Source organism: Pseudomonas sp. GW822-FHT05A08 (assembly GCF_058800485.1).
The window spans coordinates 4997501-5054815 of the sequence record NZ_CM179511.1 but is presented as its reverse complement, the minus strand read 5'-3'; the positions used below and the strand labels follow the sequence as shown (position 1 = coordinate 5054815).

Sequence of the window (57315 nt, the reverse complement as noted above, 5' to 3'; positions counted from 1 at the left end):
GCAGGGTGCGGGTATCCCGTGGGTCGATCAGCCCGTCGTCCCACAGGTTGGCGCTGCCATACAAGGCCGTGGATTGGCTGTCGAGTTTCTGCGCCGTGACCTGTTCCAGCATATCCAGCATCTGCGGATCGGCCGCCTGGCCCTGCTTGGCGTGCTTGGCCTCGGTGACGATGCGCAGCACCTTGCCGGCCTGGGCGCCGCCCATCACCGCGGTGCGGCTGTTGGGCCAGGCGAAGATGAAGCGCGGGTCCAGGCCGCGGCCGCACATGGCGTAGTTGCCGGCGCCGTAGGAGCCGCCGACCACGATCGTCAGCTTCGGCACCCGGGCATTGGCCACCGCCTGGATCAGCTTGGAACCGTGCTTGATCACGCCCTGCTGCTCCGACTCGGTACCGACCATGAAACCGGTGGTGTTGTGGAAAAACAGCAGCGGGGTGCCGCTCTGGTCGCACAACTGAATGAACTGCGCGGCCTTGCTCGCGCCTTTCGGGGTGATCGGCCCGTTATTGCCGATAAAACCGCAAGGGCGTCCCTGGATCTGCAAATGGCCGCAGAGGGTCTGCTGGTCGAACTCGCCCTTGAACTCGAGGAAGTTCGATCCGTCGGCGATGCGCGCGATGATTTCCCGGGCGTCGTACGGCTTTTTCGGGTCGTCGGGAATCAGCCCCAGCAGCTCGTCGATCGGGTACAGCGGCTCCGCATAAGGCCGGGGTGGCTGCAGCGGCAGCCGGGCATTCCACGGCAGGGCTGCGAGGATTTCCCGCACGATGCGCACGCCGTCGCCGTCGTTTTCCGCCAGGTATTCCGCGGTGCCGGCCACCTGCGCATGCATCTCGGCGCCGCCCAGTTCTTCATCGGTGGCCACCTCGCCGGTGGCGGCCTTGAGCAATGGCGGGCCGGCGAGAAACAGCTTGGCCTTGCCGCGCACCACCACCACGTAATCCGACAGCCCCGGCTGGTAGGCCCCGCCGGCGGTGGCCGAGCCATGGACCACGGTGACCTGCGGCAGGCCCATGGCCGACATGCGCGCCTGGTTGGCGAAGCTGCGCGCGCCTTCGACGAAAATCTCCGCTGCGTAATTGAGGTTGGCGCCGCCGCTCTCGGCCAGGGTCACCACCGGCAGTTTGTTTTCCATGGCGATCTGTTGCAGGCGCAGGGATTTTTTCAGGCCGCTGGGGGAGATGGTGCCGCCCTTGATCGCACTGTTATTGGCCACCACCAGCACCCGCACGCCGCTGACGTAGCCGATGCCGGCGATCAACCCGCCACCGGCCTGGCTGCCATCCTTGTCGTCGTGCAGCTTGTAGCCGGCCAGGCTCGCCAGTTCGAGAAAGGGCGCGCCGGGGTCGAGCAGCAGATTGAGGCGTTCGCGGGGCAGCAGTTGCCCGCGCTTTTCGAATTTCGCCTTGGCCTCGGCGGCCTTGGCCAGCAGGTTCTGTTCCAGCTGGCGGATCTGCGCGATGCCGGCCAGCATCGCCTCGCGGTTCTGCTGGAACTGCGGGCCGTGGGGATCGAGCTGGGACTGTATGACTGGCATGGCTTATTTCCCGTCCTTGAGTGGCTCGTCCTTAAGCACGTCCGGCAGGTAGGCGCGGTGGAAGCCGTTGTAGGACTCGCTGTGGGACGCCTTGTGCAGCGGCCAGGCACGGCTGCCGAGGCTGGCGGCGCCGTCGATACGCAAGGTGCTGCCGCTGATGAAGGCCGCCGCCGGGCTGAGCAGGAAGACGATGGCGGCGCTGACTTCCGACTCGGTGCCGATGCGCTTGAGCGGTACGTGTTCGCGCAGGGTCGGGATCACCGCCTTGAACGCGCCTTCGTAGGTGTCCATGCCGCTGGAGGCGATCCAGCCCGGCGCCACGGCGTTGACCCGCACCCCGGCATGGCCCCATTCGAACGCGGCGGTCTTGGTGAAATTGTCCATCCCCGAACGCGCGGCGCCGGAATGGCCCATGCCGGGCATGCCGCCCCACATGTCGGCGAGCATGTTGACGATGCTGCCGCCGTGCTTGCTCATGGACTGGTTGAAGACTTCCCGGGCCATGAGAAAGCCGCCCACCAGGTTGGTGCGCAGCACGGTTTCAAACCCTTTCTGATTGATCGAGGCCAGGGGCGAGGGGTACTGCCCGCCGGCGTTGTTGACCAGGCCATGCAGCGGCCCGTGGTCACGGATCAGTTCGCTGACCAGGGCCTTGACCGCGTCCTCGTCGCGGATATCGCAGGCATGCCCGCTGGCCTGGCCGCCGTCTTCGGCGATCTCCGCGGCCACCTTGTGCAGCTTGTCCGCCTTGCGCCCCACCAGCAGCACCCGGGCGCCAAGGGCCGCTAGTTCATGGGCGGTGCAGCGCCCGATGCCGCTGCCGCCGCCGGTGACGACTAGGGTCTGGCCGGCGAACAGGTCGGGTTTGAAAATCGAGTCGTAGCCCACGAAAAGCCTCCTTCAGTTGACGGCATCAGCGATGCTCTGCGGCACCGGGATCTGGATTTCCAGCAACTGCTGGGCGAAGGCCTTGCCCTGCGGGTCGATGCGCAGGCTGGCGACACCGCCGCCACCGAGGGCGTTCTCCAGCAGGAAATTCAGGCTGTGGGTGCCCGGCAGGTACCAGCGCTGGACCCGGCCATGCACCGGGTCCAGCACATGGCTCATCCAGTCCACCACGACGGCGGGTGTCAGGGCCTCGGCGATCCACGGCAGGTATTCGGGGGCGCGCGCCATGACCCCGATATTGCTGTGGTTGCCCTTGTCGCCGGAGCGCGCCACCGCCAGCTTGACCAGCGCCACGCTGGCGTCGGCGCGGCCCACGGGGCTGGCCACGGCATGGGGTGCGGGCAGGGCGCTGGCGTCGAGGCTGTCGAGCTCGGGCAGCTCGACCCGGTGGCGCTGGCCGGCCATCTCGACTTCCAGAGTGCAAGCGCTTTTGTCGATCAGGAACGAGAACAGGCGGATCAGCGGATAGACCGTGGGCCGGCCGCCGACGATGCCGGTCAGGCCCGGGGCCATGCCCGTGGCGGCCTGGGCGATCTCCCGGGAAAACAGCACCAGCGCGCGTTTGTCCGGATGGCGCACGGCGAGCTTGATCACCACTTCGCGGCTGTCCTGGCGCTGACCATGGGGGCCATAGGTGGCTTCGCTGCCGAGCAGTTCGATATTGACTTCGCTGTAGGGTGCCCAGCCGCGTTGGTCGAACATTTGCGCAGTCTTGTCGACGATCGCCTGGCTGACCCGGCGCGCCTTGGCCACCGCGTCGATGCCGGCGATCAGGCAACTGGCGGTGCAGCGGAAACCGTCCGGGTAAGTGGCGCTGACCTTGTACTGGCCGGTCGGCGGCAGGCCCTTGGCGCCGTGCACGCTGACCGCATTCTTGCCCTGTTGGCGCAGTTTGACCTGGGTGAAGTCGCAGACCACGTCCGGCAGCAGATAGGCCCGTGGGTCGCCGATCTCATAGAGCAGTTGTTCGCCGACAGTCAGCGGTGTGACCAGGCCACCGGAACCTTCGGGCTTGCTCACCACGAACTGGCCGTCGGCGCTGACCTCGACTATGGGAAAGCCGATGTGTTCGTAGTCCGGCACGTCGCGCCAGTCGGTGAAGTTGCCGCCGGTGCACTGCGCGCCGCATTCGATGATGTGCCCGGCGAGGGCGGCCTGGGCCAGTTTGTCGTAGTCGTGCCAGGACCAGCCGAATTCATGCACCAGCGCGGCGCTGACCACCGCACTGTCGACCCCGCGACCGGTGATGACGATGTCGGCGCCCAGTTTCAGGGCTTCGACTATCCCGGGGGCGCCGAGGTAGGCATTGGTGGACACGCACATCGGTGGCAAGGGGGCGCCGCTGAACATTTCATGAATGCCGCTGCCGCTCAGTTGCTTGAAGCGGGGTTGCAGGTCGTCGCCCAGCAGCACGGCGATTTTCAGGGCTACGCCGGCCTGGTCGCAGGCCGCTTGCAGGGCCGCGGCACAGGCCTGCGGGTTGATCCCGCCGGCGTTGCTGATGACCCGGATCTCCTGCCGGGCGATCTCGCCCAGCAGCGGGCTCAAGACCTCGACAAAATCCGTGGCGTATCCGGCAGTGGGATCCTTCATCCGCGCGCCGGCCATGATCGACAGAGTGATCTCGGCCAGGTAGTCGAACACCAGGTAATCCAGGTGGCCGCCCTCCACCAGTTGCGCGGCGGCGCTCGAGGTGTCGCCCCAGAAGGCGCTGGCACAACCGATGCGAAGGGTCTTGGTCATGGCTGGGGCTCTCGATAAAAGACGCGATGACAGAACTGGATCGAGACTACCAAGCAAGCGCTTGGTTTGTAAACGTCGGAAATATCTTCTTCCCAAGCGCTTGCTTGGTCGTCCAAGCGGGCTTAAATTGCGCGCGCAAGCTCCCTGTTTCAGGGGGCTGCGCCGCATAACGATCGAGCGAATGTAGGAGAGAGGCCGTGGACGAGCAAAAAGCCTTGCTGGTGATGCGCCAGCTGGTCGCCAACGGGCAACTGACCGATCCGGACAGCGCCCGCGGCAAGCTGCTGCAAACCGCGGCTCACCTGTTTCGCAACAAAGGCTACGAGCGCACCACGGTGCGCGACCTGGCCAGCGCGGTGGGCATCCAGTCCGGCAGCATCTTTCATCACTTCAAGAGCAAGGACGACATCCTGCGCGCGGTGATGGAGGAAACCATCCACTACAACACCGCCCTGATGCGCGCCGAACTGGCCGAGGCCGGCAGCGTGCGCGAGCGGGTGCTGGCGCTGATCCGCTGCGAGCTGCAATCGATCATGGGCGGCAGCGGCGAGGCCATGGCGGTGCTGGTCTACGAATGGCGCTCGTTGTCGGCCCAGGGCCAGGCCGACGTCCTGGCGCTGCGCGACATTTATGAGCGGATCTGGTTGCAGGTGCTGGGCGAGGCCAAGGAGGCCGGCTTTATCAAGGGCGATGTGTTCATTACCCGGCGTTTTCTCACCGGGGCGCTGTCCTGGACCACCACCTGGTTTCGCGCCGAGGGCAGCATGACCCTCGAGCAACTGGCCGAGGAAGCGCTAACCCTGGTGCTCAAGGAGCCGTAGGCCTCCTGCAAGTAATTAATTCTTCAGTGGAAAGTTGTTGAAGCCAGGGAAACCGCCTAGTTTTAATGGCATTGCCCTGTTTCTTTATCTTGAGGTGAGTTGCCTTGATGTCTTCGCCAATGCGGACGGCTTTGCGAGTGCTGGTGTGGGGCCTGGCCACCCTGACGGTTTTTCCGGCCTGCGCTGCGCAGTTGGTACGCGTGGGGGCGGCGCATTTTCCCCCTTATACCGTGCGTCCCGAGCAGGGCGCCGACACCGGGCTGCTGCCGCAACTGGTGGACGCCTTGAACGCGCTGCAGAGCGACTACCAATTCGTACTGGTGCCGACCTCGATTCCCCGGCGTTTTCGCGATTTCGAGCAAGGCCGCGTCGACATGGCGATTTTCGAGAATCCGGCCTGGGGCTGGCAGAACATTCCCCACACCAGCGTCGACATGGGCCTGGAAGATGCCGAGATCTTCACCGCCCAGCGCGAGCCCGGCCGCGGCCAGGAGTATTTCGCCGACCTCAAGGGCAAGCGCCTGGCCCTGTTCAGCGGTTACCACTACGCGTTCGCCAACTTCAATGCCGACCCCAAGTACCTGGCCGACACCTACAACGCGACCCTGACCTATTCCCACGACAGCAACCTGCTGATGGTGCTGCGCGGTCGTGCCGACATTGCGCTGGTGACCCGTTCCTACCTCAGTGATTTCCTTTCGCACAATACCGACACGGCGCAGCAATTGTTCGCCTCCGATCGGATCGATCAGGTCTACCACCACTACGCGCTGATTCGCCCCATGGCGCCGATCAGCGGCGAAAACTTCGCCAAGTTGCTGGGGCGCCTGCGCGACAGCGGTGAATTGCTGAAGATCTTCGATCCCTACCGCATCGTGGTCATGCCACCGGCCAAATGAAGCCGCCGGCAAGGCGGCTTGCCTAAATTTCCCTGTGCGGCTCACGTCACTTGGTTGAACACTGATGACGCTGAGTCCGTGCCATGTCCTCTCTCGATACGCTGTCCGCTGTGGCCGTTGCCGATACCTGCCGTTGCGCCGCCGATCCCGCTGGCCTGCAACCGCTGCGCCTGGCCGGTATTGAAACGAGCGGTGCCAGCTGCGGGTCTGGCACGCCACTGCCGCCAGCGGGCAGCGAGGTGCTGCAAGCCTTGCGTGGGCAAGAAGGGTGGCGTGACGAGTGGATGGCCGGCTGGTTATCGACCCTGGTGCATTCGTTATGCCTCGACCACGGGCCGAGCGAATGGCTGGCCGAGGACGCGGGCCAGAGGCTCGAGCAGCAGGAGCGTTGTCTGCATTGTGGGAGAGCCTTCGATTTTTCCCACAAGCGCGCCGCCTTGCTGATTCTGGCGCAGGGGCGGGGGGACGGACGGCATCAGGCGGTCGAGAATATCTGGCGGGAGCGTTCCTGTTCGCGGTAGCGCCGTGGCTGACGGTGGCTATCGCGATCAGGTGCGGGAGTAGCGTGCGGCGCGGATCAGTGGCGGGCGTAGGTGTCGGCGCGGTTGCCCGAGACTTTGCGGCAATGCACCAGCGCATCGCGAATCATGAAGTTCACCAGTGTCGGCGAGACCCCGAGTTCCTTGGCGATGTCCTTTTGCGGCACGCCATGCAGGCGATACATCTCGAAGGCATAGCGGGTGCGGCTGGGCAGCTCCGTCAGCGCGTCGGCAATGTGTTCCAGGGTCGAGAAATTGATGTGTGAGGTTTCCGGCGACGCTCCCTGCACGACCACATTCAGACCCTCTTCTTCAGTGCCCGAATACTTCTGCTCCAGCGCCTGCTTGCGATAGTGGTCGATCGCCAGGTTGCGCACGATCTGGAACAGATAGCTCAACTGCGCCTTGAACGATGAGGTGATCTGCGGCGCCGATTGCAGTCGGAAGAACGCGTCTTGCACCACGTCTTCGGCACGGGAACGACAGCCGGTAATGCGCGCCGCGATCTTGACCAGGATCAGGCGGTTGTCGACAAAGGCCTGGAGTAGCGGTGAATCGCACCTGCTTGTGGATACTTGTTCCGTCATGGAAATCACCTTGCTGCAAAAGGGTTAGTAGGACGACAGAAATTTCAGATTCGTCTTACACATCGAGCGACAAATTATGTTGAATGATAATGATTGTCAATTGAGAAAGAGAATTAATGAGCATCTTTGGTGCAGAGTGAGAACTGCGGCTCGTTGTCGCACGTTGTGAAGGGGTTCGAGGGCAGAGTGCGGACTAATTATTTCAAGACGCCATCCGTTCTCATTGGAGAAAGGTTCCGGGTGAAAAATCCCGCCACAGCGCTCTCCAGATGTCCCATTCCGAGGGCAGGGGCCTTTATTTTTCAAAGGTTTATGTAACGGTCGCGGTTTTTTCCCGCGGCTCTACGTGCAAGCACAATCCGCGCAGGAAACCCCATGATGGACGCGTTCGAACTCCCCAGCACTCTGGCTCAAGCCCTTCAACGCCGGGCGGCTCAGACCCCCGATCAAGTGGCCTTGCGCTTCCTTGCCGAAGAGCAGGATCAGAGCGTGGTCCTCAGTTATCGCGACCTGGATCTGCGTGCCCGGACCATCGCCGCCGCGCTGCAGGCCAATGCCGGTCTGGGCGATCGCGCGGTGCTGCTGTTCCCCAGCGGCCCGGACTATGTCGCGGCGTTTTTCGCCTGCCTGTATGCCGGGGTTATCGCGGTGCCGGCCTATCCACCGGAGTCGAGCCGACGCCATCACCAGGAGCGGCTGATCTCGATCATCGCCGACGCCGAGCCGCGGCTGCTGCTGACCAGCAGCGGGCTGCGCGAATCGTTGTCGCAGATGGACGAACTGCAAGGTGCCGACGCGCCGCAACTGCTCTGCGTGGACACCCTGGTGGCGAGCCTGGCCGAAGGCTGGAGCGCCACCGAACTGCGGGGCGACGACATCGCCTTCCTGCAGTACACCTCGGGCTCCACCGCCTTGCCCAAGGGTGTGCAAGTCAGCCACGGCAACCTGGTGGCCAACGAGCTGCTGATCCGCCGCGGCTTCGGTATCGACCTCAACCCCGACGACGTGATCGTCAGCTGGCTGCCGCTGTACCACGACATGGGCCTGATCGGCGGCCTGCTGCAACCGATCTTCAGCGGCGTGCCCTGCGTATTGATGTCGCCGGCGTATTTCCTCGGCCGGCCGTTGCGCTGGCTGGAGGCGATCAGCGAATACGGCGGCACCATCAGCGGTGGCCCGGACTTCGCCTACCGCCTGTGCAGCGAGCGGGTCAGCGAGTCGGCCCTGGAACGCCTGGACCTCAGCCGCTGGCGCGTGGCCTATTCCGGGTCCGAGCCGATACGCCTGGACACCCTGGAACGCTTTGCCGAGAAGTTCGCCGCCTGCGGTTTCACCTCGAATCATTTCTTCGCCTCCTATGGCCTGGCCGAAGCCACCCTGTTTGTCGCCGGCGGCACCCGTGGCCAGGGCATCCCGGCCCTGCGCCTGGACGAGCAGGCCCTGGCGCAGAACCGCGCCGAGCCGGGCACCGGCAACGCCATGATGAGCTGCGGCACCAGCCAGCCCGAGCACGCGGTGCTGATCGTCGAGCCCAATACCCTGGCCGAGCTGGAAGAGAACCGGGTCGGTGAAGTCTGGGCTGCCGGCCCGAGCATCGCCCATGGTTACTGGCGCAACCCCGAGGCCACGGCCAAGACCTTCGTCGAGCATGCCGGCCGGACCTGGCTGCGCACCGGCGATCTGGGTTTCATGCGCGATGGCGAGCTGTTCATTACCGGCCGCTTGAAAGACATGCTGATCGTGCGTGGGCACAACCTTTATCCACAGGACATCGAGCAGACCATCGAGCGTGAGGTCGAGGTGGTGCGCAAGGGCCGGGTCGCGGCGTTCGCCGTCACCGAGCAGGGCCAGGAAGGCATCGGCATCGCCGCGGAAATCAGCCGCAGCGTGCAGAAGATCCTCACGCCGGACGCGCTGATCAAGCTGATTCGCCAGACCGTGGCCGAGGCCTATCAGCAAGCGCCGAGCGTGGTGGTCCTGCTCAATCCCGGCGCCTTGCCCAAGACGTCCAGCGGCAAGCTGCAACGTTCGGCCTGCCGCAACCGCCTGGCCGATGGCAGCCTCGACAGTTACGCCCAGTTTCCTAGTTGCCAAGCTGTGGCCGGCGAGGCCAGCGGCGAAGCGACCAGCGAACTGCAAGAGCTGATCGGCCGCATCTGGCGCGAACAGCTGCAAGTCGAGCAAGTAGCGAGCGACGATCACTTCTTCCTGCTGGGCGGCAACTCCATCGCCGCGACCCAGGTCGTCGCGCGTCTGCGTGAAGCACTCGGCCTGGAGCTGAACCTGCGCCTGCTGTTCGAGGCGCCGACCCTCGGCGCGTTCGCTGCACAGGTCGCCCAGTTGCAACAGGATGGCGGCCTGGCCCAGGGCGCGATCAACGCTTTGTCGCGTACCGAGGCGCTGCCCCAGTCCCTGGCGCAGAACCGCCTGTGGATCACCTGGCAGCTCGATCCGCACAGCAGCGCCTACAACATTCCCGGTGGCCTGCGCCTGCGTGGCGAGCTGGACGAAGACGCCCTGCGCGCCAGCTTCCAGCAACTGATCGAACGCCACGAATCCCTGCGCACGCGCTTTTTCGAGCGCGACGGCCAGGCGCTGCAACAGGTCGAAGCCGCCAGCGAATTCAACCTGCAGGTGATCGACCTCAGCGACCTGCCGGCGGCCGAGCGCGAGGCGCGGGCGCAACAGATCCGTGAGGATGAGGCCCGTACCCGGTTCGACCTGGAACAAGGCCCGCTGCTCCGGGTGACCCTGGTGCGCCTCGACGACGAGGAACACCAACTGCTGGTGACCCTGCACCACATCATCGCCGACGGCTGGTCGCTGAATGTGCTGATCGACGAGTTCTCGCGCCTGTATGCCGCCGCCGTGCAAGGCCAGGCGGCGAGCCTGGCGCCGCTGCCGTTGCAGTACGCCGACTACGGCAGCTGGCAGCGCCAGTGGCTGGCCCAGGGCGAAGGCGAACGGCAACTGGCCTACTGGAAACAGCAGTTGGGTGACGAGCACCCGAGCCTGAGCCTGGCCACCGATCACCCGCGTTCGGCGCAACGGCAACACAGCGCCGCGCGGCACAGCCTGCGCCTGGGCGCGAGCTTGAGCGAAGCCATTCGCCAGACCGCCCAGGCCCATGAATCCACACCTTTCATGCTGTTGCTCACGGCGTTCCAGAGCCTGCTGCATCGCTACAGCGGCCAGCGCGACATCCGTATCGGCGTGCCCAACGCCAACCGTCCGCGCCTGGAAACCCAGGGCCTGATCGGCTTCTTCATCAACACCCTGGTGCTGCGCGCCGAGGTGGACGGGCGCCTGCCGTTCGTTGATCTGTTGGCGCAGACCCGCCAGGTCGCGCTGCAGGCCCAGGCCCATCAGGACCTGCCGTTCGAGCAACTGCTCGAAGCCTTCCCCCAGGCCCGCGAACAGGGTCTGTTCCAAGTCATGTTCAACCACCAGCAGCGCGACCTCAGCGCCCTGCGCCGGCTGCCCGGGCTGCTGGCCGAGGAGTTGCCGTGGCACAGCCGCGAGGCCAAGTTCGACCTGCAACTGCACAGTGAAGAAGACCGCAACGGCCGCCTGAGCCTGTCGTTCGACTACGCCAGCGAACTGTTCGAGGCCGCGACCGTCGAGCGCCTGGCCGAGCATTTCGTCAGCCTGCTGCGCGAAGCCTGCGCGCGTCCGCAAATCGCCATCGCCGACCTGCCGTTGCTCAACCCCTGCGAGCAGGCGCAGCAGCAACAGTGGAGCGAAGCCCCGTGCGCGGCGGCCAGCCAATGGCTGCCCGAGCTGCTCGAGGCACAACTGCAGCAGACCCCGGAACGCACCGCACTGGTATGGCAGGGCGGCGAGCTGAGCTTTGCCGAGCTGCATGTCCAGGCCAACCGCCTGGCCCATTACCTGCGCGACAAAGGGGTCGGCCCGGATGTCTGCGTGGCCATCGCCGCCGAGCGTTCGCCGCAGCTGTTGATCGGCCTGCTGGCGATCGTCAAGGCCGGCGGCGCCTATGTGCCGCTGGACCCGGACTACCCGGCCGAGCGCCTGGCCTACATGCTGGCCGACAGTGGCGTCGAGCTGCTGCTGACCCAGACCCAGCTGCTCGAGCGCCTGCCCCAGGCCGAGGGCGTCAGCGCCATCGCCATGGACAGCCTCAAGCTCGACAGCTGGCCGAGCCATGCGCCGGGCCTGCACCTGCACGGCGACAACCTGGCCTATGTGATCTACACCTCCGGCTCCACCGGCCAGCCCAAGGGCGTGGGCAACACCCACGCGGCCCTGAGCGAACGCTTGCAGTGGATGCAGAACAGCTACCGCCTGGACGCCAGCGATGTGCTGATGCAAAAGGCGCCGATCAGCTTCGACGTGTCGGTGTGGGAGTGCTTCTGGCCGCTGATCACCGGCTGCCGCCTGCTGCTGGCCGCGCCGGGCGAACACCGCGACCCGCATCGCATCGCCCAGTTGGTGCAGCAATACGGCGTGACCACGCTGCACTTCGTACCGCCGCTGTTGCAGCTGTTCGTCGAGGAGCCGCTGAGCGCCGGATGCAGCAGCCTGCGCCGGGTGTTCTCCGGTGGCGAAGCCTTGCCGGCCGAATTGCGCGACCGGGTGCTGGAGCAGTTGCCGAACGCTCAACTGCATAACCGTTACGGCCCGACCGAAACCGCGATCAACGTTACCCACTGGCATTGCCGCAGTGTCGATGGCCAGCGTTCGCCCATCGGCCGTCCGCTGGGCAACGTGATCTGCCGGGTGCTGGACGCCGACCTCAACCCGGTACCGACCGGCGTGCCGGGCGAGCTGTGCATTGCCGGGGTCGGCCTGGCCCGCGGTTACCTCGGGCGCCCGGGGCTGAGCGCCGAACGTTTTGTCGTTGATCCGCTGAGCAGCGACGGCGCGCGCCTGTACCGCACCGGCGACCGGGTGCGCTGGGCGGCCGATGGCGCGCTGGAATACCTCGGGCGTCTCGACCAGCAGGTCAAGCTGCGCGGCTTTCGCGTCGAACCCCAGGAAATCGAAGCGCGCCTGCTGGCCCAGGAGGGCGTGGCCCAGGCGGCGGTACTGGTGCGCGAGACCGCGGCCGGTGCGCAGCTGATCGGTTATTACACCGCCAGCGCGGATGGGGAGGAGGAGGGTGCGCAGACCGCGCGCCTGAAAACCGCCCTGGCCAATGAGCTGCCGGAGTACATGGTGCCGGCGCAACTGATGCTTCTTTCGGCCATGCCCCTGAGCCCGAGCGGCAAGCTCGACCGCCGCGCCTTGCCGGAACCGCAATGGCAGGTGCGTGAACACGTCGAACCCGTCACTGAGTTGCAACAGCAGATCGCGGCGATCTGGCGCGAGGTGCTGGGGCAGCAGCGCATTGGCTTGCGCGATGATTTCTTCGCCCTGGGCGGCCACTCGCTGCTGGCCACGCAGATCATTTCCCGCACCCGCCAGGCCTGCGACGTCGAGTTGCCGCTGCGGGCCTTGTTCGAAGCCAGCGAGCTGGGCGACTTCGCCGAGCAGGTGCGGCTGATCCAGGAAGCCGGCAAGCGCAACCAGCAGCCGCCGATCGCCAAGGTCGATCGCAGCCAGCCTGTGCCGTTGTCCTATTCCCAGCAGCGCATGTGGTTCCTCTGGCAGATGGAGCCGGACAGCCCGGCCTACAACGTCGGTGGCATGGCGCGTTTCAAGGGCGTGCTGGATGTCGGGCGTTTCGAGGCGGCGCTGCAGGCGCTGATCCTGCGTCACGAAACCCTGCGCACCACTTTCCCCAGCGTCGACGGCGTGGCCCAACAACGGGTGCATGGGGAAACCGGCGTGCGCATGGGCTGGAAGGATTTCTCCAGTTTGGATGCAGCGAGCCGCGAGCAACGCCTGCAACAGCTGGCCGACAGCGAGGCGCACCGGCCGTTCGACCTGGAAACCGGTCCGCTGCTGCGCGCCTGCCTGGTCAAGGCGGCGGAGCAGGAGCACTACTTCGTGCTGACCCTGCACCACATCGTCACCGAAGGCTGGGCGATGGACATCTTCGCCCGTGAGCTGAGCGCGTTGTACGAAGCCTTTATCGACGACCGCGACTCGCCGCTGGAACCGCTGCCGGTGCAGTACCTGGATTACAGCGTCTGGCAGCGCCAGTGGCTGGAGTCCGGCGAGCGTCAGCGCCAGCTGGATTACTGGACCGCGCAACTGGGCAACGAACATCCGCTGCTGGAACTGCCGGGCGACCGGCCGCGGCCGCCGGTGCAGAGCCACCGGGGCGAGTTGTACCGCTTCGACCTCGGCGACGAACTGGCGGCACGGGTGCGGCGCTTCAACGCCGAACACGGCCTGACCCTGTTCATGACCATGACCGCGACCCTGGCCGTGCTGCTCTATCGCTACAGTGGCCAGACCGACCTGCGCATCGGCGCGCCGGTGGCCAACCGCATCCGTCCGGAAAGCGAAGGGCTGATCGGCGCCTTCCTCAACACCCAGGTACTGCGTTGCCAGCTCGACGGGCAGATGAGCGTCTTTGATCTGTTCGAGCAGGTGCGGCACACCGTGATCGAAGGCCAGTCCCATCAGGACCTGCCGTTCGACCACCTGGTGGAGGCCTTGCAGCCGCCGCGCAGCGCCGCCTACAACCCGCTGTTCCAGGTGATGTGCAACGTCCAGCGCTGGGAGTTCCAGCAGAGCCGCAGCCTGGCCGGCATGACGGTCGAGTACCTGGCCAACGATGCGCGGGCCACCAAGTTCGACCTCAACCTGGAAGTCACCGACCTCGATCATCGCCTGGGTTGCTGCCTGACCTACAGCACCGACCTGTTCGACGAACCGCGCATCGCGCGCATGGCGGCGCATTGGCGCAACCTGCTGGAGGCCTTGATCGCGGCCTTGATAGAGAGCCCCGAGCGGCGCCTGAGCGAATTGCCGCTGCTGGACCGCGTCGAACAACAGCAACTGCTGGACAGCCTGGGCGTCGAGCCCGGCGAACACCGCCTGGACCAGTGCATCCACCACCTGTTCAGCGAACAGGCGCTGCTGCGCCCGGACGCGCCGGCCCTGACGTTCGTCGGGCAGACCCTGAGCTACGCCGAGCTCGACAGCCGCGCCAACCGCCTGGCCTGGATGCTCCGTGAGCGTGGCGTCGGCCCGCAGGTGCGGGTCGGCCTGGCCCTGGAGCGCTCGCTGGAAATGGTCGTCGGCCTGTTGGCGATCCTCAAGGCCGGCGGCGCCTATGTGCCGCTGGACCCGGAATACCCGCTGGACCGCCTGCACTACATGATTGAAGACAGTGGTATCGGCCTGCTGCTCAGCGACGCGGCGATGTTCCAGGCTTTGGGTGAGTTGCCAGCCAGCGTGGCGCGCTGGTGCCTGGAAGAGGACGGCGCGCAACTGGCCAACTACCCGGCTGGCGAGCTGCCCTTTATCAGCCTGCCGCAACATCAGGCGTACCTGATCTACACCTCGGGCTCCACCGGCAAGCCCAAGGGCGTGGTGGTGTCCCATGGCGAGATCGCCATGCACTGCCGCGCGGTGATCGAGCGCTTCGGCATGCGGCCGGACGACTGCGAGCTGCACTTCTATTCCATCAACTTCGACGCCGCCACCGAGCGCCTGCTGGTGCCGCTGCTCAGCGGCGCCCAGGTGGTGCTGCGGGCGCAGGGGCAGTGGGATGCGCAAGAGATCTGCCAGCTGATCCGTGAGCACCGCATCAACATCCTCGGCTTCACCCCGAGCTACGGCAGCCAGCTGGCGCGGTGGCTGGCGACCCAGGGCCAGACCCTGCCGGTGCGCACGTGCATCACCGGCGGCGAGGCACTGACCGGCGAACACCTGAGCCGTATTCGCGCGGCGTTCAAGCCGAGCCTGTTCTTCAACGCCTACGGCCCGACCGAAACCGTGGTCATGCCGCTGGCCAGCCTGGCGCCGGAACAACTGGAAGAGGGCGCTGGCAGCGTGCCGATCGGCACGGTGGTGGGGGAGCGCGTGGCCTACATCCTCGACGCCGATCTGGCCCTGGTGCCGCAAGGCGCCACCGGTGAGCTGTATGTCGGCGGGGCCGGCCTGGCCCAGGGTTACCACCAGCGTCCGGGCATGAGCGCCGAGCGTTTCGTGGCCGACCCGTTCAGCGCTAAAGGCGGGCGCCTGTATCGCACCGGCGACCTGGTGCGCCAGTGCGTCGATGGCCAGGTGGAATACATCGGCCGGGTCGACCATCAGGTGAAGATTCGCGGCTTCCGTATCGAGCTGGGGGAAATCGAAAACCGCCTGCTGGAACATGACGCCGTGCGCGAAGCGGTGGTGCTGGCCCTGGACATGCCGGGCGGCAAACAGCTGGCCGGCTATCTAGTCAGCGACGTTGCCGAGCAGGGCGACGAGCAACAGGCGGCCCTGCGCGAGGCGATCAAGGCCCAGCTGAAAATCCACCTGCCGGACTACATGGTGCCCACCCACCTGGTCCTGCTGGCGAGCATGCCGCTGACCGCCAACGGCAAGCTCGACCGCCGCGCCTTGCCGGCGCCGGACCTGGAACTCAACCGCCAGCAGTACGTGGCGCCGAGCAACGAGCTGGAGCAGACCCTGGCCCAGGTCTGGTGCGACGTGCTGAACCTGCGGCAGGTCGGCCTGCACGACAACTTCTTCGAACTGGGCGGCGACTCGATCCTGTCGATCCAGGTGGTCAGCCGCGCCCGTCAGCTGGGCATTCATTTCAGCCCGCGGGACCTGTTCCAGCATCAGACCGTGCAGACCCTGGCCGCGGTGGCCAGCCGCAGCGAGCGGATCGTCGCCGAGCAAGGCCTGCTCAGCGGCGAGTCGGGCCTGACGCCGATCCAGCACTGGTTCTTCGACAGCGCGATCCCCGAGCGTCAGCACTGGAACCAGGCGCTGCTGCTGGCGCCGACCCAGGTGCTCGACGGGCAGTTGCTGGAGCAAGCGTTGCACGCGGTGTTGGCCCAGCATGACGCCCTGCGCCTGCGCTTCACCCAGGTCGACGGCCAATGGCGGGCCGAGCACCAGCCACTGTCCGAGGCACCACTGCTGATGCAGCTGCGCGTGGCTTCCATGGAGCAATGCCCGGCGCTGTTCGCCGAGGCGCAGCGCAGCCTCGACCTGGCCAACGGACCGCTGTTGCGCGCGTTGTTGGTGGACGGTCCGGATGCGCAGCAACGCCTGTTTATCGCCATCCACCACCTGGTGGTCGACGGCGTGTCCTGGCGGGTGCTGCTGGAGGATCTGCAAAACCTCTACCGTCAGCTTGAAGCTCAGCAGACGCCGCGCCTGCCGGCGAAAACCAGCGCCTTGCGCGATTGGGCATCACGCCTGCAGGCCTATGCCGGCAGCGAGTCGCTGCGCGAAGAGTTGAGCTGGTGGCAGGACCAATTGGCTGGCCCGGCGGCGACGCTGCCGGTGCAGCACGCCCATGGCGGGCGGCAGAACAAACATGCGCGGACCGTCAGCGTGAAACTGGATGCCGAGCGCACCCGGCAGCTGCTGCAACAGGCGCCGAGCGCCTACCGCACCCAGGTCAACGACCTGCTGCTGACGGCCCTGGCCCGCGTGCTGTGCCGCTGGACCGGCGAAGCGTCGGCGCTGATCCAACTGGAAGGCCACGGCCGCGAAACCCTGTTCGACGAGATCGACCTGACCCGCACGGTCGGCTGGTTCACCAGCGCTTACCCGCTGCGCCTGACCCCGCTGGCCATCGAAGCGGCGGCCGGGCAGGGCGCCTCGATCAAGGCGATCAAGGAGCAACTGCGCGCCGTGCCGCATAAAGGCCTGGGTTATGGCGTGCTGCGCTACCTGGCCGACGCGGCGATCCAGCAGGGCATGGCGGCCTTGCCGCAGGCGCCGGTCACCTTCAACTACCTGGGCCAGTTCGACCAGAGCTTTGCCAGCGACGCGCTGTTCCGTCCGCTGGACGAGCCGGTGGGCGCCGCCCATTCGCCGGAAGCGCCGCTGCCCAACGAGCTGAGCATTGACAGCCAGGTCTACGCCGGCGAGCTGGTGCTGCGCTGGACCTTCAGCGGCGAGCGTTTCGATGTGCAGAGCATCGACGCGCTGGCCCAGGCCTACCTCGGCGAACTGCACAGCCTGATCGCCCATTGCCTGGAGGACGATGCCGGCGGCCTGACGCCGTCGGACTTCCCCCTGGCACGCCTGACCCAGGCGCAACTGGACGCGCTGCCGGTGCCGGCCAGCGCCATCGAGGACGTCTACCCGCTGACCCCGATGCAGGAGGGCATGCTGCTGCACACCCTGCTGGAGCCGGGCACCGGCCTGTACTACATGCAGGACCGCTACCGCATTAACAGCGAGCTGGACCCGGCGCGTTTCGCCCAGGCCTGGCAGGCGGTAGTGGCCCGTCACGAAGCCTTGCGCGCGTCCTTCTGCTGGAACGTCGGCGAAGACATGCTGCAGGTTATCCACAAGCCGGGCAGCACGCCGATCGAGTTCCTGGACTGGAGCGCTGTCGCGCAGGACGAGCAGGAACCGAAGCTGCAGGCGCTGCTGAAAAGCGAGCGCGAGGCCGGTTTCGATCTGCTCAGCCAGGCACCGTTCCACCTGCGGCTGATCCGCGTGGGGGCCGCGCGCTACTGGTTCATGATGAGCAACCACCACATCCTGATCGACGCCTGGTGCCGTTCGCTCTTGATGAACGACTTCTTCGAGATCTACACCGCCCTGGGCGAAGGTCGCGAAGCCCAGCTGAGCGTGCCGCCACGCTACCGCGACTACATCGGCTGGCTGCAACGCCAGAGCCTGGCCGAGGCGCGCCAGTGGTGGAAAAACAACCTGCAAGGCTTCGAGCGCACCACGCCGATTCCGAGCGATCGGCCGTTCCTGCGCGAACACGCCGGCGACAGCGGCGGCATGATCGTCGGTGACTGCTACACCCGGCTCGATGCCCGCGACGGCGCGCAATTGCGCGAGTTGGCGCAGCAGCATCAGCTGACCGTCAACACCTTCGCCCAGGCGGCCTGGGCCCTGGTCCTGCGGCGCCTGAGCGGCGATCGAGACGTGCTGTTCGGCGTCACCGTGGCCGGGCGTCCGGTGCAAATGCCCGAGATGCAGCGCACCGTCGGCCTGTTCATCAACAGCATCGCGCTGCGGGTGCAGCTGCCGGAGGACGGCCAGCGCCTGAGCGTGCGTCAATGGCTCAGCAGCCTGCTGGAACGCAACATGGAGCTGCGCGAGTACGAATACCTGCCGCTGGTGGCGATCCAGGAAAACAGCGAACTGCCCAAGGGCCAGCCGCTGTTCGACAGCCTGTTCGTGTTCGAGAACGCACCGGTGGAAGTCTCGGTGCTGGACCGCGCGCAAAGCCTGAACGCCACCTCGGATTCCGGCCGCACCCACACCAACTTCCCGCTGACCGCGGTGTGCTACCCGGGGGATGACCTGGGGCTGCACCTGTCCTACGACCAGCGCTACTTCGAGCAAGCGACCATCGAGCGCCTGCTCGGCGAGTTCAAGCGCCTGCTGCTGGCGCTGGTGCAGGGCTTCCATGGCGACATGGCCGAGCTGCCGCTGCTGGGCGCAGCAGAGCAGGACTTCCTGCTCGCCGGCTGCAACCAGAGCGAGCATGAGTACCCGCTGCAGCGCAGCTACGTCGAACTGTTCGAGGCCCAGGTGGCGGCGCATCCGCAACGCATCGCCGCCAGTTGCCAGGACTTGCAATACAGCTATGCCGAACTGAACCAGCGCAGTAACCGCCTGGGCCACGCCCTGATCGCCAACGGCGTGGGCCTGGACCAGCCGGTGGCCCTGCTGGCCGAGCGCAGCCTGGACCTGCTGGGCATGATCATCGGCAGCTTCAAGGCCGGCGCCGGCTACCTGCCGCTGGACCCGGGCCTGCCGGGCCAGCGCCTGGGGCGGATCATCGAGCTGAGCCGCACGCCGTTGCTGGTGTGCACCGCGGCCTGCCAGGAACAGGCGCAAGCCTTGCTCGACGAATTCGCCTGCGCCAACCGACCACGTTTGCTGGTGTGGGAGGAGGTGCAAGCGGCCGATCATTCGCAGGACAACCCGGGCCTCTACAGCGGCCCGGACAACCTGGCCTATGTGATCTACACCTCGGGCTCCACCGGCCTGCCCAAGGGCGTGATGGTCGAGCAGCGCGGCATGCTCAACAACCAGCTGAGCAAGGTGCCATACCTGCAATTGAGCGAGGCCGATGTGATCGCCCAGACCGCGTCGCAGAGCTTCGACATTTCGGTCTGGCAGTTCCTCGCCGCGCCGCTGTTCGGCGCGCGGGTGGACATCGTGCCGAACGCCATCGCCCATGATCCGCAAGGCTTGCTGGCCCATGTGCAGGCGCAGGGCATCAGCGTGCTGGAAAGCGTGCCGTCGCTGATCCAGGGCATGCTCGCCCAGGAGTCCATCGACCTCGATGGCCTGCGCTGGATGCTGCCGACCGGCGAGGCGATGCCGCCGGAGCTGGCGCACCAATGGTTGCTGCGTTACCCGCAGATCGGCCTGGTCAACGCCTACGGTCCGGCCGAGTGCTCGGATGACGTGGCCTTCTACCGCGTCGACATGGTTTCGACCCGTGGCAGCTACCTGCCGATCGGTACGCCGACCGACAACAACCGCCTGTACCTGTTGGATGGCGCGCTGGCGCTGGTGCCGCTGGGCGCGGTGGGCGAGCTGTGCGTCGCCGGTACCGGGGTCGGCCGTGGTTATGTCAGCGATCCGCTGCGCACCGCGCAGGTGTTCGTGCCGCATCCGTTCGGTGCCCCGGGCGAACGCCTGTACCGCACAGGCGACCTGGCACGGCGCCGCGCCGATGGCGTGCTGGAGTACGTCGGGCGGATCGACCATCAGGTGAAGATCCGTGGCTACCGCATCGAGCTGGGGGAAATTGAAGCCCGCCTGCACGAACAGCCGGAAGTCCGCGACGCGGCGGTCGGCGTGCAGGAAGGCGTCAACGGCAAGCATCTGGTGGGCTACCTGGTTGCCAGCGATTCGGCCCTGAATCCGAACGAACGCCTGGAGCGCATCAAGCAACGCCTGCGCGTCGAACTGCCGGAATACATGGTGCCGCTGCACTGGCTGTGGCTGGAGCGCCTGCCGCTCAACGCCAACGGCAAGCTCGACCGCAAGGCCCTGCCGGCCCTGGAGATCGGCCAACTGCACAGCCAGGACTACCTGGCACCGCGCAGCGAACTGGAGCAGACCCTGGCCGCTATCTGGGCCGAGGTGCTCAAGGTCGAGCGGGTCGGGGTCCAGGACAACTTCTTCGAGCTGGGCGGGCATTCGCTGCTGGCCACGCAGATCGCCTCGCGGGTGCAGAAAACCCTGCAACGCAACGTGCCGCTGCGGGCGATGTTCGAGTGCAGCACGGTGGAGGAGCTGGCGCAGTACATCGACGGCCTGGCGAGCAGTGAAATCAGCGAGGAGAAGGTCGATCGCCTGAGCGACCTGATGGCGGAGCTGGAGGGGTTGTAATCAGCGTTGCCAGTGCTGGCCCTATCGTGGGCAAGCTGAACTGGCCTGATAAGCCGGGACACCCCAATCGGGCGCCATGATGGCGCCCAACTCTGAACCTTAGCCTGGCAGGGCCTTACCATCGAGGCCCTGCTCACTCCCGGCTGGCCCGAGTGCTACCGCCACATCCACGGCTATCCGCTGCCCATCTTTGAAACCGGCTACCGCTCCCGCTTCGAATGCGCCGACAACATCGACGCGGCAGATGTCGCTGTTCTAAAAAACTCGGCCCTTCGGGTCGAATTATTCATCCCTCACCGTGCGAGATTAGAGTCCTTCGCAGAACTGCTCATGGGGCTCGCAATGAAATTTTGAAGTATCTCCGCGACCAGGGCGATTCAGTCTTTCACTTATAGTGATTCGAGTTAATCCATCTTCCAAATTTGACTTTTGACGCTAACTTTAGTGGCTATGCTCTTACAGTGGGTTGACTATCAAAGTCATTGCCGCGCCAGCAATAATGGCAGATCGTTATTTTGGAGTTTTTATGGACATGGAGCTGTTTGAAGCGAGCCATTACCAAGCCCCCGAGACACCAAAACGCCATTGATGTTCTGCTTGCACGCCTCCAGTTATTTCAACGGCTATGTTTTGGAGAATTAAAATGTCCAATGAAAAGTTTGACCGCGTAACAACGAATCTGTCTGTTGCCGATATAAGCACTGCAATCGCTACCGGTTTGCAAAGAGCGCTTGATACTCGTGGAGAAGCGTTGCGCGATAAAATCCTTATTTATGGTGGAAGGATTGACTTCAACATTCAAGTGCTCCCCCAAAGCGCGGTAGGCGAACTCAAGGAAGTTGCCAATATTGGCAAGGTCTAGGTTTTTCGGCATTTTTTCGTCAAGCCAATAGGGACAGAAGGAATGCTGGTGGAGGGAATAAAATGCCACCCAAATCGTTGGAAAAATCCCGCCGATTGATTGAGAACGGTCGAAATAAGGCGCTTCTGTGCCCAAGTGCTCAGCCGGAATGGGAAGGAGCGAAAATATTCGGGGTGGTGAATGGCACGGTGGCAGCTCCTGAAGTAGCTTACCTTTCACAAGCAATACCCATGACGAAAGAGCTGGCTGAATCAACAGTCCCTGTCAGTCCGGCAGAGGTATTTCGCATTTCCGCACCCTGTGCGGAAATGCGATGCCAGCATTACAAGGAAGGAGGCTGCCAGCTTGTATCGCGCACCGTAGAGAAATTAAAAACGGTCACAGACAAACTTCCCCGTTGCTCGATAAGAGCCTCCTGTCGCTGGTGGAACGAACAGGGCCCCGATGCCTGTTTCCGCTGTCCGCAAGTCGTAACCAACAGTTTTTCCCAGGACGAGATGATCATTATTGCGGCAACCCCGATATAGCTCAAAGTGTGAGTCTCGTTGAACTGATCAACTTGCACTCTCTGATATGAACTTTGAGTCTATTTGCCACTTCTGGAGGGGAGTTATACACATCGTTCAGGCGTTCAGCAGCCTATATGGATTTCATCATCCTTTGTAGGCGCGAGCTTGCTCGCGAAAAAGTCTTACGGCCTGCACGGCCCTTCGGACTTGTCCGATTGACGGCAACCCTTCACTGGCACAGTCTACCGAGGCTTTTTCGCAGCCCACCTGACAGGAGACAGTTGATGCCCTTCGCGACTATTGATGGACAAGCCCTTCACTACCTGGACCAGGGCAGCGGCCCGGCGGTGCTGCTGGCCGGCAGCTACCTGTGGGACCTGAACATGTGGGCGCCGCAGATCGAGGCGCTGTCCCGGCAGTACCGGGTGATCGCCCTGGACCTGTGGGGCCACGGCCAGTCCGGCGCGCTGCCGCAAGGCACTGCCTCGCTGGACGATATCGCCCGGCAGGTGCTGGCGCTGCTGGATCATCTTGAGATCGAACGCATCACCCTGGTCGGCCTGTCCGTGGGCGGCATGTGGGGCGCGCGCCTGGCCCTGGCGGCGCCGCAACGCATCAATGGCCTGGTGCTGATGGACACCTACCTCGGGGCCGAGCCCGAGCCGACCCGTCAGTACTACTTCTCGTTGTTCAAGCAGATCGAAGAGGCGGGGACCATCCCGTCGCCGCTGCTGGACATCGTGGTACCGATTTTCTTCCGTCCTGGCATCGACCCGCAGTCGGCGCTGTACCAGGACTTCCGCGCGGTCCTCGCGGCACTGCCCAGCGAACGCCTGCGCGAAAGCGTGGTGCCCATGGGCCGCATCACCTTCAGCCGCGCAGACCTGCTATCGCGCCTGGACCAGCTGGACCCCAAGACCACCTTGCTGCTGTGCGGCGACCAGGACAAACCGCGCCCACCTGCGGAAACCCGGGAAATGGCCGAGCTGATTGGTTGCCCTTATCAGCTGGTGCCCGAGGCCGGGCATATCTCCAACCTGGAGAACCCGGCGTTTGTCACCGAGGCGTTGTTGAAGTTTTTGGCTGAGCGGCATTCCTGCTGATGCCTCGGCGACGTTTGGGCTGACGTTATCGCGAGCAAGCTTCGCTCCTACAGAAACCGTATTTTTCCTGGTGGATCGCATTCTTCTGTAGGAGCGGCCGGTCGACGCTCGATTGCCCGCGATGCGATCCCACGGCCACCACACGACCCTCTGCTATAGTCGCGCCCGGCGCAGGTCCAAGCACCTGCGCCGGGCGTTTTCATTCAGGGACAGGGGCGATGACGGAACACATTTACTGGCGTGATATCGAGGATCTGGCCGGCAACTGGAACGGCCTCGGGGTGGAGGTCAAGCGCCCGGCCAGCGGCAAGCCGAACTTGCGCCTGCTCAGTGGCAACAACCGCCGCATGCAACTGGTGCTGGGTGACCAGACGCTGCTCTGGGGCACCATGTCCCGCTGCCTTTACGGCGTGTGGCTGGTACGCAATCACCTGCTGGAGCAATGGCCGCAAACCCTGGTGTGCCCCATCGATTCGCCCCAGGTGGAGCAACAGCTACGCCTCGACCCGGCCCTGCGCCTCAAGGCCTGGAGCCGCTTTTTCGTCCAGCAGTTGATGCAGCACCAGCCGGACTTTTTCTACCCTGGCTACTGGCTGGTACGAGCCCTGCGCCCGGAATCCCTCAAGCCGATGCGGCCGTTGTTGAGCGGTACCGAAGCCTGGTACTTCAAGGGCGGCGAAGACGCCCTGAGCCATATGCCGCAGTGGGCGATCTACGGCCGTAACATCCTCGACAACCAGCAACCCGGCGCGGCGCGCTGGGTCGAGTTGGGCGAGAGTGGCGGCGCGGTGGTCGGCCTGCATGCAGTGGACCCGCATTCCGGGCGCCTCAAATGGTGGCGCAAGAAAGCCCGCGAGGGCAGCTTGCCGCCCATCCTGCTGTGGTACGTCAGCGGCCTGAGCTGCCACCTGATTCTCGATGGCCATTACCGCTTGCAGGCGGCCATCGATGAAAACCTTCCACCGGAGTTCCTGGTGCTCAGTTCGCCGCGGCTCTTCAGCTATCGCCCGAACCCGCAAGAGCAGCAGAAGGTGCTGGGGGCGCTGCAGATGCAGATCCAGCGCAAGAACCTGGAAACGGTGCGCTTCAACCAACTGCTGATCAGCACCTTCGATGACCGTCCGTATCACGGCTTCGGCAGCCAGTCGTGGGCCGGGATTGCCTCGGAAAAGGTCTGGGTCGATCAGGTCAGTGCCATCCTCAACGAACGGGCTGACACCGGCGAGCTGGAAAATATCCTCGCCCGCGAAGCGCCGGACGAGTTCGCCTGAGCCTTACGCACAAACGCCGAATTCGGACACGCTCCTGTAGCCGCTGCCGAGCCTGCGAGGCTGCGATCGACTGCGCGGCATTCCGACGAAGCGGCTTATGCACAGGCGCCGAATTCAGACACGCTCCTGTAGCCGCTGCCGAAGGCTGCGATCGGGCGCGAAGCGGCCGTAAACCAGGCGACGGTTTTTTGCCTGACACACCGCATGGGCAGGTTTGGCGCCTGCTGCGCAGTCGATCGCAGCCTCGCAGGCTCGGCAGCGGCTACAGGGGGCCAATTCGCTTTCTTTTGTAGGGTATTTCCGAGACGCAGTTTGCGGCTTGAAGGTGGCTGTTCTGAGCTACTAGTCTGCGTGGGTCGTCGCCAAATCGATGGCCGGAAGTGCAAGTCCGAAAAACTGTCGGGAACGTACGAAGACCCAGAAGTAATCGCTGGGTATTCATATCCACTGTGTTGAGGACTGCACCCATGAAAAAGCCAATTCCTGTGTATCGCTACCCTGAACTGAAGACTGCCAATCAGACCTTGCGCCAATCTCTGGCCAATTCGCCTGCCGAATCATTCGATGCTCTTCCTGCCACTACGGCAGGGCCGGTAGGTCCGGATTCTCTTTTCTGTGTACGCGAAGGCATCAGCGCCGAAGAAGCCCTGGTGCATGTCTCGCTCTTGCTCAAATGCGCCGAAGAAGTCAGCGATGAAATCACCGAACGCGGCAGTGGCCTGGAGCGTGGGTTGATCTGGTCGATGGTCCATTCCGTGGAAATGGCCAGGGCGGTGGTGGATGCGTTGCTGGATGGGCGCGGTGCCCGTTGAACCGATACTGTTTTTTGAAGCGCGCATCGTGAGCGGGTTCGCCCCCACGGGGGCCTGATGGTCGTTTCACAATCAGGTATCCGTGGGGGCGAGCGCTCAGGTCAGCGTCAGGCGCTGACGGTGTTCAACTTGGGGTCTGTTCTTCCAGCGCATTCAGTTTCGCCAGAAATGAAGCGGGCCCCATTCTTTGCAGCGGGAATTTGCCGCGACTCACCGCATCGAAGTAGCGCAGCGACCCCCACAGTTCAAAATCCCCCACCAGATAGACCCGACGTTTGGCCCGGGTGAGGGCAACGTTCAGCAGGTTGGGTTTGGAGGCGGCCCACTGCGCCGCTCCCGCATGCTCGGTGTCTGCCCCCAGCAGCATGAACACGGTGTCTTGTTCTTTACCCTGGAAGGTATGCACGGTGCCGATGGAGGCTTTCAACCACTGCTTCAACTCGCCCGCAGGTAATTTCGGGCGATGGTTGGGCCGGGCCCAGGCCGCCATGCGTATGGCTTTTTGCAGGGCCAGGCGCACGGCCTTGAACGGCGAGATCACGTACAGCTGCGGCAGCTCTCCATCGCGCAGGTACAGCTGCCCGAGCAGATCGACCATGAACTCGATCTGCTGGGGGACAACCTGTTTGTGTTCGACATTGCCAGGGATATCGACCCAGCAACTGGAGCTGTACACGGGGGCGTCCTGTTCGGCGTGGGCATTGGGCAGGCCAAAGACCATCTTGTTACCGTAGGCGATCTGATTCGACAGGCTGAACATGGGTTCGATGCAGCGTCTGTGGACCCTCAACGGGCTGCCGATCCACAGCTCTTGATCGGTGTCGTTCTTGAACACGCTGCCATACAGATTGTTGTGGTCCGCCAGGCTTTGCACCGACACACGATTGGGGGCGAAGGCATCGTTCGCCGTGTGTACCGATAGCTGGCCCAGGGTCTTGACCAGGCGTTGCGGCAGGGTGAAGACCGGCTCGATTTGCAGGGGGTCGCCCACCACCATGGCTCTTTGCGCCCGCCACAAGGCACCGACGGCGGCCTGGGGCACGGCCTGTCCCGCCTCGTCGATGTACAGCCAGCCCAAAGAGCCAGCACCCAACCCACGGAACTGGTTGGCAAAGGAGGCAAAGGTGCTCGAGACCACCGGGATCACCATGAACAGGCTTTGCCAGAGCACCTGGGTCAGTCGCTCATCCTCGGGGGTCTTGTTGCTCAGCAACAGGCTGATGGCGGCGAGGTTGGCGCTGAAGCCCTTGCCGTTCGAGCCCGAGGGCGCCACCTCGGCCAGCCAGGCTTCATGCAGGGTCAAAGCCGCGGCGAACAAGGTCGAGCGCAAGCGATTGAGTGCTTCATCATGCCAAAGCCCATTGATCTGGAACTCGCTGTTCTCCAGCTCACTGAGCTGACTTGGCAAATCCGGACGGCCCAGGCGGCTGGCGAAATCGTCCAGGCATCGGCACTTGTCTTGCCATTGCGCCAGACGGGTATCGAGTTCGCTTCTACAGAACAGCAATGCGGTTTGCGCGCTTTCAAGTTCTGGTCTGAGGCTTTTGTTCAGAAGGCTTTTCGCGCGGTTGATCTCTTCATGCGCCAGACGCTGAAGCCGGGCATTTTCCAGTTGTTCGTCACGGTGGGTTTTAGCTGCTTGAGTATTGAACAAGCGCTTCCACCAGACCGGACGGCTGCGATCTATCAGGCGCTCCAGTTCCTGAAGGCTGCTCAGATGTTGCGCCGTTGCTTGAAGTTGCTGTTGCTGTTGGTCGAGGGCTTGCTGGGCGGACGCCCTGGTCTGTTCGACCTGATTGAATGACTGTTGCTGAAGGCGCAGGAAGGCCTGTTCATCGGTAGCCGCCATTTCTTCCAGCAGGCTGGCGTAACGGGCTCGTTCCTCCAGTGCTTTGCTGACTTCCTCATCGGCTTTTTTGAAGGCTGCGCTGGCATCCTTGAAGGTGGGGCCTTTGTATTCATCCACCCATTGCCGAATCGTCAGTGGCCGATTGGGCTCGGTGGAGTCTACCGGGGCGAAGAACATGCGCTCCTGCAGGACCTTTCGGTTGTTGCTATTACCGAGGGCGGCGCAGATCAAGCCCCAGGGTTTGTCCTCGTCGGACAGGTCGCTGATGCTGCCATCGCTTTTTTGTGCGGCAATCTTATGGGCGACCGGCTGCAGGTACTGCACGTCGCTCCAGCATTTTCCCAGGGATTTGCGTTTGGGCAGGTCTCGGGAAATGTTTTCCACGGCGGCATTGTTGGAGGAGGCCACCACCATTTCATAGCCGGTCAACTCAGGTTTGAGCGCGCGGATGGTGTAGGTATTCGGCATGCCCTTGAAGGTGACCTGCGGTTTTTTCCCGCCGACGAAAGCATCTTCCGCCTCGCTGTATCCCGCCAATACCCGCGCCCGACGCACGATGTTCTCGGCGAACATGTCGCGCAATAACGTCGTTTTGCCTGTCCCGGGTGGTCCGTTAACGGAGAACACCCCACTGTTTTCCAAGGTGCCGAGCGCGGTATTGATCGCGAACTGTTGCATCAGGCTCATGGCATGGCCCGGCTCATCCGGCCAATGCCCGGGGTTTATGCATTGCGGTTGCAGGGCCTGGTAAATGGCCTTGCGGCCATTGTCGGTATACAGGTCGATTCTTTTGCCCGGGTCGGCTTCGCCCAGGTATTGAAGCAAAGGCAGTGGCTGTTCTGCGCGTTGCAGGCTGGCGATCGCACGCTCGATGTCTTTTATGAAAAAGCTGTTGAGGATGTCGATCTCGGTATCGGGCTCTTCTTCGTCCTCGACTTCCGTTGCCTGCGCCGCAGAGGGTTGCGTGAGTGGTTTCTCGACCTTGGGCTGGGTCAGCACTTGAAGCAATGCGACCGAGCTACCGCTGTTCTGCTCAGGCGTGAAACTGGCCCAGTTGCACAGCAGTTGATGCAGATGCATGACTTCCTCGGCCATCAAGGCTGGGTCATCGTTTTGCTGACGCTGTCCGTGGAAGTTGTGCAGCAGTTTGATCAACTGCTCCTTGGCGTCCTCGAAGGCTTGATGGCCAAGCGCACCAAGCCCTTTGCTCACCGTTTGCCCCAGGGCCCAGGGAGCCGTCGACAGTGACACGGCATCCAGTTGCGGGACGGCTTGAGCATTGAGCTTGATCTTGGCAAAGCACGTCAGCCCCTCAAGCTCCACCCGTTCCTGCTCTTCGTAGAAGGTGTTCTCGTCTACCGATAAAGCGGCCAGATACGGTTCGCAAAGAGTCGCAATGACGGAGGCGTCAAAGACCCCGATATAGAGATTGAAGCCTTTGACTTGAAGGTCTTCAGGTATGGAAAAGTTGCGCCAGTGGCTGTCCTTGCTCTGCTGGAGAATTTCCTGGGAGAGCCATCGGGTCTCCCATTTCTTGAAGTCCTCAACATATTTCCCGAGGGCATAAGGTAGAAAGAATTCCACCTTGTGCCAGTAATCGAGAATGTCTAAAAGCCTGGCTTGTCCTTGAGCTTTCAAAACGTCACATCCCTGTCTGCGTGAATAAAGGCAGTAGTGTAACGCTGTCGGTAAGGCTAAAGGCCATTAGTGGTCAGGTCGTGGCGCCTCTCATTCATTTGGGCCCGAAAATCTTGCCCAGCTTGTCCGGCGCCGGTGCGCCTTGTTGCTGTTGCAGCTCGCCCTTGTCGTCCATGTAGAAGATCGCCGGGGTGGCGGACAGCTCCAGTTCGTCCATCAGCGCCATGTTGGCGTCGAGCTTGGCCTGGACCTCGGCGGGGATCTTGGCCAGGGGCTTGAGGCTGCTGCCCTTGCCGGCTTTCTCGTGGTCCTGCAGGGCTTTCTGCGGGTCTTTGGCGGCCAGCAGGGCGGCGGATTTGCCCGGGCTGTCTTCGCGGATGATGCCGACCATGATGTGCCGCAGCTGGACCTTGCCGGCGTTCACCCAGGGCCGCGCCTGTTCCCAGAACATGTTGCAGTAAGGGCAGTTGGGGTCGCTGAACAGGTAGACCACGCGCGGCGCGTCGGCCTTGCCATCGGCGATCCAGTGGCTCTTTTCCATCTTGGCCCAGACGGCCTTGGCCATTGGCGCGTACACCAGTTTCTGCAGCGGCTCGGCGCTCAGGTCCTTGCCGTCGGCGTCGTACAGGTTGCCCAGCAGCACATGCTTGCCGTCCGGCGTCAGGTACAGGGCCATGCCGCGGTTCTGGTACTGCGCGGCATAGCCCTTGAGGCCGTCCGGGGCATCGAAGCTGCCGACGATCTTGGCACCTTTGGCTTCGATCTTCTTGACCGCCTCGGGCAATTCTTCGGCGTGCAGCAGCGGGGCCTGGAGCAGGGCGGCGCCCAGGGACAGGCTCAGCAGGTGGCGGATGAAAGGCATGGCAATTTCCTTGAAGGGGCGGCCTGCGTGGCCGTGGTCGAATGCGCTGAGTCGAAATGTTCCAGGGCGCGGGCCAGGCTGGCCTCGGACAGCTCGCCCAGGTGGCTGCCGAGCAGGCGCCCGTCGGCGCTGTAGAACAGCGTAGTCGGTAGCGCCATGGAGCCCACGGCCTTGCCCAGGCGGCCGCTGCCGTCGAACAGCACGTTGTTCAGGTTCAGCTCCTGGGTGGCCAGGAAGGTGCTGACGCTCTGCATGCTTTCGGCCTGGTTGACGAACAGGAAGGTCAGGTCCGGGCGCTGCTGCTGGGCTCTTTCCAGCACCGGCATTTCCCGACGGCAGGGCGGGCACCAGGTGGCCCAGAGATTGATCACCAGCGGTTTGCCCTGGTAGCTGGTCAGTTGCACGGTGGCGCCGTCGGGGTTGCGCAGGGCGATTTCCGGCAGCCGCGTGCCTTGTTCGAAAAGGCTCAGGGACAGGGTGGCGAGCAGCCAGAAGGCCAGGCCGCTGCCGACCCCGGCGCCCAGCGGCTGGCGCAGGGCCGGGCGGCGCCAGCCCCAGGCGAGGGCGGTCAGCAGCAGGACGATGGCCCCCGGCCAGGCGAGGAAACCGCCGTCGCGCAGGTCGATGATCTGCCACAGGTCGTGGCGATAATGCTTCCAGTAGGCGACCACGAAGCCGATGCGCGCCGCCAGCATGCCCAGCAGGAACAGGCCGAACAGCACCGATTCCGGGTTCTCGCCACCGCGCTTGGCGACTCGCCAGCCGACCAAGGTGGCCAGCGCCAGGGCACTGATCAGCAGCAGGTGGTTGAGCGCGATGGCAAAGGTGCCGATGGTAAAGGTCAGCATCAACGGGCTTCTCGGGTAGCGGTCCAGCGTTGCAGGAAGGCAGCCGCGTCTACCTCACCGGTAATCCGCTGGCTGCGGCGTTCTTCGCCGTCCGGGCCGATCCATAGCAGGCTCGGCGGCCCCGGCACTTTATACCGGTTGAGCAGTTCGCGGCTGGCGGCGTTGTCGGCCGTCACATCCAGGCGCAGCAGGCGCACGTCTTTCAGGGCCTCGAGGACCTGGGGTTGGCCGAACACCTGTTTTTCCATGATCTTGCAGGACACGCACCAGTCAGCGTAGTAGTCCAGCAGCACCCACTGGCCCTGGGCCCTGGCGGTGTCGAGGGCGCCTTGCAGGGCGGCCGGGTCGTTGACGGTGCTGAAGGCGTCGTGGGCGCTGACGGTCGCCACGCTATTGCCGCCGCTATAGACCTTCAGCGGTCGCCACAGGTCGTCGCTGCCACCGGCGGCGCCCACCAGCAGCAGGCTGCCCCACAGGCCGAACACCACCGAGCTGGCGCCGAACAGGTGCCCGGCGCGCCCGGCGGCACGCATCTGATACCAGGCGGTGTAGGCCAGGACCAGCGCCAGCGCGCCCCACAAGCCTATCCACAGCGATTCGTCGAGCACCGGGCGCAGCAGCACGATGGCGGTGCCGAGAAAGAGGAAGCCGAACACGCCCTTGAGCAGGTTCATCCACGGGCCGGGCTTGGGCAGGAAGCGGTTGCCCACGGTCACCAGCAACAACAGCGGCAGGCCGATGCCCAGGCCCATGACGAACAGGATCAGCCCGCCGTGCAGGGCATTGCCGCTCTGGGCGATGTACAGCAGGGCGCCGGCCAGCGGCGCGGTCATGCACGGGCCGACCAGCAGGCCGGACAGGGCGCCGAGCACCCCGGCGCCGACCAGGCTGCCGCCGCTGCGCGAGCGGCTGGCGTTTTCCAGGCGATCGCGCAGGGCCGCCGGCAATTGCATCTCGAAGAAGCCGAACATCGGCAGTGCCAGGATCACGAACACCGCGGCAAAGCTGCCCAGCAGCCAGGGCTGTTGCAGCAGGGCTTGCAGGTTGGCGCCGAGCAGCGCGGCCAGCACGCCCATCGCGGCATAGACCAACGCCATGCACACCACATAGCTGCCGGCCAGGGCGAAGCCGCGCCGCGGGCTGGCGCCGCTGCCCACCACCAGGCCGGCGAGGATCGGCAGCATCGGCAGCGAGCAGGGGGCGAAGGCCAGCAGCAGGCCGAGGCCGAAGAACACCAGCAGGCTCCAGCCCAGGGCCCGCTGTTGCAGGCCGCTGGCCAGGGCCTGGTCGCTGGCTTCGGTGGCATTGGCGGCGGCCGGACTGCCACCCAGGTCCACTTCCAGAGATTGCGGCGGGTAGCACAGGCCGGCGTCGGCGCAGCCTTGCCAGCCGACCTTGACCTTGCCGGTGGCGCCGGCGGGGATTTTCAGTTCCAGGCCCTGGCGATACACCTGCTGCGCGCCGAAGAATTCGTCGCTGTGGGCCTCGCCCTCGGGCAGCGCCGGTTTGTGCGCTTCCGCCAGGCCGTCGAATTTCAGCCGTTGCTGATACAGGTAATAGCCGTCGGCGATCTGCCAGAACAGCTGGGTTTCCCCCGACGCCAGGCGTTCGGAGGTGAAGACGAAGGCTTTGCCGACCGGGAGAAAGTCGGGTTTGACCTCGAACGGGTTGTTACCCGCCTGGGCCAGGCCCGACAGCAGCATGAACAACAGGATGAACAGACGACGCATGGAAAAGCCTTAAACCGGTGCAAGTGACCGCACAATGGCCGATGGCGATTAACCGATGATTAACCCTGCACGCCTTGTGGCACTAGCGGTGCAGGCATAATGTCGGCTTAATCGGCGCTCGATTTAATGCACCCCTTTTCTACAGGTTCCACCATGCACGTACTTGTCTGTGAAGATGATGAGCTGATTGCCAGCGGGATCGTGGCCGGCCTCACGGCCCAGGGCCTGACGGTCGAGCACGTGGCCACCGCCTCGGCGGCGCGGGCCATGCTCGGCGTGGCGGAATTCGACGTGATGGTGCTCGACCTCGGCCTGCCCGACGAGGACGGCCTGAAACTGCTCAAGCAACTGCGCCACAACGGCCTGGAAATCCCCGTGCTGATCCTCACCGCGCGGGACTCGGTCACCGACCGGGTCGACGGCCTGCAGGCCGGCGCCGACGATTACCTGCTCAAACCCTTCGACCTGCGGGAACTGGCGGCGCGCCTGCATACCCTGTTGCGCCGGGTGGCGGGGCGCAGCGTCAACCTGATCGAGCACGGCCGCCTGACCTACGACCCAAGCACCCGCGAAACCCAGCTCGGCGGCCAGCCGGTGGACCTGTCGCGACGCGAGCAGGCGCTGCTCCAGGCGCTGCTGCACAACCGCGGCCGGGTGCTGTCCAGCGAGCAGCTCAAGGACAGCGTCTACGGTTTCAACGACGAACTGGAAAGCAACGCCCTCAACGTGCATATCCACCACCTGCGGCGCAAACTCGGCAACGGCATCGTCGAGACCGTGCGCGGCCTGGGCTATCGCCTGGGGCCGGCGGATGGCGGGGAGGAGTCGTAAGTGATGAGCCTGCGTTTGCGCCTGAGTCTGACCATCGGCGCGGCCTTCGTGCTGATCTGGGCGCTGGCCGCGGCCTGGATGTTCAGTGACCTGCGCAACCAGATGATGTTTTCCCTCGACCAGCGCCTGGTGGCGTCGGCGCGCATGGTCGCCGGCCTGCTGGAGCAATTGCCGGCCTTGCCGAGCAAGGGCGAGGGCACCCATTTCAGCGCCGAACAGCTGAACATTCCCGGGGGCATGGCCTGCCAGGTCAGCTCCCTGCGCGGCGAGATCCTCGCCCGCAGCCATAACCATCCCGACGAAAAGCTCGAAGCCGAGCGCATGGGCTTTCACGACCAGATGATCGACGGTGTGCGCTGGCGCAGTTTCACCCTGGCCCGGGGCGACCTGCGTATCACCACCGCCGATCGCCAGGTCGAGCGTGAAGCGCTGAACATGTCGGTGCTGCTGGCGGCTTCGGTGCCGGTCGGCGTGGCCTTGCTCGGTTGCCTGTGGTTGTTGTGGCTGGGGATCGGCCAGGGCCTGGCGCCGCTGAACCGCATGCGCGATGCTCTGATGCGCCGCAGCGCCGACTCCCTGGAGCCGTTGCAGATCCAGCCGCTGCCCAGCGAGCTGCGGCCATTGCTGGAAACCCAGAACCAACTGTTCCAGCGCATCGGCAAGACCCTCGAACGCGAGCGCCGCCTGACCGGTGACGCCGCCCACGAATTGCGCAGCCCGCTGACGGCGATCAAGACTCACCTGCAAGTGGCGCGGATGACCGACGGCGCGGCCCGCGATCAATCCCTGGCGCGCGCCGAAGAAGGCGCCGACCGCTTGCACCGGACCCTGGAGCAGCTGCTGTTGCTGGCGCGGGTCGAAGGCAGCCTGTCGTTCGAGGACGGCGTGCAGTGCAGTGCCGAACAGGTGGCGAAAACCGCGATCCAGGACGCCGCCAGCGGCGCCCGGCAGCGGGTCAGGTTGCACATCGACGAGCGGGTGTCGGCGGCGCCGCTGGAAATGCCCTCGGTGCTGGCCATCGCTGCGCTGCGCAACCTGCTGGACAACGCCCTGCGCCACACCCCGAGCGATGCACCGGTGGAGCTGAACCTGGAAACCATCGGCAATCGCGTGCGTTTCCAGGTGCGCGACCACGGTGACGGCATTCCCGAGGATGACTTGCAGCACCTGACCCAGCGCTTCTGGCGCAACGGCCAGAGCACCGGTTGCGGCCTGGGTCTGGCCATCGTCCAGGCGATTGTCCAGCGCTGCGGTTGCGTGCTGCATTTCGACAGCCGGCCCGATGGCTTGCGGGTCGAGCTGACCATGCCGCTGCAAGCGGCCTGAGGGCCTCATCGCGGGCAAGCCTCGCTCCTACAGAAGTGATATCTGTAGGAGCGAGGCTTGCCCGCGATGGCATTCTCATGTTCGCCACAACCTTTATGGTTGATACGCAATAAACCTCTCCCGGGTGTAAATCCTCTCGTCGCTGATGCGTTTCCAGAACAGGAAAACCTGCGAGTGCGCGCTGAACCGGCTGCGTACCTGTGTGGTGTGCGGTTTCGCTCAACTCATCAGCGTGAGGATTCGAGAGATGTCAGTTGCTACCAGCCTTGTCGACGATCAACCCGCGCGGACCAGTCCCGCGCCTGCCGAGACGCTTTACCAGTTCACCGAATCGCCGTTGCTGGCCCGGCAGAACCAGCAGGAATCCAATGCCCGCAGCTACCCGCGGCGGATCCCGCTGGCGCTCAAGCGGGCGAGCGGGATTCATGTCGAGGACGTCGAAGGCCGGTGTTTCATCGACTGCCTGGCCGGTGCCGGGACCCTGGCCCTGGGCCACAACCACCCGGTGGTGATCGAAGCCATCCAGCAGGTGCTGGCCGATGAGCTGCCGCTGCTGACCCTGGACCTGACCACGCCGGTCAAGGACCAGTTCGTCCAGGACCTGTTCGGCCTGTTGCCGCCGGCCCTGGCCGCCGAGGCGAAAATCCAGTTCTGCGGCCCCACCGGCACTGACGCCGTGGAAGCGGCATTGAAGCTGACCCGTACCGCGACCGGCCGCAGCACCGTGCTGTCGTTCCAGGGCGCCTACCACGGCATGACCCAGGGCGCCTTGAGCCTGATGGGCAGCCTGGGGCCGAAGCGCCCGTTGGGTGCGCTGCTGACTACTGGCGTGCAGATCCTGCCGTTCCCTTACGACTACCGCTGCCCGTTCGGCCTGGGTGGCGAAGCGGGGGTCAAGGCCAACCTGAGCTACCTGGAAAACCTGCTGAGCGATCCGGAAGCCGGCGTGCAACTGCCGGCGGCGATCATCGTCGAAGCGGTGCAGGGCGAGGGTGGGGTGATTCCCGCCGACCTCGACTGGCTGCGCGGCGTGCGCCGCATCACCGAAAAAGCCGGGGTGGCCTTGATCGTCGATGAGATCCAGAGCGGCTTCGGTCGTACCGGCAAGATGTTCGCCTTCGAGCACGCCGGGATCATTCCGGATGTGGTGGTGCTGTCCAAGGCCATCGGCGGCAGCCTGCCGATGGCGGTGGTGGTCTACCGCGACTGGCTCGACACCTGGCTGCCGGGCGCCCATGCCGGCACCTTCCGTGGCAATCAGATGGCCATGGCCACCGGTTCCGCGGTGATGCGCTACCTCAAGGAACACCAGGTGGCCGAGCATGCCGCCGCCATGGGCGAGCGTTTGAGCGAGCACCTGCGGATCCTGCAGCGCGACTATCCGCAGATGGGCGACATTCGCGGGCGCGGCCTGATGCTGGGGATCGAACTGGTGGACCCGGCCGGCGAGAAAGACGCCCTCGGCCATCCGCCGCAGTTCAGTCGCCTGGCGCCGCTGGTGCAGCGTGAATGCCTCAAGCGCGGGTTGATCCTGGAAATGGGCGGGCGCCATGGCAGCGTGGTGCGTTTCCTGCCGCCGCTGGTGATCACCGCGGCGCAAATCGACCAGGTGGCGGATATTTTCAGCCGCGCGTTGGCGGCGGCGGTCGCCAGCCTCTAATTTTCCACGGGCCTTGAACGTTCCTTATTCACAACCGCTGCGCGTTCAGCGCGGCGAGCCTTATAGCGATGGAGACACGTAATGACTTCAGTATTCGACCGCGAGGACATCCTCTTCCAGGTAGTGGTCAACCATGAGGAGCAGTATTCGATCTGGCCGGACTACAAGGCTGTGCCACAGGGCTGGCGCACCGTGGGCAAGAGCGGCTTGAAGAAGGAGTGCCTGGCCTACATCGAAGAGGTGTGGACCGACATGCGCCCGCTGAGCCTGCGGCAGAAGATGGACGCCCAGGCGGCGGCCAACTGATTACCGCGTACTGACGTTGACCTGTAGCCGCTGCCGCAGGCTGCGATAAGCCCGCCAGGGCTTCGGCGCTCTTAAGATCGCTGACGACCGTTCCGGTCGATCGCAGCCTGCGGCAGCGGCTACAGGGTGCAAAAGCCCGTTGAACCCCGCAGGTCCAGCGGGCTTTTTTGTGGGCGTCAGCCCAGGCGTTTGACGGCCTGCAAGGTGTAGCTCAATGGCAAGCGCCAAGGGGCGTGTTGCAGGTGCCATTCGCCTTGTTCGTCACAGCGCATCTGCCCGGGCAGGGCTTCCCAGGGGATGCTCTGGTGTTCCACCAGGCCGCTGATGTCCAGGCCGTGCTTGAGCAGCGCACTGACGATTTCCCCCAGGCCGTGGTTCCACGCATGGGTCACCGTGGCCTTGAGCGGTCGGTCGGTACTGACGTAGGTGCTGTCGTCGTCCCACACCAGCGGTTCGTTGCGCTCGAAGTAGGGCAGGTCGACCACCAGCGCATCCTCGCGGCTTTCGTCCAGGGCCCAGAGCATCGGGTGGCCTTCGCGGATAAACAGCCGGCCGCCGGGCTTGAGCAATTCGCTGACATTACGCGCCCAGGTGTCGACGCTGGGCAGCCAGCACAGAGCGCCGATACCGGTGTAGACCAGATCGAACGCGCCTTTGGGCAGCACCTCGCAGGCCTTGTAGACGTCGGACTCGACGAACTCGATGGCGCTCCCGGTGCGCGCCGCCAGGCTGCGGGCTTCGGCCAGGGACGCGGGGGAGAAGTCCAGCCCGGTCATCTGCGCGCCGAGGCGGGCCAGCGACAGGGTGTCGGTGCCGATATGGCATTGCAGATGCACACCGCGCAGGCCGCTGATGTCGCCCAGCAGTGGCAGGTCGAAACGCACCACCTCGGACAGGTACCGCGGGTCGTCGACAAACATCTGCGCCTGGTAGTCCGGCGAGGCCGCGTGCAGCGGTGCGCGCTCGTCCCAGTTGGCCTGGTTGAGCTTGAGGTAGTCACTCATGGCGGGGCTTCCTGTCCGTTCGGTGGGAGCAGCAGGCTAGCACCGCCGAGGCGGTCGATTCTTGGGGGAATTTGTAAGCCGCGCCATTTCCCCTGTAGGAGCGAGCTTGCTCGCGATAAATGCAAGAACAACGCGTCCACTCAGGCAATACGCGTCATCGTTGACGTTCATCGCGAGCAAGCTCGCTCCTACAGAGGGAGTGGCGGGTCAGGTTTTCGGGGCGAGGGCACTGGTGATCTGGCCGATGCTGTTCTCCAACTCCGCCAGCGGGTCGGCGCTGTCGGTTTGCAGCACCAGCAGCTGGCTGCCGGCGGCGCTGATGGCGGCCTTGATCGCGTCGGACGGCTGGCGGTGATGCAGGACGATGGCCACGTCGTTGTCCTTGAGCCGGGTTTGCAGTTGCTGCAGGGCTTCGGGCGTCCACTCGTTGTCGGCGCGGGCGTCGACCTCCAGCAGCTCCAGGTTGAGCCCGCTGACCAGGTAACCGAAGTGGTCGCTGAGGCTGAGCACACTGAGGTTGTCGGCATTGGCCAGTTGCCCCTCGCTATCGGCGCTGAGCTTGAGCAGGCGTTGCTTGAGGCTGGCCAGGTTGGCGTCGATCTTCGGCTTGGCGGCGGGGGCCAGGCGCACCAGGTCGGCGGCCAGCACATCGGCCATGCGTCCCAGGTTATTGCTCGACAGCCACGGCTGGCTGTTCAGGCCGTCGCTCTTGCCGGGCTGCAGGGCGACCCCGGGCAGGGCGCCATCCACCGGGCGCGCGGCATCGACTTCGACGATGCGGATGTTGCTGCGCCGCGCATTGGGGTACAGCGGGTCGTCCGGCCAGATCGAGCGCAGGCCGATCACCGCGTCGGCGTCGAGGGCCAGCTTATGCAGCGCCGGGGCGCCGCGACCGGTGAAGTAGGCAGTCTGGCGTGAGCCCGGCAGGTTGTCGGGGGCGGCGCGTTCGAGTCGCACATCGGTGCCTTGCAGCAGCCACTGGCCGAGGCCGAAGGTGATCGGTAGCGAGGCCAGCACGGTGAGCGGCTTGGGTGAGCTGGCGCTGTGCAGCGCCGTGGTGCCCAGGCTCTGGTTGGCGGTGACGCGCATCGGTTCGAAACGGTCCGGCTGGGCCAGGGCCGGCGCGCTGCCCAGCCCAGCGAGGGCCAGGGCCAAAGTCAGGGGGCGTGTCAGGTGATGTAATGAACTGTGCATTTATCCGATATTCCCTTTGAGGCTGGGGACAATGCCGCGGGCAACGGCGGCCAGGGCGAAGGCGACACCGGCCACCAGGATGATCGCGGCGCCGGAGGGGACGGGCAGGTCGAAGAGGATCGGCAGCAGGATGCCGCACAGGGTGCTGACCGTGGCGATCAGCACCGAGATCCAGAAAAAGCCCTTGAGCGATTGGCTCAACAGGCGCGCGGCCGCCGCCGGGATCACCAGCAGGGCGCCCACCAGGATCGCGCCTATGACTTTCACCGCGGCCACGGTGATCAGGGTCACCAGAATCACGAACAGGTAGTCCAGGGTTTTCACCGCGACACCGCGCACCGCCGCCAGTTGCGGGTTGAAGCTGGCGAGCATGATGCGGTTGTACAGCGGCAGGCTCAGGCCCATCACCAGGGCACCGACGATCAGCAGCACCAGCAGATCGTTGCCGTTGACCGTGAGCACCGAACCGAACAGCACGTTTTCCAGGATGTGCACGTTGATCTTGCCGGCGAGGATCAGCAGCAGGCTGGCGCCCAGGGCCAGGGACACCGACAGGAACACGCCGATCAGGGTGTCCGGCGCCAGGCCGGTGCGGTTGCGCAGGTAGTTGAGCAGGATGCCGAACAGCAGGCAGTAGCCGAACAGGCTGCCGTACGGGCCGGTGTAGGGTTCGCCGAGCAGGATGCCGATGGCCACGCCGGTCAGCGCCGCGTGGCCCACCGCTTCGGAGAAGAACGCGAAGCGCTTGACCACTACCAAAGTGCCTAACCCGCCCAGCACCGGGCCGATCAGCAAGCCGGCGAGCAGGGCGTTGACCACAAACCCATAGGCCAGGGCTTCTGGCAGGTAACCGGAGGAGGCCCAGCCCTGGATCATCAGACGAAAGGCTTCGTAACTCATCAGGCAACACTCCCGCTGACGATATCCGCGCTGCGCGGGTGGGTGGAAAACAGCGTCAGCAGGCGTTCCGGGGTCAGTGCCTGCTGCGGGTGGGCGTCGAACAGCACGCGGCGATGCAGGCCGGTGACCCGGTCCGCCAGGCGGCCGACCGCTTCCAGGTCGTGCTCGATCCACAGCAGGGTGATCCCGGCCTGGCGCCAGTCGCCGAGCAGGCGCTCGAAGACCTGGATGCCGGCTTCGTCGAGGGCCGACATCGGTTCGTCCAGCACCAGCAGTTGCGGCGCCGGGATCAGCCCCTGGGCCAGCAGCACCCGCTGGCGTTCGCCGCCGGACAGGGCGCCCATGCGCCGCTTGCGTTTGTCCTGCATGCCGACCCGCTCCAGGGCTTCGCCTATGGCCGCGGCGTAATGCCGGCTGAGGCCGAGGAAAGCCGGGCGGCGCTGGCACATGGCGGCCATGAAGTCGTCGACGGTCATTGGCAGGCCGCGGTCGAATTCCAGGGCTTGCGGCACATAGCCGATCACCCCCGGCTCGCCCGGCCATTGCAGGCGCAACTGGCCCTGGTGGGGCATCTGCCCGAGCAGGGTCTTGATCAGCGAGCTCTTGCCGCCGCCGTTGGGGCCGACCAGCGCATGCACGGTGCCGGGCTGCACCTTGAAGCTGACGTTGTCGAGGATGGTGGTGCGACCCAGGGTCAGGCTGACCTGGTCGAATTCGATGGACGGGCCGCGGGCCAGGCTGTGCAGGGCGGTCATGCGCCGGCCTCCTGGATCGCCCGGACCACGGTGTCGAGGTTGCCGGCCATTTCCTTCTCGTATTTCTCGGCGCTGTAGTCGCCGTAGGAAATGTGCGACAGCGGGTACAGCTTGACCCCGGACTCGCGCTGGATGGTGTCGACGTAGGTGGACGGGAAGTCCATCTCGGAGAAGATCACCTTGACGTCCAGTTCACGCAACTGGTCGATGGTCTTTTTCAACTGGCTCGGGCTGGGCTCGATGCCATGGGCCGGCTCGACCACGGCGGTGACTTCCAGGCCGAACTCGCGCAGCAGGTAATCGTAGGCGGCATGCACCGTGGCCACCCGCAGGTCGGCGTTGGGCGCCTTGGTCAGCTTGGCCAGGGCGTCGGCGCGCATCTGCCGCAGGCGTTTGCCGTAGGCGCGGGCGTTCTGGGTGTAGGTCTTGGCGTTGGCCGGGTCCATCTTGCCCAGCTCGCGGGCGATGTTGTTGACCTGGGCGATGGAGGCGCTGATGGACAGGAAGGTGTGCGGGTTGACCACTTTGCCGGCGCCGCGCGCGGCGATGCCGGTGGCGGCCAGCAGCGGCACGTTCTGATTGGCCTCGATCACCGGAATGTCCGGACGTTCGCTGGCCTCGATCATGCGGTCGGCGAAGTCGTCGTGGCCGACGCCATTGAGCACGATCACGTCCAGGGTGCCGATGCGCTTGATGTCTTCGGCGCGCGGTTCATAGGCGTGGGGGTTGAAGCCGGCGGGAATCAGCGGCACGACCTCGGCCTTGTCGCCGACGATGTTGGCCACGTAGCTGTAGTAGGGGTGCAGGGTGATGCCGATACGCAGACGCTTGGCCTGGTCGGCCGTGGCGAGAGGGCTGAGCAACAGGGCGAACAGGCTGACCAGCAGCACCCGCAGGAGCGGGCGGCGTTGAGATGAAATAGGCATGGGCTAGCGGTCTTCTCTCGGTGAATGCGTGGGTTCAGTGGCGATGCTGGCGGGTCACTCCGGCATCGAATTGCGCGACCACCTGCTGCCAGCCGGCACTGGTCAGGGCGGCGTCGCTGAGGTCGTTGGGGGCGGCGAGGGATGGGCCGCGGTTGAGCCAGATGTCCGGGGCGGCGGCCGGGTCGGCGGCGATGCGCATCAGGAAGGAGCCGGCCACTTGATTGTTCTGGCTGAGGCCGACATAGGCCTGTTGCCGCAGTTGCCAGGCATGCCCGCCACGGCTCACCGAACTGGCGTCCTGGGCAAAGGGCGCGAAACCTTCCTCGGCCAGTTGTTCGGGCGTCGGCAGGGCCTGGGCTTCTTCGCGCAGCAGGCGGATTTCGTCGAGGGTCACCCGCAGGTCGGCGTACAGGCCCTGTTCGCCGGCGGTGAGGTCGCGGCGGGCGTCCAGTTGCTGGCTGTCGATGCTCGCCATTTCGCTGGTTTCGCCGCGCCAGAGCACCACGGTGCCGGCCACGCTGAGGATCAACAGGCACAGCAGCAGGACGTAGAGGGTTTCATGGCCGGCACCGGCCGGGCGCACAACTTGGTGGGTGGAGGTGCTCATGGGGCCTCGATGTCGGCTTGGTCGATCTCGACCACGTGGCCGGGGCCGGCGTCGAACAGCACGTAGAACTCGGCGTCGGGTTTCTTGAAGGTCAGGGTGGAGTCGGCGCCCAGTTTGCCGGGCACCAGGATGGTTTCGTCGTAGCCGATCACGTCCAGGGTCACCCCCGGGGCGCCGCTGCCGTCGGAGAAACCGCCGGTGCAGCGGATCTGCTCGCCGTCGATCTGCTTGCACTCGCACATTGGGTTATGGGCCAGGGCGCCGCCGCTGAACAGGGCGCTGGCCAGCAGGAGTGTGCCGGCACCGAGCAGGCGCAGGCGGGCGGTGGGTACAGCAATCATGGTTTGCCTCCTTGTTGGTTCAGCCAGGCGAGGGTGGCCGGGGATGCCTGGCCCAGGGGGATGGCTGCCTGGTGCAGGCTGCCGTCCCAGCCTTCCATGGTGATCCACAGCTCGGCGTCGGCCTTGGTCTTTTGCGGAATGGGCAGGCTGGCCCCCATGCGGTACGGGGTGCCGAAGAAGATCACCCCGGCGGCGCGCAGGCTGCGGGGTTTGCCGATGCGCAGGTAGGTGGCCTTGACCTGGTCGATGCAGGCGTCGCACAGGGCGGCATTGAAGCCCTTCATATAACCGGCCGGCCCCTGGAGTTGCGGCGCTTGGTTGCGCAGTTCGGCCAGGCGCAGGCTCCAGGGCCCGACCTGCACCTCGCCCACCTCGCGTTCGCCCAGGCCGCTGTCGCCACGGGCCAGCGCCGCGTCGGCGAAGTACTTGGGCATGAAGCCGAGGGGGATCAGCAACAGCAGGATGTTCAGGTGGAAACGCCATTTCAGCCAGAACTGACGCAGGGGCGAAACCGGCATTGGGTTGTCTGTCTTGCTCACAGGTTGCCCTCCGGCGTGTCGCTGTGCAGGGCCGCAACCGGGCGCTGGGCGAGGATGGGGCGCGGTGTCTTGTGGCTGCGCTTGAGGGCCGCGGCGGTGGCCAGGGCGGTGCGCTTGGTCCAGATCAGCAGGCCGCTGAGCACCATCATGCTCAGCAGCAGGCCGAAGAAGCACCAGATCAGCTTGATCCAGATGCCGCCGAAATCACCGGTGTGCAGCGGACGCATGGATTCGGTGACGAACTCCAGGGCCGAGCGATGGGACAGCAGGTGTGTGGTATCCACCGAGCCGCTGTAAGGGTTGAGGTTGGCGGTCTGGTACATCAGCGGGTACCAGCCGCGGCCGCCAATGAACAGGTGGCTGTAGGCATTGCTCGGCAGCATGACGAAGCTGACCTCGAAGCCCGGTATCTGCTGGGTGGCGATGCGGATGGCTTCATCGACGCCGATCATCGGCGCCGGGCTGCCGTCGGCGGAGGTCGGCACGCTTTCGCGGGCGATCACCGGAACTATGGGTTCGCTGGAAAGGGTGATCTGGTTGTCGCCAAGAATCGCCTCGATCAGGAACCAGGTGCCGGTGATGGAGATCACCGCGATGAACCAGATCGACCAGATGCCGCTCAGGCGATGGAAGTCGCCCCAGAAAATCCGCGCGCCGTGGCGCAGGCGCAGGGTCGGCTTGAGGAAGCCCTTCCAGAACTTCTTGTAGACCACCAGGCCGGTGACCAGCGAGGCCAGCATCGGCAGGCCGAGCAGCGATACCAGGTACCAGCCCCAGCTGTAGCCGTTGGTGAAAGGCACCAGCCACCAGCCGTGCAGGGCGCGGGTGAAGGCCTGGAAGTTGAATTGCGGGCTGACGCCCTGGATGACGCCGGTGTACGGGTTGACATAGACCTCGACGGAACGGCCATCGGGGTAGCTGACGCCCACGGTCAGGGCGAAATGCGCTTCGTCGGGGGTGCTGATGCTTTCGACCAGGGTCTGCGGTTCGGCCTGCTTGATGGCTTTGACGATCTGGTCGTAGCTCAGCGGTTGGGCGTCGCCTGTGGGTTTGCTGGCGCGGATGTCGGGGTTGGCCAGCCAGACGATTTCCTGGCTGACCACGGCCAGGGTGCCGGTGACGCAAACTATCAGCACAAAGAACCAGATGGGCAGGGCCAGCCAGCTGTGAACGAGAAACCAGATTTTCGAGCGGGACTTCTTCGACATTGAGCACGCGTCTTGATTCGAGGAGTGGAGCCGCGGGCGGCTGGTAAGCCCGGAGAGAAACCCGCGGCGTAACCTTCGCCAACGCGACCTGCTGCATCTAATTAAGACGAATGAGAATCGTAAATCCCGAAAGACGATATGAAAGTAAATGTTTCCGCGCAACCAATGGCGTGCACAAGGCCCGCGCTGTGGGGCGTTGGGGGGGGCGCTATCGCGGGCCAGCCTCGCGCGCTTCTTCTGTAGGCGCGAGGCTTGCCCACGATCAACGGTTTTCAGGCACAGCACTTATCCCTGCTGTTTAAACATCTCCACGGCCCGCTGCTTGATCTGCTCTTCGCTCAGGTCTTCCTTGCGGGTGGCGAGAAACCACAGGTGGCCGAACGGGTCTTTGAGGGTGCCGCTGCGGTCGCCGTAGAACTGGTCCTTGACCTCGGACACCACCTGGCCACCAGCAGCGATGGCCTGGGCGAACTGTTTGTCGACATCGTTGACGTACAGGTGCAGGCCGACGGCGGGTGATTGGTCGGGATTGCTCAGTGGCCCTTGATCGCAGGGCGTTCCCAGCATGATCGGGCAGTCGCCGATGCGCAGCTCGGCATGGCCGACGCTGCCGTCGGGCATGTCCAGGCGCATGACCTGGATGGCGCCGAAGGCATTCTTGTAGAACTCGATAGCCTCGGCAGCCTGCGTAATCCCCAGGTAGGGCGTGATACTGGGGTAACCCTCGGGGATGGGTTTGACGCTCATCTCGGTTCTCCTTTCTTGTCATGGGTTTGTCGAAGTGAACCTGGCCGGTTTTCCGGTCGGTTCACTATAGGCTCGGGCAGTCCACAGTCTGGCTTGAACTGACGAGGTGTCCGCCTGGCAACAGTGAGCCAGCGATCAGGAGGAAGAGGTGCAGCCGCTGCCACAGGCTGCGGTCGGGCTGGGTGCCGCCCGCTCAGTCGGTTTCCAGCAATCGCGCGCCCGGGCCGCGCTCGCCCAGCTGATCGCCCTGGTTGCGCAGCGGGCAGTCTTGCATCGACAGGCACCCGCAGCCGATGCAGCCGTTGAGGCGGTCGCGCAGCAGGGTCAGTTGCTTGATCCGCTCATCCAGCTCCTGGCTCCACTGCTCGGACAGCCGCCTCCAGTCGGCGGCCGTCGGTGCGCGGTGGTCCGGTAGGCTGCGCAGGGCCTGGCCGATCTCGGCCAGGGGAATGCCCAGGCGCTGCGCCACCTTGATCAGCGCCACCCGGCGCAGCACTTCCCGAGGATAACGGCGCTGGTTGCCAGCGTTGCGGTTGCTCTTGATCAGCCCCTTGGTTTCATAGAAGTGCAGGGCGGTGACCGCTACGCCACTGCGGGCGGCCACTTGGCCGACGGTGAGTTCCTTGTGCACGGTTTCGGGGCTGGGCATGCAGCGCTCCTGCGGGTGGGGAATGAGCAAAAGTCGCTTGACCTTTACTTAACTGGAGGTTTTACCCTGCGGAACTTCGAATCACAAGATTCCGTTTATCCGTCAGTGGGGACTTGCCATGCACGCGTTTGCGCAAAACCGCAGCTTTACGCAATTGATCGAATTCGAAACCGAACCCCATCAACAATCCGGCCTGGTGTCGGCGCTGTCCGAGCAGACCGAACGCCTGGCCCAGGGCTACCCGGGTTTCCTGAGTGGCAGCGTGCAGGCCAGCGAGGACGGCCGGCGGGTGCTCAACTACCTGCAATGGCAAACCCGGGAAGCCGGCGAGGCGGCCTTCCAGAGTTTCGAGAAGGGCGAACAGGATTTCTGGCAACTGCTGCGTGCCTATCAGGCCAAGACCGTGACCTTCGGCTCGTTCCAGGTGGTGCGCAGCATCGAGCGCAGCCCGGACAACGCGTTGCACTGCCGTCTGGCCAGCTAGATCGACAGTTGCAGGGTGCGCTCGTGCTGGCCGGGTTTTTCCGGCGGGCGGCGCTTGTTCACCGCCAGTTCGCCGATCTTGATCAGCCGGGTGCGGGTGACGTTGCGGCTCAGGCCCAGCAGGTTGGCGGTGTGCACCTGGTTGTAATGGCTGAAGCGGTAGGCCGCGCGCAGCAGCGCGTCCTCGACCTTTTCATGCAGGGCGCCGGCCTGCTCTTCGAAGAGTTTGTGAAAGGCCCGCTCCAACAGGGCTTCGGCTGAGTCGTCATGGCTGTGGTGGCTGTCGTCCTGGCGCTCGATGCGCATGTTCGACAGGCGCAGGTCGTCGCGCTCGATCACGCCGTCGCGGCAGATCAGCAGGGTGTGGTGGATGACGTTTTCCAGTTCGCGGATATTGCCCGGCCAGCTGTAGCTGCGCAGCTTGTGCTCGGCCTCGCTGCTGATGGTCACGGCGCCGTAGCCCAGGCGCTGGCTGTAGGCTTCGATAAAGTGCCGGGTCAGCGGCAGGATGTCGCCGGGGCGCTCGCGCAACGGGCTCAGTTCCAGGCTGACGACGTCGAGGCGGTAGTACAGGTCCTCGCGAAAATGCCCGGCGTTGATGGCTTTCTCCAGTTGCACGTTGGTCGCCGCCAGCACCCGCACATCGATGGGAATGCTTTTGCGCGAACCCAGGCGCACCACTTCGCGTTCCTGCAGCACCCGCAGCAACTTCACCTGGATCGCCATCGGCAGGTCGCCGATTTCGTCGAGGAACAGGGTCCCGCCATTGGCCTCTTCGAACCAGCCGGCCTTGGCGCTCAGGGCCCCGGTGAAGGCGCCTTTTTCATGGCCGAACAGCTCGGCCTCCACCAGTGACTCGGAGAACGCGCCACAGTTCACCGCCACGAAGGGCCGGTTGCGCCGGGCGCTGAGGTTGTGGATATGGCGCGCCACCAGCTCCTTGCCGGTACCGGTTTCGCCGATGATCAACACGCTGGCCTCGCTCGGCGCGACCTGCTGCAGATGCGCCAGCAAGGCCTGGGATTTCGGGTCTTCGAACACCTGGGCGGTGGCCCGGATCGAGGTGGCCAGGGCCGGCGAGGGCGGTAGGGTCAAAAGCTGCATGGACAAGCTCCGGGAACAGAAGGCTAGGAATAGAAAGTCGGGGTCGGCAGGGACTGGTTCAGGGCCCAGTCACCCAACTCATGGAGTTTGTAATCCACCGGGTCGTGCAGGGTTTGCGTGCGCAGGTTGCGCCAATGCCGGTCCAGGCGCAGGGAGGCGTGGGTGGAGCGGGCGCCGGTGACCTCGAACAGGCGGCTGCACAGCTCCAGGCCCTGGCGCGTGGTGGCGACCTTGGCGGTGGCGATGGCCGTGGCCAGGTGGCCGCGTTCTTCGGCGCTCAGGTTCGGCCCCTTGGCCCAGGCCTTGTCCAGCAGCTCCGCGGCGCGCTCCACCAACAGGCGCATGCCTTCCAGGGCCACCCAGAAATCCCCGTAATGACCCAGCACATAAGGGTCCTGATAGGCCTCCTGCGCGCTGGACTTATGCCAGGGCCGGGTTTCGGTGAGGGTGTATTGGCGAGCTTCTTCAAAAGCCCCTTCGGCGATGCCGAGGAACATGTGGGTGAAGGTCAGTTGGGCGATCAGTGGGCGCAGGCAGGCGAAGGGCGTGCTCAAGGGCCCCGGGTCCAGCAGCAGTTCCGATTCCTCGACCCGCACCCGCTCGAAGCTGGCGCTGCCGCTATCGGTCTGGCGCTGGCCCATGTTGTTCCAGTCGTTGTGCAGGGTGATGCCGCTGCGGCCGCTGGGAATGGCGGCAATCAGCAGCTTGCCGCCGTTGCTTTCGTCGACCGCCGAGGCGATGAGCATTTCCGAATCGCTGGCGCCGGAGCAGAAGCTCTTCTTGCCGGAGAACTCGCGCCAGCCGCCGAGGTTCTTCACCACGGTACGGGTGTCCAGCGGGTTGAGGGCGTTGCCCCAGAACCAGTTCTTGCGCGCGGTCTGTTCGAACCAGGGTTGCCATTGTTCCGGGCGGGCGAACAGGCGCACGGTGGCCAGCATCAGGTGGTGGAAGCCGAAGACGTGGGCGATGGAGCTGTCGACCTTGGCGAACTCGCGGACGATGTTCAGGGTCTCGCTCCAGCTGGCGCCGAGGCCGCCGTACTGGGTGGGAATGCTCAGGGCCAGCAGGCCGCTCTGGCGCAGGGCGTCGCGCTGGGCTTTCGGGGTACCGCCGCGTTCGTCACGTTCGACGGCGGTCAGGGCAAACTCGGCCGCCAGCTGGCGGGCGGTCTGCAAGGGGGACAACAAGGCGCTTTGCGGCTTGGCAGTCACGCGGTGTTCCTCGTTCGGGGCCGGTTATTGGGCCGTGAAATCGGTGGGGCTGTGAAGCGAGCGCGGGGCGCTCGATCGCGAGCAAGCTTGTTCCTACAGGGTGCAGGTGGTTTCTGTAGGAGCAGGGGGGGGGCGCCCAGTTCTTGCCCGCGATAGCGTTCCGGCAGGCGACCCATGGCATGGGGTCGCCATGCTGGTTAGCCTCCAGCCGCTTTTTTGCTCGGCAGCACGTCATTGGCGATCATTTCGCCGAACGGCCCGGTGAGGTTGGTCACGCCACGTCCGGCCAGGCTGGCGTAGGGTTCCGGCAGCAGCGGGAACACCAGTTCGGCAAAGCGGTAGGCTTCTTCCAGGTGCGGGTAGCCGGAGAAAATGAAGCTCTCGATCCCCAGGTCCGCGTATTCCTTGATCCGCGCCGCCACCTGCTCGGGGTTGCCCACCAGCGCGGTGCCGGCGCCGCCACGTACCAGGCCGACGCCGGCCCAGAGGTTGGGGGCAATTTCCAGATTGTCGCGCCGCCCGTCGTGCAAGGCGGCCATGCGCCGCTGGCCCTCGGAATCGAAGCGCGAGAAGGATTGCTGCGCGGCGGCGATGGTGTCGTCGCTGATGTGTTCGATCAGCTTGTCCGCGGCCTTCCAGGCCTCTTCCGCGGTTTCGCGAACGATCACATGCAGGCGGATGCCGAATTTCACCGTGCGGCCATGGCGGGCGGCCCGCTCACGCACATCGGCGAGTTTCTCGGCGACCGCGGCCGGTGGTTCGCCCCAGGTCAGGTACACGTCCACCTGTTCGGCGGCGAGGTCATGGGCGGCGTCCGAGGACCCGCCGAAATACAGCGGCGGGTAAGGCTTCTGCACTGGCGGGTACAGGGCCTTGGCGTTCTGCACATGCAGGTGCTTGCCTTCGAAGTCCACGGCTTCGCCTTGCAGCACCCGGCGCCAGATCCTCAGGAATTCGTCGGTGACCTCATAGCGCTCGCTGTGGCTGAGGAAGCTGCCGTCGCCGCGGTTCTCGTCGGGGTCGCCGCCGGTCACCACGTTGATCAGCAGGCGGCCGTTGGACAGCCGGTCGAGGGTGGCGGCCATGCGCGCCGAGACGGTCGGCGAGATGATCCCCGGGCGGATCGCCACCAGGTAGCGCAGGCGTTCGGTCAGGGGCACCAGCGCCGAGGCGATCACCCAGGAGTCTTCGCACGAACGCCCGGTGGGGATCAGTACGCCGTGATAGCCCAGGCTGTCCGCGGCCTGGGCCACTTGCTTGAGGTAGTTGAGGGTGACCGGGCGCGCGCCCTGGGTGGTGCCCAGGTAATGGCCGTCGCCGTGAGTCGGAAGAAACCAGAAAACATCCATGACAGGTCCTTAAGCGATTTTCAGCAGATTTTTCGGATGCACGCCGAACAGTGGCGCGGCGCGTTCTGCCGCAAGGCGAATGCGGGCTTTCAAGGGCTCGCTGGTGATCTGGTAGTTGGCGAAGTCGGCCTCGGTGGCATAGACCCCGATGGGCAGGGTCAGGGCCTGGAAGAAACTGAACAGCGGCCGCAGCTGGTGATCCAGCACCAGGGCGTGACGTTCGCTGCCACCGGTGGCGGCCAGCAGCACCGGGGTGTCGATCAGCGCGTTGAGGTCGATCAGGTCGAACAGGTGCTTGAGCAGGCCCGGGTAGGAACCGCGGTACACGGGTGCTGCGACGATCAGCAGGTCGGCGCTTTCGATGGCTTGCAACTGCGCTTCGACTTCCGCCGCCAGCTCCTGGCGGGACAGGGCCGCGCCCAGGGGGCGGGCGATGTCGCCCAGTTCGATGAGTGTGCTCTCGATCGGCAATTGCCCCGCCAGTTCGGCGAGCAGCGCCTGGGTCAGCACCAGGGTGCGCGAGGGGCGCCAGGTTCCACCGGACAGGGCAACGACTTTTAATGGACGCGACATGATCAGTTCCTTTGTTGAACAGGGCTCAACGAGCAGTGAGTAGTCCCAGGGCTTGAGCAAGAGCTGTACCAGCGACGCAAAGCCTTGAGTGGCGGGGCTTGTGGCGCTGTTGCAGGAGCGGGCTGTTGTTGGGAAGACACTGTTTTGTTGATTGGCTGTTGCCTGGCGAACAGTTGCTCAGGCAACAGCAGGCGGCGCGATGGGCCTGTTATAAAGGCTTACTGATATTCCTAAAAAATACTTTATTTCCATATTTATAGGTCTTTTAGAAATATGTACGGCTGCAATGGGCTGCGATAGGGGGAATCGATAGCCACTATCGAGCGTGATGATTTCTGCCCCGGGAAGGGCGACGGTAGCCTGTGTCCATTGCCTCGCAGCCCAGATCCAGGAGCTTTGCCATGAACCGTTCGCTTGTCTTTTCCTTGCTTGTCGCCACTGCGGTGCTGGCCGGTTGTGCCAGCCAGCCGGGCCCGGAGTCGCGTCCCTATACCGCCGAGGAAACCCGCGAACTGGCGCTGGAAGCACTGAACCGGCGCGGGCTGTCCTTTGACGAATACCAACAGAAGAAGGCCGAGCTGCTTGCCCCGCAACGGACCTTCGGTTTCGACCGGCAGGGCGAAATGAACGCCGAGCACAGCGTGACCCTGCATGGCCGGGCCAGCTGATTTGTCGATCTGCCACGGCCTTGCCTGCGCAGGCTGACGGACTGCCGGTGAGCATCGGCAAAACCCTGTGATGATTTTCCCCGCCTTGCGCCTTGTTCTTCGGCCCCCTGGCCGAACCTCGCTTAACCCGGCTCCCGGAGCCTGTTAAGCTGCCCCTCGGGAGCGTTCCTACGCACTTTTAAATGAAGTTGTCCTTCTTTAACTGCATCCGATCGGGTATTGCTGACGGTCTGCCATTTTTGCGTTGCCGAAAGGGCGCGTATCAGCGTTCGGCACCGAGCGAACCTTGATCCTGGAACAGGCTCTGCGGGTATTTTTGCGATGAATAAACGTCCTCTCTATTTCGACTACGCCGCCACCACGCCGGTGGATGAGCGAGTCATTCAGGTGATGGTGGAATGTCTGGGGTTCAACGGTAACTTCGGCAATCCGGCGTCCAGTTCCCACGCCTTCGGCCAACAGGCCCGGCGCAGCGTCGAGCTGGCGCGCCAGCAGGTCGCCCAACTGGTGGGCGCGGCGCCCGAGCAGATCGTCTGGACCTCCGGCGCCACCGAATCCAACAACCTGGCGCTCAAGGGCGTGGCCCAGGCCCGGGGCATCTCCGGCGGGCACATCATCACCAGCCAGATCGAGCACAAGGCCATTCTCGACACCGCCAGCCAGTTGCAGGCTGCCGGCGTGGCGGTGACTTACCTGATGCCGGACAGCGACGGGCTGATCACGCCCGAGGCGGTCAGCGAGGCCCTGCGCGACGACACCTTCCTGGTGTCGCTGATGCTGGTCAATAACGAACTGGGCACGCTCAACGACATCCCGGGCATTGGCCGTGTGGTCCGTGAGCGCGGGGCGCTGCTGCATGTCGACGCGGCCCAGGGCGCGGGCAAGGTGGCGATCGACCTGGCGCAGTGGCCGGTGGACCTGATGTCCTTTTCCGCCCACAAGATTTACGGCCCCAAGGGCATCGGCGCGCTCTACGTCGGCCCGCGCGCGCAGCAGCGCTTGCAGGCGCAGATCCACGGCGGCGGCCATGAAGGCGGCTTGCGCTCCGGGACGCTCGCGACCCATCAGATTGCCGCCATGGGCGCCGCCTTTGCCCTGGCCGCCGAACATTTCGACGAAGAAGCGGCGACCATCGCCCGTCTGCGCGAGCGTCTGCTCGAACAATTGGCCGACGTGCCGGGGCTGCGCCTGAACGGCAGCCCGGCCCAGCGCATTCCCCACACCTTGAGCCTCACCTTCGGTGAAGGGGCGTTCAACCCGGCGGCCCTGAGTGCCTCCATCGCGTTTTCCGCGACCTCGGCCTGCAACTCGGCGAGCAATGCGCCGTCCCATGTGTTGCTGGCGTTGGGGCTCGACGCCCGGGCGGCGGGGCGGACCATCCGCCTGAGCCTGGGGCGTTTCACCACCGAGCAGGACATCGATCAGGCCGTCCAGCTGATCAAGGCTTCATCCGCCAGTGCACCGGCGTTCTGGGCGGTTGCCCAACCCTGAGGGTCGATGCCCTCGGTATCCAATAACAATGATTGACCTGGTAGCAGGAGACACAATGAGTACGCAGCCCTTGACCAATGGAGTGGTCCCCCAGCGCCTGGCGCGCACCCGCGAGCTGATGAACCGCGAGGGCATTCATGCCCTGCTGGTGCCGTCGGCCGACCCGCACCTGTCGGAGTACCTGCCCGGTTACTGGCAAGGCCGGCAGTGGCTGTCGGGTTTTCACGGTTCGGTCGGCACCCTGATCGTGACGGCGGATTTCGCCGGGGTCTGGGCCGATAGCCGTTATTGGGAGCAGGCGACCAAGGAACTCAAGGGCAGCGGCATCGAGTTGGTCAAACTGTTGCCGGGCCAGCCCGGCCCGTTGGACTGGCTGGCCGAGCAGATCCCGGAAGGGGGCGTGGTCGCGGTCGACGGCGCGGTGATGGCGCTGGCTTCGGCGCGTACCCTGGGCAACAAGCTGCAGGAGCGCGGTGCTCGCCTGCGCACCGATATCGATCTGCTGAACGAAGTCTGGAGCGACCGCCCGAGCCTGCCGGACCAGCCGATCTACCAGCATTTGCCGCCCCAGGCCACGGTCGACCGGGTCGAGAAGCTCGGCAAGCTGCGCGAAACCCTGAAAGAGCGAGGCGCGGACTGGCATTTCATCGCCACCCTCGACGACATCGCCTGGCTGTTCAACCTGCGCGGCGGTGACGTCTCGTTCAACCCGGTGTTCGTCTCTTTCGCCCTGATCAGCCAACAGCAGGCGACGCTGTTCGTGGCGCTGAGCAAAGTCGATGATGCCTTGCGTGCCGTGCTGGAACAGGACGGCATCACCCTGCGTGACTACAGCGAAGTGGCCGCGGCCCTGAGTGCGATTTCCGACGGCGCCAGCCTGCTGGTGGATCCGGCGCGGGTTACCGCCGGTTTGCTGGATAACCTTGGGGATGGTGTGACGCTGCTGGAAGGCCTGAATCCGACGACCTTGGCCAAGTCCCGTAAAAGCCTGGCTGATGCCGAGCATATCCGCCAGGCCATGGAGCAGGACGGTGCGGCGCTCTGCGAATTCTTCGCCTGGCTGGAATCGGCCTGGGGCCGTGAACGCATTACCGAGCTGACCATCGACGAGCACCTGACCGCGGCGCGCACCCGTCGCCCCGGTTACGTATCCCTGAGCTTCAACACCATCGCCGCGTTCAACGCCAATGGCGCGATGCCGCATTACCACGCCACCGAAGAAGAGCATGCGGTGATCGAAGGTGATGGCCTGCTGCTGATCGATTCCGGCGGCCAATACCTGGGCGGTACCACGGACATCACCCGCATGGTCCCGGTTGGTACCCCGAGCGCCGAGCAGAAGCGCGATTGCACGCGGGTGCTCAAGGGCGTGATCACCTTGTCCCGGGCGCAATTCCCGCGGGGCATCCTGTCGCCGTTGCTGGACGCCATCGCCCGCGCGCCGATCTGGGCCGAAGGCGTGGATTACGGGCACGGCACCGGTCATGGCGTGGGGTATTTCCTCAATGTCCACGAAGGCCCGCAAGTGATCGCCTATCAGGCGGCGCCAGCACCGCAAACCGCAATGCAGCCAGGGATGATCACCTCGATCGAGCCGGGTACTTATCGTCCGGGCCGTTGGGGCGTGCGCATCGAAAACCTGGCGATGAACCGTGAGGCAGGCACTACCGAATTCGGCGAGTTCCTCAAGTTCGAAACCCTGACCTTGTGCCCGATCGACAGCCGCTGCCTGGAACCTTCGCTGCTGACCCAGGACGAGCGTGAGTGGCTCAACGCCTACCACGCTGAAGTGCGTCGGCGCCTGAGTCCGCTGCTGCAGGGCGCGGCGCTGGAATGGCTGAATACCCGTACCGCAACTCTCTGAACGTGAATCGCGCTGCCAGCCTTGGGCTGGCAGCGCGAATGGCGTTGCTCGTCATATTGACGTCTTGGCTTAACTCAAGGCTTCTAGGACAAAGTCCAGGCGATCCTGGCCGAAGAACAACTGGTTATCGACGAACATGCTCGGCGCGCCAAACACGCCGCGCTGCAAGGCTTGTTCGGTCTTGTCCTTGAGGGCGTTCTTGACCTCTTCATCGTTGGTCAGGGCCAGCACCTCTTGCGGATCGAATCCCCCCTCACTGAGTACTGCCGCAACGGTGGCCTGATCGTTCAGGTTGCGCTTCTCGACCCAGAGTGCGCGAAACAGGCAGTCGATAAAGGCAATAAAACGCTGCGGGTGTCGCAGTTGTATGCCGGTCACCGCGCGCATCAGCAGCAGGGTGTTGATCGGGAAGTGCGGGTTGAATGCCAGTGGCACCTCATAACGTTTGGCATAACGCGCCAGGTCCTGAAGCATGTAGCGTCCTTTGGCGGGGATGCTGATCGGCGAGGCATTGCCCGTGACCTTGAACACGCCACCGAGCAACATGGGTTGATAAATCAGCTGGCTGCCTGTCTGGGCACAGATCTTTGGCAATTGGGTGTAGGCCAGGTAAGAGGTCGGACTGCCCAGGTCGAAAAAGAACTCGACGGTTTTGCTCATCGGTGATGCTCCCTTTTTGTTGTTGTGGCGCAGGGTTTACCAGCGTTCGTTCCAGGGCCGCAGATCCAGTTCGAAGGTCCAGGCATCCCGGGGCTGTCTGTGCAGATACCAGTAGTTGTCGGCGATGTGTTCGGGGTTGAGGATGCCGTCCTCATCCTTGAGCGCATACTTTTCCGGGAAACTGTTGCGGATGAAGTCCGTGTCGATGGCGCCATCGACCACCACATGAGCAACGTGGATATTCAACGGCCCCAGCTCCCGGGCCATGCTTTGCGCCAGTGCGCGAATGCCATGCTTGGCTCCGGCAAAGGCGGCAAACCCCGCAGCGCCGCGCAAGCCCGCGGTGGCGCCGGTGAACAGGATGGTCCCGCGTTTGCGAGTGACCATGCGTTTGGCCACTTCTCGCGCATTGAGGAAACCCGAGAAGCAGGCCATCTCCCAGATCTTGAAGTACTTGCGCGCTGTTTCTTCAAGGATGCTGCAGGGCACGTTGGCGCCGATATTGAACACCAGGGCTTCGATCGGACCGATCTCGCGCTCAATCTGTTCGATCAAGGCAATCACTTCTTCCTCTTTTCGAGCATCGCAGGCGAACCCATGGGCTTCGCCTCCCGATTGCTGGATGGCCTCCACCAGGGGCTGCAACTTGTCCGCGCTGCGTCGGGTGACACAGGCGACAAAACCTTCCCGGGCAAAACGCTTGGCAATTGCACCGCCTGTGGCATCGCCGGCTCCGACGACCAAAACGACTTTCTTGTTCTCTGTGGCTGTAGTCATGGTGGGATCGCTCTATTGGTAAACGGTCGTTAACTAAACGAACGTTATGCTACGATCCGCCGAGCGTCAAGGCGAAGAGAGGAGAGGGGCGTCATGCGTTATTCAGCCAGTCACAAGCAGGAAACCCGGGAACGGCTGCTGCAGAGCAGCGCGGTGTCAGCGAAAAAGGAAGGGTTTTCGACTGTGGGGGTCGATGGCCTGATGAAAGCGATCGGGCTGAGTGGTGGGGCCTTCTACAGCCACTTTTCATCCAAGGATGAGCTGTTCGGTTCTATTGTCGAACGTGAGCTGAGCCAGAGCCTTGAGCGTCTGGGGGGCGATGGTGAGCAAAGCCGGATGCGGCTTGAGCGCTGTCTCAAGCACTACTTGAGCATGGCGCATGTCGAGAGCCCTGAAACGGGCTGCGCCTTGCCAACCTTGGGCGCGGAAATCTCACGGGCGGACGAGGGGGTTCGACAGCAGGCGCAAGACTGGATTTGCCGTTTGCAGCAGAGTTGGGCGCGCACCCTGGGCAGCGACAGCCTGGCCTGGTCGATTCTGTCGCAATGTGTGGGGGCGTTGGTGGTGGCGCGAATGCTGGTCAGTCCGGACATTCAGCGCCAGGTCCTGAAGTCGAGCCATGACGAAATTGTTCGTCAATTGCCAATGCAGGATGTGCAGTAGGCAGGTGCTGCCTACTTGCAGATGACGATCATGCTGCGGCTGGTATAGCCGGCGGGATTCAGGCCGAAGGGATAGTCGCCCGGGTCCTCCACTGCATCTCCGGATTTGGCGATCACCTTGTAGCCTTTGGGGCCGCAGGAGGTAGCAGCGCTGGCGTAGCATTTGTCCCAGGAGGAGGACAGGCCGGAGCAGTTGATATGCAGGCCCTTCTTTCCGCGCTTGACCTCGGTTTTCGAAGTTGCGGCGCAACCTGCGATGGCCAGTACGGCTAACAGAATCAAAAAACGTTTCATTCCTGTCCCTATTGCTGATCCCGGATCTGTTGTCCGGGTTCGACTGCGTTAGCTGTCACTTTGGCGTCTGTGCGGTCCTTGTCTGAAAAATCCATGACTGGCGCTGAGTTACAGCGCCTAAACATGGCCTAATTGAGCGGCAAATACCAGAGCTATGTACAACCAGGAATCAATCCGCCGCTACCAAAGGTTTCGATTCGCTGCGCATGGTCAGGGTCGCACCCACTGACGCCAGGATGATGCAGGCAATAGCCAGCCACTGCGCGAGCGACAGGAATTCGTGGAGGAACAGCAGCCCGGACAAGGCACCAAAAGCTGGCTCGATACTCATCAGCGTGCCGAAGGTTCTCGCCGGCATTCGGGTCAGGGCGACCATCTCCAGGCTGTAGGGAAGGGCGGTGGAGAGAATGGCCACGCCGATGGCGATGGGGATCAGGCTGGGCGTCAGCAAGGCAGCCCCGGCATGCACGATGCCGATAGGCGCAACGAACAAGGCAGCAATCATCACGCCCAGCGCTGCAGTCTGGATGCCATTGTCGGCCCCGGCCTTTTGCCCGAACAGAATATAGAGCGCCCAGCACACCCCGGCTCCCAAGGCATAACCCGCGCCGATCAGGTCGATACCTGCGCTCGTATCGCTGGTTGGAATCAACAGCAGCAGACCGATAATCGCCAGGGCGATCCAGAGAAAGTCGATGGCTTTTCGCGAAGCATAAATGGCCACGGCCAGTGGGCCGGTGAATTCCAGGGCCACGGCGATTCCCAGAGGAACGCTGCGTAGCGACATATAGAAGAGAAAATTCATTCCACCCAGCGCCATGCCATAGACGATGACGGTGCGCAGGGACTTGGCGGTGAGCTTCGCGCGCCATGGGCGCAATAGCAGCAGCATGATGATGCTGGCGAAAATCAGGCGCAGTGTGGTGGTGCCCTGTGCGCCCACGATCGGGAACATGCTTTTGGCCAGTGAGGCGCCGGACTGGATGGACGCCATGGCAATAAGCAGCAGTCCCACCGGGAACAGGGTCGAGGCTAGGCTGCGGGGCTGGTCATTCATGGCAAGGCATCATCCGGGTCAAGAGGAGGGTTTGGTGCGCCGACATGATGCTCAACTAAAAACGCTTGAGCAATATATTGCTCATGATGTTTCTGCTCTTCTTATATAGAGAAGGATTCATCCGTTTTTGCAGGTTATTGATAGAAAAGACAAATTAGGGGTTGACG

Annotated in this window: 45 protein-coding genes and 1 pseudogene (1 of these 46 running past the window's edge); 19 read left to right on the top strand and 27 right to left on the bottom strand. The window is 64.3% G+C overall.

From position 1 onward, the window contains the following. The 3 genes in view from atuC to AC3RCP_RS22490 are tightly spaced (at most 12 nt apart) and all read right to left on the bottom strand, a layout consistent with a single transcriptional unit that may run on beyond the window. Nucleotides 1-1537: the 5' portion of a geranyl-CoA carboxylase subunit beta gene (atuC, locus tag AC3RCP_RS22500; protein WP_492571794.1), read on the bottom strand. The gene continues 80 nt to the left of window position 1, outside the view; 1537 of the gene's 1617 nt are visible here — the first part of the coding sequence; its start codon is at nucleotides 1535-1537; its stop codon lies off the left edge, out of view. 3 nt (nucleotides 1538-1540) lie between these two features. Next, complete coding sequence (locus AC3RCP_RS22495) at nucleotides 1541-2425, bottom strand: SDR family oxidoreductase (protein ID WP_085531656.1); 885 nt, start codon at nucleotides 2423-2425, stop codon at nucleotides 1541-1543. A 12-nt stretch (nucleotides 2426-2437) separates the two neighbouring features. Beyond that, nucleotides 2438-4228 carry an acyclic terpene utilization AtuA family protein gene (locus tag AC3RCP_RS22490; protein ID WP_492571793.1) on the bottom strand — a complete coding sequence of 597 codons (1791 nt, stop codon included), beginning with the start codon at nucleotides 4226-4228 and terminating at the stop codon, nucleotides 2438-2440. 197 nt (nucleotides 4229-4425) lie between these two features. Here AC3RCP_RS22490 and AC3RCP_RS22485 point away from each other — a divergent pair, with 197 nt between their 5' ends. The 3 genes from AC3RCP_RS22485 to AC3RCP_RS22475 all read left to right on the top strand — a co-directional run bounded on the left by AC3RCP_RS22485 (nucleotide 4426) and on the right by AC3RCP_RS22475 (nucleotide 6469). Beyond that, nucleotides 4426-5049: a TetR/AcrR family transcriptional regulator gene (locus tag AC3RCP_RS22485; RefSeq protein ID WP_101338683.1), complete on the top strand. Its 624-nt coding sequence runs from the start codon at nucleotides 4426-4428 to the stop codon at nucleotides 5047-5049. Nucleotides 5050-5156: 107 nt separating this feature from the next. Then, the gene (locus AC3RCP_RS22480; protein ID WP_053262128.1) at nucleotides 5157-5948 is read left to right on the top strand and encodes a substrate-binding periplasmic protein; all 792 of its coding nucleotides are present in this window, start codon (nucleotides 5157-5159) and stop codon (nucleotides 5946-5948) included. 83 nt (nucleotides 5949-6031) lie between these two features. Beyond that, entirely contained in the window at nucleotides 6032-6469 is a 438-nt protein-coding gene (locus tag AC3RCP_RS22475; RefSeq protein ID WP_492571792.1) for a pyoverdine biosynthesis protein, read from the top strand. Nucleotides 6470-6525: 56 nt separating this feature from the next. On the opposite strand, the gene AC3RCP_RS22470 is transcribed toward AC3RCP_RS22475, so the two are convergent. After that, the gene (locus tag AC3RCP_RS22470) at nucleotides 6526-7074 is read right to left on the bottom strand and encodes an RNA polymerase factor sigma-70 (RefSeq protein WP_007922891.1); all 549 of its coding nucleotides are present in this window, start codon (nucleotides 7072-7074) and stop codon (nucleotides 6526-6528) included. Nucleotides 7075-7449: 375 nt separating this feature from the next. Here AC3RCP_RS22470 and AC3RCP_RS22465 point away from each other — a divergent pair, with 375 nt between their 5' ends. The 7 genes and pseudogenes from AC3RCP_RS22465 (at nucleotide 7450) to AC3RCP_RS22435 (ending at nucleotide 25035) form a co-directional block, all read left to right on the top strand. Beyond that, nucleotides 7450-20478: a non-ribosomal peptide synthetase gene (locus AC3RCP_RS22465; RefSeq protein WP_492571791.1), complete on the top strand. Its 13029-nt coding sequence runs from the start codon at nucleotides 7450-7452 to the stop codon at nucleotides 20476-20478. 111 nt (nucleotides 20479-20589) lie between these two features. Further along, nucleotides 20590-20832 (top strand): annotated as a pseudogene (locus AC3RCP_RS22460) (hypothetical protein); the annotation flags it as partial. Nucleotides 20833-21121: 289 nt separating this feature from the next. After that, a complete protein-coding gene (locus tag AC3RCP_RS22455) occupies nucleotides 21122-21340 on the top strand; it encodes a hypothetical protein (RefSeq protein WP_101338680.1) in 219 nt (72 codons plus the stop codon). A gap of 62 nt (nucleotides 21341-21402) precedes the next feature. Next, nucleotides 21403-21867 carry a hypothetical protein gene (locus tag AC3RCP_RS22450; protein WP_081502420.1) on the top strand — a complete coding sequence of 155 codons (465 nt, stop codon included), beginning with the start codon at nucleotides 21403-21405 and terminating at the stop codon, nucleotides 21865-21867. Nucleotides 21868-22133: 266 nt separating this feature from the next. Next, on the top strand, nucleotides 22134-22952 hold the full coding sequence (locus AC3RCP_RS22445) for an alpha/beta fold hydrolase (protein ID WP_101338678.1): 819 nt from the start codon (nucleotides 22134-22136) through the stop codon (nucleotides 22950-22952). A gap of 218 nt (nucleotides 22953-23170) precedes the next feature. Continuing rightward, entirely contained in the window at nucleotides 23171-24223 is a 1053-nt protein-coding gene (locus AC3RCP_RS22440; protein WP_492571790.1) for a hypothetical protein, read from the top strand. A gap of 467 nt (nucleotides 24224-24690) precedes the next feature. Further along, nucleotides 24691-25035: a DUF6124 family protein gene (locus tag AC3RCP_RS22435; RefSeq protein ID WP_101338676.1), complete on the top strand. Its 345-nt coding sequence runs from the start codon at nucleotides 24691-24693 to the stop codon at nucleotides 25033-25035. A 124-nt stretch (nucleotides 25036-25159) separates the two neighbouring features. On the opposite strand, the gene AC3RCP_RS22430 is transcribed toward AC3RCP_RS22435, so the two are convergent. The 4 genes from AC3RCP_RS22430 to dsbD all read right to left on the bottom strand — a co-directional run bounded on the left by AC3RCP_RS22430 (nucleotide 25160) and on the right by dsbD (nucleotide 31962). Continuing rightward, entirely contained in the window at nucleotides 25160-28522 is a 3363-nt protein-coding gene (locus AC3RCP_RS22430; RefSeq protein WP_492571789.1) for a DEAD/DEAH box helicase, read from the bottom strand. 94 nt (nucleotides 28523-28616) lie between these two features. Then, on the bottom strand, nucleotides 28617-29384 hold the full coding sequence (gene dsbG / locus AC3RCP_RS22425; RefSeq protein WP_085531645.1) for a thiol:disulfide interchange protein DsbG: 768 nt from the start codon (nucleotides 29382-29384) through the stop codon (nucleotides 28617-28619). Beyond that, nucleotides 29360-30232: a TlpA family protein disulfide reductase gene (locus AC3RCP_RS22420; protein ID WP_492571788.1), complete on the bottom strand. Its 873-nt coding sequence runs from the start codon at nucleotides 30230-30232 to the stop codon at nucleotides 29360-29362. Before AC3RCP_RS22420 ends, dsbG begins: the two co-directional genes overlap by 25 nt. Continuing rightward, the gene (dsbD, locus tag AC3RCP_RS22415) at nucleotides 30232-31962 is read right to left on the bottom strand and encodes a protein-disulfide reductase DsbD (protein ID WP_492571787.1); all 1731 of its coding nucleotides are present in this window, start codon (nucleotides 31960-31962) and stop codon (nucleotides 30232-30234) included. Before dsbD ends, AC3RCP_RS22420 begins: the two co-directional genes overlap by 1 nt. Before the next feature lie 153 nt (nucleotides 31963-32115). On the opposite strand from dsbD, the gene AC3RCP_RS22410 reads away from it, so the two are divergent. From AC3RCP_RS22410 to AC3RCP_RS22395, 4 genes are all read left to right on the top strand, one after another. Then, nucleotides 32116-32793 (top strand): response regulator, encoded by a 678-nt coding sequence (locus AC3RCP_RS22410; protein ID WP_007922871.1) that lies wholly within the window; start codon nucleotides 32116-32118, stop codon nucleotides 32791-32793. Nucleotides 32794-32796: 3 nt separating this feature from the next. After that, nucleotides 32797-34119: an ATP-binding protein gene (locus tag AC3RCP_RS22405; protein WP_007922870.1), complete on the top strand. Its 1323-nt coding sequence runs from the start codon at nucleotides 32797-32799 to the stop codon at nucleotides 34117-34119. A gap of 247 nt (nucleotides 34120-34366) precedes the next feature. Next, nucleotides 34367-35779, top strand: coding sequence for an aspartate aminotransferase family protein (locus AC3RCP_RS22400; RefSeq protein ID WP_101338672.1), 1413 nt, complete (start codon nucleotides 34367-34369; stop codon nucleotides 35777-35779). 81 nt (nucleotides 35780-35860) lie between these two features. Further along, entirely contained in the window at nucleotides 35861-36085 is a 225-nt protein-coding gene (locus AC3RCP_RS22395) for an MbtH family protein (protein WP_053280257.1), read from the top strand. Nucleotides 36086-36261: 176 nt separating this feature from the next. On the opposite strand, the gene AC3RCP_RS22390 is transcribed toward AC3RCP_RS22395, so the two are convergent. The 11 genes from AC3RCP_RS22390 to soxR all read right to left on the bottom strand — a co-directional run bounded on the left by AC3RCP_RS22390 (nucleotide 36262) and on the right by soxR (nucleotide 44955). Further along, nucleotides 36262-37089 (bottom strand): class I SAM-dependent methyltransferase, encoded by an 828-nt coding sequence (locus tag AC3RCP_RS22390; RefSeq protein ID WP_492571786.1) that lies wholly within the window; start codon nucleotides 37087-37089, stop codon nucleotides 36262-36264. A gap of 207 nt (nucleotides 37090-37296) precedes the next feature. Further along, the gene (locus AC3RCP_RS22385; protein ID WP_492571784.1) at nucleotides 37297-38283 is read right to left on the bottom strand and encodes a metal ABC transporter solute-binding protein, Zn/Mn family; all 987 of its coding nucleotides are present in this window, start codon (nucleotides 38281-38283) and stop codon (nucleotides 37297-37299) included. Further along, nucleotides 38284-39183, bottom strand: a complete 900-nt coding sequence (locus AC3RCP_RS22380) for a metal ABC transporter permease (protein ID WP_085531635.1) — start codon at nucleotides 39181-39183, stop codon at nucleotides 38284-38286. After that, the gene (locus tag AC3RCP_RS22375) at nucleotides 39183-39938 is read right to left on the bottom strand and encodes a metal ABC transporter ATP-binding protein (protein WP_007930424.1); all 756 of its coding nucleotides are present in this window, start codon (nucleotides 39936-39938) and stop codon (nucleotides 39183-39185) included. Before AC3RCP_RS22375 ends, AC3RCP_RS22380 begins: the two co-directional genes overlap by 1 nt. After that, nucleotides 39935-40864 carry a metal ABC transporter substrate-binding protein gene (locus tag AC3RCP_RS22370; protein WP_007930423.1) on the bottom strand — a complete coding sequence of 310 codons (930 nt, stop codon included), beginning with the start codon at nucleotides 40862-40864 and terminating at the stop codon, nucleotides 39935-39937. The genes AC3RCP_RS22375 and AC3RCP_RS22370 overlap by 4 nt, the downstream gene beginning before the upstream one ends. Nucleotides 40865-40898: 34 nt before the next feature. Beyond that, entirely contained in the window at nucleotides 40899-41471 is a 573-nt protein-coding gene (locus AC3RCP_RS22365; protein WP_492571783.1) for a DUF6162 family protein, read from the bottom strand. After that, nucleotides 41468-41812: a hypothetical protein gene (locus tag AC3RCP_RS22360; RefSeq protein ID WP_492571782.1), complete on the bottom strand. Its 345-nt coding sequence runs from the start codon at nucleotides 41810-41812 to the stop codon at nucleotides 41468-41470. The genes AC3RCP_RS22365 and AC3RCP_RS22360 overlap by 4 nt, the downstream gene beginning before the upstream one ends. Then, nucleotides 41809-42330 (bottom strand): PA2404 family protein, encoded by a 522-nt coding sequence (locus AC3RCP_RS22355; RefSeq protein WP_492571845.1) that lies wholly within the window; start codon nucleotides 42328-42330, stop codon nucleotides 41809-41811. Before AC3RCP_RS22355 ends, AC3RCP_RS22360 begins: the two co-directional genes overlap by 4 nt. Before the next feature lie 17 nt (nucleotides 42331-42347). After that, nucleotides 42348-43559, bottom strand: a complete 1212-nt coding sequence (locus tag AC3RCP_RS22350; RefSeq protein WP_492571781.1) for a PepSY-associated TM helix domain-containing protein — start codon at nucleotides 43557-43559, stop codon at nucleotides 42348-42350. A gap of 285 nt (nucleotides 43560-43844) precedes the next feature. Next, entirely contained in the window at nucleotides 43845-44306 is a 462-nt protein-coding gene (locus AC3RCP_RS22345; RefSeq protein ID WP_274304217.1) for a VOC family protein, read from the bottom strand. A gap of 193 nt (nucleotides 44307-44499) precedes the next feature. Further along, on the bottom strand, nucleotides 44500-44955 hold the full coding sequence (gene soxR, locus AC3RCP_RS22340; protein ID WP_007930416.1) for a redox-sensitive transcriptional activator SoxR: 456 nt from the start codon (nucleotides 44953-44955) through the stop codon (nucleotides 44500-44502). A gap of 118 nt (nucleotides 44956-45073) precedes the next feature. On the opposite strand from soxR, the gene AC3RCP_RS22335 reads away from it, so the two are divergent. Continuing rightward, nucleotides 45074-45439 carry an antibiotic biosynthesis monooxygenase gene (locus AC3RCP_RS22335; protein ID WP_007930415.1) on the top strand — a complete coding sequence of 122 codons (366 nt, stop codon included), beginning with the start codon at nucleotides 45074-45076 and terminating at the stop codon, nucleotides 45437-45439. Here the strand turns inward: AC3RCP_RS22335 and AC3RCP_RS22330 are convergent. The 4 genes from AC3RCP_RS22330 to msuE all read right to left on the bottom strand — a co-directional run bounded on the left by AC3RCP_RS22330 (nucleotide 45436) and on the right by msuE (nucleotide 49675). Further along, on the bottom strand, nucleotides 45436-46542 hold the full coding sequence (locus AC3RCP_RS22330; protein ID WP_053262107.1) for a sigma-54 interaction domain-containing protein: 1107 nt from the start codon (nucleotides 46540-46542) through the stop codon (nucleotides 45436-45438). The genes AC3RCP_RS22335 and AC3RCP_RS22330 overlap by 4 nt on opposite strands. Nucleotides 46543-46565: 23 nt before the next feature. Beyond that, entirely contained in the window at nucleotides 46566-47753 is a 1188-nt protein-coding gene (locus tag AC3RCP_RS22325) for an acyl-CoA dehydrogenase family protein (protein ID WP_007930413.1), read from the bottom strand. A gap of 197 nt (nucleotides 47754-47950) precedes the next feature. Then, entirely contained in the window at nucleotides 47951-49102 is a 1152-nt protein-coding gene (gene ssuD, locus AC3RCP_RS22320) for an FMNH2-dependent alkanesulfonate monooxygenase (protein WP_101338666.1), read from the bottom strand. 9 nt (nucleotides 49103-49111) lie between these two features. After that, complete coding sequence (gene msuE / locus AC3RCP_RS22315; RefSeq protein ID WP_007930411.1) at nucleotides 49112-49675, bottom strand: FMN reductase; 564 nt, start codon at nucleotides 49673-49675, stop codon at nucleotides 49112-49114. Between the two features lie 401 nt (nucleotides 49676-50076). On the opposite strand from msuE, the gene AC3RCP_RS22310 reads away from it, so the two are divergent. The 3 genes from AC3RCP_RS22310 (at nucleotide 50077) to AC3RCP_RS22300 (ending at nucleotide 53698) form a co-directional block, all read left to right on the top strand. Then, the gene (locus tag AC3RCP_RS22310) at nucleotides 50077-50343 is read left to right on the top strand and encodes a hypothetical protein (protein WP_009044883.1); all 267 of its coding nucleotides are present in this window, start codon (nucleotides 50077-50079) and stop codon (nucleotides 50341-50343) included. Nucleotides 50344-50664: 321 nt separating this feature from the next. Then, a complete protein-coding gene (locus AC3RCP_RS22305; RefSeq protein ID WP_101338665.1) occupies nucleotides 50665-51834 on the top strand; it encodes a cysteine desulfurase family protein in 1170 nt (389 codons plus the stop codon). Between the two features lie 55 nt (nucleotides 51835-51889). After that, nucleotides 51890-53698 carry an aminopeptidase P family protein gene (locus AC3RCP_RS22300; protein ID WP_492571780.1) on the top strand — a complete coding sequence of 603 codons (1809 nt, stop codon included), beginning with the start codon at nucleotides 51890-51892 and terminating at the stop codon, nucleotides 53696-53698. Nucleotides 53699-53767: 69 nt separating this feature from the next. Here AC3RCP_RS22300 and AC3RCP_RS22295 read toward each other — a convergent pair whose 3' ends face one another. Both AC3RCP_RS22295 and AC3RCP_RS22290 read right to left on the bottom strand, forming a co-directional pair. Further along, complete coding sequence (locus AC3RCP_RS22295; RefSeq protein WP_101338663.1) at nucleotides 53768-54358, bottom strand: 2-hydroxychromene-2-carboxylate isomerase; 591 nt, start codon at nucleotides 54356-54358, stop codon at nucleotides 53768-53770. A 36-nt stretch (nucleotides 54359-54394) separates the two neighbouring features. Next, nucleotides 54395-55135, bottom strand: a complete 741-nt coding sequence (locus AC3RCP_RS22290; protein WP_101338662.1) for an SDR family oxidoreductase — start codon at nucleotides 55133-55135, stop codon at nucleotides 54395-54397. A gap of 93 nt (nucleotides 55136-55228) precedes the next feature. Between AC3RCP_RS22290 and AC3RCP_RS22285 the strand changes: the two genes are divergently transcribed. Then, on the top strand, nucleotides 55229-55798 hold the full coding sequence (locus AC3RCP_RS22285) for a TetR/AcrR family transcriptional regulator (protein WP_101338661.1): 570 nt from the start codon (nucleotides 55229-55231) through the stop codon (nucleotides 55796-55798). Nucleotides 55799-55809: 11 nt separating this feature from the next. Here AC3RCP_RS22285 and AC3RCP_RS22280 read toward each other — a convergent pair whose 3' ends face one another. Then, nucleotides 55810-56091 carry a hypothetical protein gene (locus AC3RCP_RS22280; protein WP_007930399.1) on the bottom strand — a complete coding sequence of 94 codons (282 nt, stop codon included), beginning with the start codon at nucleotides 56089-56091 and terminating at the stop codon, nucleotides 55810-55812. Between the two features lie 169 nt (nucleotides 56092-56260). Then, nucleotides 56261-57148 (bottom strand): threonine/homoserine exporter RhtA, encoded by an 888-nt coding sequence (gene rhtA, locus AC3RCP_RS22275; RefSeq protein WP_007930397.1) that lies wholly within the window; start codon nucleotides 57146-57148, stop codon nucleotides 56261-56263. Nucleotides 57149-57315 lie beyond the last annotated feature (167 nt).

What these genes read in the sequence shown, in the direction of transcription:
- AC3RCP_RS22345 (WP_274304217.1), bottom strand. Translation starts at nt 44,306, where the DNA reads ATGAGCGTCAAACCCATCCCCGAGGGTTACCCCAGTATCACGCCCTAC.
- AC3RCP_RS22360 (WP_492571782.1), bottom strand. Translation starts at nt 41,812, where the DNA reads ATGATTGCTGTACCCACCGCCCGCCTGCGCCTGCTCGGTGCCGGCACA.
- AC3RCP_RS22445 (WP_101338678.1), top strand. Translation starts at nt 22,134, where the DNA reads ATGCCCTTCGCGACTATTGATGGACAAGCCCTTCACTACCTGGACCAG.
- AC3RCP_RS22385 (WP_492571784.1), bottom strand. Translation starts at nt 38,283, where the DNA reads ATGCACAGTTCATTACATCACCTGACACGCCCCCTGACTTTGGCCCTG.
- AC3RCP_RS22310 (WP_009044883.1), top strand. Translation starts at nt 50,077, where the DNA reads ATGAACCGTTCGCTTGTCTTTTCCTTGCTTGTCGCCACTGCGGTGCTG.
- AC3RCP_RS22470 (WP_007922891.1), bottom strand. Translation starts at nt 7,074, where the DNA reads ATGACGGAACAAGTATCCACAAGCAGGTGCGATTCACCGCTACTCCAG.
- AC3RCP_RS22405 (WP_007922870.1), top strand. Translation starts at nt 32,797, where the DNA reads ATGAGCCTGCGTTTGCGCCTGAGTCTGACCATCGGCGCGGCCTTCGTG.
- AC3RCP_RS22455 (WP_101338680.1), top strand. Translation starts at nt 21,122, where the DNA reads ATGTCCAATGAAAAGTTTGACCGCGTAACAACGAATCTGTCTGTTGCC.
- AC3RCP_RS22370 (WP_007930423.1), bottom strand. Translation starts at nt 40,864, where the DNA reads ATGCCTATTTCATCTCAACGCCGCCCGCTCCTGCGGGTGCTGCTGGTC.
- AC3RCP_RS22330 (WP_053262107.1), bottom strand. Translation starts at nt 46,542, where the DNA reads ATGCAGCTTTTGACCCTACCGCCCTCGCCGGCCCTGGCCACCTCGATC.
- AC3RCP_RS22465 (WP_492571791.1), top strand. Translation starts at nt 7,450, where the DNA reads ATGATGGACGCGTTCGAACTCCCCAGCACTCTGGCTCAAGCCCTTCAA.
- AC3RCP_RS22490 (WP_492571793.1), bottom strand. Translation starts at nt 4,228, where the DNA reads ATGACCAAGACCCTTCGCATCGGTTGTGCCAGCGCCTTCTGGGGCGAC.
- AC3RCP_RS22480 (WP_053262128.1), top strand. Translation starts at nt 5,157, where the DNA reads ATGTCTTCGCCAATGCGGACGGCTTTGCGAGTGCTGGTGTGGGGCCTG.
- AC3RCP_RS22350 (WP_492571781.1), bottom strand. Translation starts at nt 43,559, where the DNA reads ATGTCGAAGAAGTCCCGCTCGAAAATCTGGTTTCTCGTTCACAGCTGG.
- AC3RCP_RS22305 (WP_101338665.1), top strand. Translation starts at nt 50,665, where the DNA reads ATGAATAAACGTCCTCTCTATTTCGACTACGCCGCCACCACGCCGGTG.
- AC3RCP_RS22450 (WP_081502420.1), top strand. Translation starts at nt 21,403, where the DNA reads ATGCCACCCAAATCGTTGGAAAAATCCCGCCGATTGATTGAGAACGGT.
- AC3RCP_RS22475 (WP_492571792.1), top strand. Translation starts at nt 6,032, where the DNA reads ATGTCCTCTCTCGATACGCTGTCCGCTGTGGCCGTTGCCGATACCTGC.
- AC3RCP_RS22355 (WP_492571845.1), bottom strand. Translation starts at nt 42,330, where the DNA reads ATGCCGGTTTCGCCCCTGCGTCAGTTCTGGCTGAAATGGCGTTTCCAC.
- rhtA (WP_007930397.1), bottom strand. Translation starts at nt 57,148, where the DNA reads ATGAATGACCAGCCCCGCAGCCTAGCCTCGACCCTGTTCCCGGTGGGA.
- AC3RCP_RS22375 (WP_007930424.1), bottom strand. Translation starts at nt 39,938, where the DNA reads ATGACCGCCCTGCACAGCCTGGCCCGCGGCCCGTCCATCGAATTCGAC.
- msuE (WP_007930411.1), bottom strand. Translation starts at nt 49,675, where the DNA reads ATGTCGCGTCCATTAAAAGTCGTTGCCCTGTCCGGTGGAACCTGGCGC.
- AC3RCP_RS22365 (WP_492571783.1), bottom strand. Translation starts at nt 41,471, where the DNA reads ATGAGCACCTCCACCCACCAAGTTGTGCGCCCGGCCGGTGCCGGCCAT.
- AC3RCP_RS22440 (WP_492571790.1), top strand. Translation starts at nt 23,171, where the DNA reads ATGACGGAACACATTTACTGGCGTGATATCGAGGATCTGGCCGGCAAC.
- dsbG (WP_085531645.1), bottom strand. Translation starts at nt 29,384, where the DNA reads ATGCCTTTCATCCGCCACCTGCTGAGCCTGTCCCTGGGCGCCGCCCTG.
- AC3RCP_RS22380 (WP_085531635.1), bottom strand. Translation starts at nt 39,183, where the DNA reads ATGAGTTACGAAGCCTTTCGTCTGATGATCCAGGGCTGGGCCTCCTCC.
- AC3RCP_RS22400 (WP_101338672.1), top strand. Translation starts at nt 34,367, where the DNA reads ATGTCAGTTGCTACCAGCCTTGTCGACGATCAACCCGCGCGGACCAGT.
- AC3RCP_RS22335 (WP_007930415.1), top strand. Translation starts at nt 45,074, where the DNA reads ATGCACGCGTTTGCGCAAAACCGCAGCTTTACGCAATTGATCGAATTC.
- AC3RCP_RS22435 (WP_101338676.1), top strand. Translation starts at nt 24,691, where the DNA reads ATGAAAAAGCCAATTCCTGTGTATCGCTACCCTGAACTGAAGACTGCC.
- ssuD (WP_101338666.1), bottom strand. Translation starts at nt 49,102, where the DNA reads ATGGATGTTTTCTGGTTTCTTCCGACTCACGGCGACGGCCATTACCTG.
- dsbD (WP_492571787.1), bottom strand. Translation starts at nt 31,962, where the DNA reads ATGCGTCGTCTGTTCATCCTGTTGTTCATGCTGCTGTCGGGCCTGGCC.
- AC3RCP_RS22390 (WP_492571786.1), bottom strand. Translation starts at nt 37,089, where the DNA reads ATGAGTGACTACCTCAAGCTCAACCAGGCCAACTGGGACGAGCGCGCA.
- AC3RCP_RS22285 (WP_101338661.1), top strand. Translation starts at nt 55,229, where the DNA reads ATGCGTTATTCAGCCAGTCACAAGCAGGAAACCCGGGAACGGCTGCTG.
- AC3RCP_RS22410 (WP_007922871.1), top strand. Translation starts at nt 32,116, where the DNA reads ATGCACGTACTTGTCTGTGAAGATGATGAGCTGATTGCCAGCGGGATC.
- soxR (WP_007930416.1), bottom strand. Translation starts at nt 44,955, where the DNA reads ATGCCCAGCCCCGAAACCGTGCACAAGGAACTCACCGTCGGCCAAGTG.
- AC3RCP_RS22290 (WP_101338662.1), bottom strand. Translation starts at nt 55,135, where the DNA reads ATGACTACAGCCACAGAGAACAAGAAAGTCGTTTTGGTCGTCGGAGCC.
- AC3RCP_RS22280 (WP_007930399.1), bottom strand. Translation starts at nt 56,091, where the DNA reads ATGAAACGTTTTTTGATTCTGTTAGCCGTACTGGCCATCGCAGGTTGC.
- AC3RCP_RS22420 (WP_492571788.1), bottom strand. Translation starts at nt 30,232, where the DNA reads ATGCTGACCTTTACCATCGGCACCTTTGCCATCGCGCTCAACCACCTG.
- AC3RCP_RS22395 (WP_053280257.1), top strand. Translation starts at nt 35,861, where the DNA reads ATGACTTCAGTATTCGACCGCGAGGACATCCTCTTCCAGGTAGTGGTC.
- AC3RCP_RS22295 (WP_101338663.1), bottom strand. Translation starts at nt 54,358, where the DNA reads ATGAGCAAAACCGTCGAGTTCTTTTTCGACCTGGGCAGTCCGACCTCT.
- AC3RCP_RS22300 (WP_492571780.1), top strand. Translation starts at nt 51,890, where the DNA reads ATGAGTACGCAGCCCTTGACCAATGGAGTGGTCCCCCAGCGCCTGGCG.